Genomic DNA, 57,671 nt, shown 5'->3' with positions numbered 1-57,671 from the left:
TGCAGCGCGACTTTCACCGGTTCGCCGCTGTCCTTGAGCTGCACCTTGCAGACGAACAGCAGAAACTCGGCCAGTTCATAGGTGCGGGCCGCGAGGGCGTGAACCTGTTTCAGCGTTTCCGGCTCGTCCTTGAACAAGTCGGCGTAATGTTCACGCAACATGCCGGCGCAGGAACCCGACGGCACCACCACCGGATAATCCCCGGCAAACAACGCCAGTTGCGAGCGCGCTACGGTCCGCGCCTGCTCGGTGTAACCCGAGGTGTAGGCCGGTTGCCCGCAGCAGCTCTGCCCTTGCGGGTACTCGACCCGAATGCCTTCGCGCTCCAGCAAGTGGATCGCGTCCATCCCGGCTTCGGGGTAGAACAGGTCAACCACACACGTGCCGAACAGGTAGACCCGCGACGGTTTCTCGCTGGGGTATTGCCGAGGTTCGGGCAGTGGCGGCGCCACGCGGGTCGCGTTTGGCACAGCGTTGTAAAAAAAATCGCTCATCAGGCGTGTCTCCGGGTGGTCCCGGTTATCCGTCTGCGGCGGCTGCTGAATATAGAGCGCATTGCTTTCAGCAGCCTTACAGACCCGGTGGTGAATGGCTGACGCCGGATCACGGGCCGGCGTCGGTTATTGCTGTGTTGCTTGTAGGTTTAGTGCACCAGCATGCCGGTGAACCAGTAGGCCTGAGCCAAGGTGATCAAACCGACGATCGTTGCAAAGAATAGGCTGTGCTTGAGGGTGAAGCGGAACAGATCCGATTCCTTGCCCACCAGCCCGGTCGCGGCGCAGGCCACGGCGATCGATTGTGGCGAGATCATTTTGCCGGTCACGCCGCCACTGGTATTGGCGGCCACCAGCAAGGTGTCGTTGACGCCGATCTGGTGCGCGGTGGTCGCTTGCAGCGAACTGAACAGCGCGTTGGACGAGGTATCGGAGCCAGTGAGGAACACGCCCAGCCAGCCAAGGAACGGCGAGAAGAATGGGAATGCAGCGCCGGTGCCGGCCAGTACCAGGGCCATGGTTGACGACATGCCCGAGTAGTTGGTGACGAAGGCGAACGCCAGCACCATGCCGATCGACAGAATCGGCCAGCGCAGTTCGTAGAAAGTTTCCTTAAAAGTGGTCAGACCAGTTTTTAAATTGATCTTCAGCACCAGCATCGAAATCAGCGCAGAGAAGAAAATCGCTGTGCCGGTCGCAGAAATCGGGTCGAGTTTGAATACCGCAGGAATGGCCGTTGGATTCGCCACGATCGGCGCAGTCTTGATCACCAGTTGATCAAGATGCGGAATCGCGAAGTTGAACACCCAGCTGTACATCGAGCCGCCCGCAGCGAACATCGCCTTGAAAGGCTTCAGCGTCCAGATCGTCACCAGCACAGTAAGAATCAGGAACGGCGACCACGCCTTGAAAATTTCCCCAAGGCTGTAAGGCGAAGCCACGGTGGTGCGCTTCTGGCCGAAACCGCCGACGCTGGCGCTGACTACCGAGGCGGAAACGGCACCGGCGATGTGTTGGCCGGCGGCGCGTTTTGGCTGCCAGATTTTCAGGAACAGCGTCAGGGAAATCAGACTGGCCAGCGCCGAGGTGATGTCCGGCAGTTCCGGGCCGATGAAGTTCGACGTGAAGTATTGCGTGATGGCGAAGCTCAAGCCCGCGACCAGCGCGGCCGGCCAGGTTTCGCGCACACCACGCAGGCCGTCCATCATGAACACCAGCCAGAACGGCACGAACAGCGACAGCAGCGGCAGTTGGCGACCAGTCATGGCGCCGATCTTGAAGGCGTCGATGCCGGTGACCTGGCCGGCGACGATGATCGGAATCCCCAGCGCACCAAAGGCAACCGGTGCAGTGTTGGCAATCAGGCACAAGCCAGCGGCGTAGAGCGGATTGAAACCAAGACCCACCAGCAGCGCAGCGGTGATCGCCACGGGCGCGCCGAAACCGGCGGCGCCTTCGAGGAACGCACCGAAGCAGAAACCGATCAGCAGCACTTGCAGGCGCTGGTCGTCAGTGATCGACAGCACCGAGCTGCGAATGACCTCGAACTGGCCGCTCTTGACCGTCAATTTGTAGAGGAACACCGCCGCGACAATGATCCAGGCAATCGGCCACAGACCGTAGGCGAAGCCATACCCGGCCGCAGCGAACGCCATATCGATCGGCATCTGGAAGGCGAAGATCGCCACGGCAATCGACAGCGCCAGCGTGATGCTGCCCGCGACATGGCCCTTGAGGCGAAACACCGCCAGGGCGAGAAAGAAGAACACGATGGGAATGACGGCCGCGAGTGCGGAGACGCCGAGACTGCCGAGCGGGCTGTAGAGCTGTTGCCAGGTTTGCATAGTGGGGTGGCCCCTAATTGTTGTTGGTCAGGCACTGTCAGCGTTCTTGGATAATTGGTAAGACCAATTTACAATCGCTGTTGGCTAGGGTAAAAGCCTTGATATCGGTGTGTCAATTTGCCGCCCTAAAACTTTTTTCGAACATGCGGTGCAGATCGCATCTGCTCCGCTTTCGGCAGGTGGCGTCTGCCAGGTGCCGGCAGGGCGCCGATAGGCCAGAATAGAGAGCCCGGCGAGCGGTCGGGATCGTGGAGAAATGAGTTATGGGGTTTGATCAGATACGTTCGCGCCGTTTGTCTGACGACATTGTCGAGCGGCTCGAGGGGATGATTCTCGAGGGCACGCTGAAGTCCGGTGAGCGACTGCCGGCGGAGCGCATGCTGGCCGAGCAATTTGGCGTATCACGTCCGTCGCTGCGCGAGGCGATCCAGAAACTCGCGGCCAAGGGCTTGCTGGTCAGCCGTCAGGGCGGCGGCAATTATGTGGTCGAAAGCCTGGGGTCGACGTTCAGCGATCCGCTGTTGCAACTGCTCGAAAGCAACCCCGAGGCGCAGCGGGATCTGTTGGAGTTTCGCCACACTCTGGAAGCATCGTGTGCCTATTACGCTGCATTGCGCGCCACCGATGTAGATCGCGAGCGCCTGACCGCCGCGTTCGAAGAGCTACAGGACTGCTATTCGCGCCACGAAGAAGTGAGTCGGGCGGAGGAGGGCGCGGCCGATGCGAAATTCCATCTGGCAATTGCCGAGGCCAGCCACAACGCGGTGTTGCTGCACACCATTCGCGGGCTGTTCGATCTGCTCAAGCGCAACGTCGTGACCAACATCGGCGGCATGTACAAGCAGCGCACGGAGACCCGCGACATGCTGATTACGCAGCATCGGGAATTGTATCTGGCGATTATCGAAGGCCGTGCGGAGCAGGCGCGGGAAGTGTCCAGCCGCCACATTCTGTATGTGCAGGAAGTGCTGGAAGAGGTTCGGCAGGAGGTTCAGCGGATGGCGCGGGCGGAGCGGCGCAAGGGGATGTAGTTAGTTCTGCAAACGATCGTTCCCACGCTCTGCGTGGGAATGCATCCCGTGACGCTCCGCGTCACAATGCGGACGCAGAGCGTCCATTGCTGCATTCCCACGCAGAGCGTGGGAACGATCAGGGTGGAAAGGTTAGTCTTCCTTGCCCTTGTTGCGCACCGCGCGCTGCAATTCGCGACCGGCATCGCGTTCGCGCTCGGTGTCACGCTTGTCGTATTCCTTCTTGCCCTTGCCCAGAGCAATCTCGCACTTGACCATGTGCTTGCTCCAGTACCAGGACAGGCAGACGCAGGCGTAACCCTTTTGCTGCACGGCGGCGGCGAGCTTGTCCAGCTCGCGGCGGTTGAGCAGCAGCTTGCGCGTGCGCACCGGGTCGGCGATGACGTGGGTACTTGCGGTCATCAGCGGCGTGATGTGGCTGCCGAGCAACCACGCTTCGCCATCCTTGAGCAGCACGTAGCTGTCGACCAGCTGTAGCTTGCTCGCCCGCAGACTTTTTACTTCCCAGCCGGCCAGGACCAGACCAGCCTCGAACTTGTGCTCGATGAAGTAATCGTGTCGCGCCTTTTTGTTTTGCGCGATGGTCCCTGTTGGGTGTTTCTTCTGTTTAGCCATAGGGGCGGCATTATATGGAGTTGTTCGGCTGTCGGCTACGGTGATGCTGCGTGCTTGAGCAGGTTGAGTGAATCCCGGACAATGCGGCCTCTTTTTCTAACGCTTGGGCGTGATAAACGATGTCGACAGACAAGGTTTCTGTCCACGGCAGTTGGGCTAGCCGCTGGGTATTCATACTCGCCGCGACCGGTTCGGCCGTGGGACTGGGTAGTATCTGGAAGTTCCCCTACATGGTCGGGGTCTACGGCGGCGGCGCCTTTGTGCTGATGTTTCTGGCCTGCATCGCGCTGATCGGCGTGCCGGTGATGCTCGCTGAAACCCTGATCGGCCGGCGCGCCCGGCAAAGTCCGGCAAATGCTTTAAAAGTGCTAGCGCTGGAAGCCGGGCACTCGCCCAAGTGGTCGTGGGGCGCTTTCGCCGGGATGATCACGGCATTGCTGATCCTGTCTTTCTATAGCGTGGTCGGTGGCTGGTCGCTGGACTACATCGTCGACATGGGCCGCGGCGACTTCCAGGGCGCGACACCTGATCAGGTCGGCGCGTATTTCGGTAATGTCATCGCCGATCCATGGCGCCTGACACTTTGGCACACGATTTTCATGCTGCTCTCGGCGTTCGTCATCGCCAGAGGCGTGGTTGCCGGCCTGGAACGCAGCCTGCGGATCATGATGCCGCTGTTGTTCGTGATGATTCTGGTGTTGCTGGGCTACAGCATGACCACCGGGCATTTCATGGAAGGTGTGCATTTCATGTTCGACTTCCATCCGGAAAAGGTTCTGGATGGCTTGTTGCCGGCGATGGGGCACGCGTTCTTCTCGCTGAGCGTCGGTGTCGGTTCGATCATGATCTACGGCGCCTACATGCCGAAGAACACCTCGCTGTCGCGTACCGTGGTGGGTGTCGCGTTGCTCGATACGTTCGTGTCGCTCGTTGCCGGTCTGGCGTTGTTTCCGATTGTGTTTGCGGCCGGCCTGAACCCGAGTGAGGGGCCGGGGCTGATGTTCGTCAGCCTGCCATTTGCCTTTGGTAACGTGGTTTTCGGCCAGTTGATGGGCGTGGTATTTTTCGTGCTGGTTGCGGTCGCGGCCTGGAGCTCGGCGATTTCGCTGCTTGAGCCGATGGTCGCCTACCTGGTCGAGCGCACGAAAATCAGTCGCGCCTGGGTCACGTTCTGGCTGGCCTTCACCTGCTGGTTCGTCGGTCTGGGCACGGTGTTTTCCTTCAATATCTGGAAGGAAGCCAAGTTTTTCGTGAACGAAGGCGGAGTGTTCAGCCTCTACCAATGGGGCGCGAAGAGCGGTCTGGACTTCTTCGGTGTGATCGATTTCTTCACCTCGCGGATCATGTTGCCCGTCGGTGGCTTGTGTTTCGTGTTGTTCGCCGGATGGGTGATGGGGCGTGAGGCGGTGCGCGACGAGTTGTCGATCCGCAACCCGGCACTGTTTGCCCTGTCCCTGTTCTTGATGCGCTACGTGGCGCCTATCGGCATTCTTGTAGTATTTGCCGCTCAGCTCTGGAAGTAACGCTTACATGACGACACATATTCAACGATCCGCGCTGCTGCCTTACCCGGCGCAGTTTCTCTACGACCTGGTCAATGACGTGGCGCGGTATCCGGAATTCCTGCCGTGGTGTTCGGCCGCCGAGGTGCTGGAAAGCTCGCCGGAACACATGCGCGCCAGTGTCGGCGTGGCCAAGGGCGGTCTAAGCCAGCATTTCGTGACACGCAATACCTTGGTGCCGGGGCAGTCGATCGAGATGAACCTGGAGGAAGGTCCGTTCAATCAGTTGCACGGCGTTTGGGTGTTCAAGGCCTTGAACGAGAAGGCCTGCAAGATCAGCCTCGACCTTTCGTTCGATTACGCCGGGCCGCTGGTGCGTGCTACGTTGGGCCCATTGTTCAATCAGGCGGCCAATCAGTTGGTGGATGCTTTCTGCCAGCGCGCCAAACAGATGCATGGTCAGCCCGGTGCTTGAGATAGAAGTGGTGTATGCCGCGGTTGATCGCCAGGTGCTGCGTTCGATCAATGTGCCGGAGGGTATGACGGTTCGTGCGGCGGTGCAGGCGTCGGGAATCGCCGCCGACTTTCCTGAGCTCAAGCTGGATGAGTGCCCGTTGGGTATCTTCGGTAAAGCGGTCGCGGACACGCATGTGATTCAGGCGGGCGATCGCATTGAGATCTACCGGCCGCTGCTTGCCGATCCCAAGGAAGTGCGACGTTTGCGGGCAGCCAAAGCGGCAGAGGCCAAGGCCCGAAATCTTTGAGGCGAACATAACGCAGGCAATAAAAAACCCGGAATGTCCGGGTTTTTTATTGCCTCGCAAAATTATTGCGGCGAGGTGTCCAGCGGTTCTGGCGTTGGCACCGGAACGGTTTCCACACCATCGACGTCTTTCTGGATCTGATCCAGCAAGGAGCCTGGCTTGGCTGGTTTTTCAGCTTCTGGCTTCTCGGCGTTTTCAGCAGGCGCGGTGACGGTGGTGCCACTGTCCTTGCCGAGAATGGCTTCGTCACGGCTCACGCCCGGCATGAAGTCACCGGACAAGCTGACAAGCTGGTCGTTTGAGTTGAAAATAACGCTGACGCGTTCCTGTTGGCGTTCACCGCCACCCGGTTGCAGGCTGTACAGATAATCCCAGCGATCGGCATGGAACGTGTCGGCAAGCAGAGGGTTGCCCATGATAAACCGTACTTGCGGCCGGGTCATTCCCGGGCGTAACTGGTCTATCATGTCCTGCGTGACGACATTGCCCTGCTGGATGTCGATTTTGTAAACCCCGGGGAATGAACAACCGGCGAGTGCGAGCAGTCCCACAAAGGTGAAACTGGTTAGCAAGAGCTTGGTGTTTTGCATCGGTGGGCGACTTCCACTATCTTGGCTGGGACAACGTAAACGCCGATCATACCCGCATTAAGAGAAGCTGCGAAGCAGCATCGCGAGAAAGCTGACCATGGTTGAAAATAGCGAACTACGCAAAGCCGGCCTCAAAGTGACCCTGCCACGGGTCAAGATCCTGCAAATGCTCGACTCCACCGAGCAGCGCCACATGAGTGCCGAGGACGTCTACAAGGCGTTGATGGAAGCTGGCGAGGACGTCGGTCTGGCCACGGTTTACCGTGTTCTGACCCAGTTCGAAGCGGCCGGCCTCGTGGTCCGCCACAACTTCGACGGCGGCCACGCGGTCTTCGAACTGGCTGACGGTGGCCACCACGACCATATGGTCAACGTGGAATCGGGTGAAGTCATCGAATTCTTCGACGAAGAAATCGAAAAACTTCAGAAATCGATCGTCGAGAAGCATGGCTTCGAAATGGTTGATCACAACCTGGTGCTGTACGTACGCAAGAAAAAGTAAGCATGTCGCGCGAACTTCAGGTTCGCGAAACGAACGAAGGCGACCCAAGGGTCGCCTTCGTGCTTTCTGCTGCGGGTCAGGCCTTGGCCGTTACCACCATTTTTTTCGCATGGGCCAAGGATTCCTTGGTCAGATCGATGCCGCCGAGCATGCGTGCGACTTCTTCGATACGTTCGTTCTTGCTCAGCTTCGCGACAGCGGTGTGAGTGGCTTTTTCATCGCGGACCTTGTGCACAAATAGATGCTGATGCCCTTGCGCGGCCACTTGCGGCAAGTGCGTCACGGTCAGCACCTGGCCACGCTCGCCTAGACGTCGCAACAACTGGCCGACAATTTCCGCCGTTGGCCCGCCAATACCGACGTCCACTTCGTCGAACACCAGCGTCGGCACGCGTGACGTCTGCGCTGTGATCACCTGAATCGCCAGGCTGATCCGTGACAGCTCACCACCAGAGGCTACTTTCGCCAGGGCTTTCAACGGTTGACCGGGGTTGGCGCTGACCAGCAATTCAACCTGCTCCAGCCCGTTGGGTTGCAGTTCGTCGCCACTGTTGGCTTTCAATTCGATGGTAAAGCGACCGCCGGGCATGCCCAGGCGCTGAATTTCCTGTTCCACCGCGCTGGCGAGGCTGCCGGCTGCCTGATGGCGAAGGTCGCTCAGCTCGCGTGCTTTCTCCTGATAATGACGGGCATACGAGGCCAGCTCTTCACCCAGGCGCTCGATGGATTCGTCATTGGCATTCAGTGTTTCGATTTCATCCAGCAGTTTCTGCTGCATTTCGCCGACTTCGGTGGGCTGGATGCGGTGCTTGCGCGCCAGTGTGTAGATGGCGTCGAGACGTTCTTCCAGATATTGCAGGCGCGCCGGGTCGGCATCGAAATTGTCGAGGAAGCGGTTGAGCTCACCGACGGCTTCTTCGACCTGGATCTGTGCACTGGTCAGCAGGCTGCTGGCTTCGCCCAGCGCGCCGGCGGAATGGTTCACGCTCGACAGGCGATTGAGGCTGGCGGTCAGCGCATTCAGTACATTACCGGAATCGCTTTCGCTGCATTGTTCGACCACCTGGCGACAGATGCCCAGCAAGGTTTCGGCATTGGTCAGGTTCTTGTGTTCCTGCTCCAGTTGCTCCAGTTCGTTCTCGCCGAGGCCGAGGTTTTCCAGCTCTTCGAGTTGATAGCTGAGCAGCTGATGACGTGCGCGTTGTTCGTCGCCGGAGTTGGACAAGCGCTCCAGTTCCTGACGAGTCTGGCGCCAGCGCTGGGCGGCAAGCTGCACCTGACGGGCCAGATCGGTGGCGCCGGCGTACTCATCCAGCAAGCGGCGGTGGGTATCGGTTTTCAGCAGCGACTGGTGTTCATGCTGGCTGTGGATATCGATCAGCAGTTCGCCAAGCGACTTGAGGTCGCCAAGTGGGCAGGGCGTGCCATTGATATAGCCGCGCGAGCGACCTTCGGAGGTGATGACCCGACGCAGAATGCACGGGCCGTCGATGTCCAGATCGCGCTCGGCCAGCCAGGCGCTGGCTTCCGGGATGTCGGCCAGATCGAACGTCGCCAGGATATCGGCCTTGTCGGCGCCCGGGCGCACTACGCCGCTGTCGGCGCGATCGCCCAGGGTCAGGCCCAGCGCGTCGAGCATGATCGACTTGCCGGCGCCGGTTTCCCCTGTGATCACGCTCATCCCGCGATCGAGTTCGAGATCGAGATGTTCAACGATGGCGTAGTTGTGTACGGACAGGTGCACCAGCATAAAGGCCGCTCCCAAGCTTGAGGTCTGGTTATTTATACAGTGTTTTGTTCGGGCCTGACAATGCCCCTGCTTAGCTCGATTCGCTTGGTCAGAAAACTTTCTTAGCGCATTCGAGAATGACTAATCAGCACTTTTTTGTAGGGACAATCGAATCCAGCCCTTGAAGCCTGATTTTGCGGCCCCATATATCGGGGCAGAAGCGCGAGTCAGGCTCGCGGACGTAATTGAAAGGAGAATTCTATGGCTGACGAATCGACAGTAGATCCGCAAAACCCAGAAGCCAATCAGGCGCCCGAAGGTTCGGGTGACGACCTGGCGACCCGTGTACAAGTGCTCGAAGAGCAATTGGCCGCCGCGCAGGATCAGTCTCTGCGTGTTGCTGCCGATCTGCAGAACGTCCGTCGCCGTGCCGAACAGGACGTCGAGAAGGCGCACAAGTTTGCTCTGGAGAAATTTGCCGGCGACTTGCTGCCTATCGTTGACAGTCTGGAGCGCGGCCTCGAACTGTCGAGCCCGGACGACGAAAGCATCCGTCCGATGCGCGAAGGCATCGAGCTGACGCTGAAAATGTTCCACGACACCCTCAAGCGTTATCAGCTGGAAGCGATCGACCCGCATGGCGAACCGTTCAACGCCGTTCAGCATCAGGCCATGGCCATGCAGGAAAGTGCTGACGTCGAACCGAACAGCGTGCTGAAGGTGTTCCAGAAAGGCTACCAGCTCAACGGTCGCCTGTTGCGCCCGGCCATGGTTGTGGTCAGCAAGGCTCCAGCGCCAGTTTCGCCTTCTATTGACGAGCAGGCTTGAAATTAGCCGCAAGGCCCCCATTTAGAAGTCAAGCGTTTAAGTATTACCGCAGTCAGCCACCACTGCTGCGGCAAAAAAATCAAAGTTTCGGGAGAGTGAACATGGGCAAAATTATCGGTATCGACCTGGGGACTACCAACTCCTGCGTCTCCGTGCTGGAAAACGGCAAGGCTAAAGTTATTGAAAACGCTGAAGGCGCGCGTACCACGCCGTCGATCATCGCGTACGCCAATGATGGCGAAATTCTGGTAGGTCAGTCGGCCAAGCGTCAGGCTGTGACCAACCCGCACAACACCCTGTACGCAGTTAAGCGTCTGATCGGTCGTCGTTTCGACGAAGAAGTTGTGCAGAAAGACATCCAGATGGTCCCTTACAAGATCGTCAAGGCTGACAACAATGACGCCTGGGTTGAAGTGAACGGCCAGAAAATGGCGCCGCCACAGATCTCGGCTGAAATCCTGAAAAAGATGAAGAAGACTGCCGAAGACTACCTCGGCGAAGCAGTGACCGAAGCGGTGATTACCGTTCCGGCCTACTTCAACGACAGTCAGCGTCAGGCGACCAAAGACGCCGGCCGCATCGCCGGTCTGGACGTTAAACGTATCATCAACGAACCAACCGCAGCCGCTCTGGCTTACGGTATGGACAAGGCCAAGGGCGATCACACCGTGATCGTTTATGACCTGGGTGGCGGTACTTTCGACGTTTCCGTGATCGAGATCGCTGAAGTTGACGGCGAACACCAGTTCGAAGTGCTGGCCACCAACGGTGACACGTTCCTGGGCGGTGAAGACTTCGACATTCGTCTGATCGACTACCTCGTTGACGAATTCAAGAAAGAAAGCGGCATGAACCTCAAAGGTGACCCGCTGGCCATGCAGCGCCTGAAAGAAGCCGCTGAGAAAGCCAAGATCGAGCTGTCGTCCGCTCAGTCGACCGACGTCAACCTGCCGTACATCACTGCAGACGCCACCGGTCCCAAGCACCTGAACGTGAAGATTTCGCGTGCCAAGCTCGAAGCACTGGTTGAAGACCTGGTTCAGCGCACCATCGAACCTTGCCGTATCGCCATGAAAGACGCCGGTATCGACGTTGGCGCGATCAACGACGTGATTCTGGTCGGCGGTCAGACCCGTATGCCACTGGTGCAAAAGCTGGTAACCGATTTCTTCGGTAAAGAAGCTCGCAAAGACGTTAACCCGGACGAAGCTGTTGCAATGGGTGCTGCAATCCAGGGCGCGGTTCTGGCTGGTGATGTTAAAGACGTTCTGCTGCTCGACGTCAGCCCGCTGACCCTGGGTATCGAAACCATGGGTGGCGTGATGACCGCGCTGATCGAGAAAAACACCACGATTCCTACCAAGAAATCGCAAGTGTTCTCGACTGCCGACGACAACCAGGGCGCTGTGACCATTCATGTTCTGCAGGGCGAGCGCAAGCAAGCTGCACAGAACAAGTCGCTGGGCAAGTTCGACCTGGCCGACATTCCACCTGCTCCACGTGGCGTGCCGCAGATCGAAGTGACCTTCGACATCGATGCCAACGGCATCCTGCACGTAGGTGCGAAAGACAAGGCCACCGGCAAGACTCAGTCGATCGTGATCAAGGCCAACTCCGGTCTGTCCGACGAAGAAATCGAGCGCATGGTGCGTGACGCCGAGGCGAATGCCGAGGAAGACCGCAAGTTCGAAGAGCTGGCCGCTGCCCGTAACCAGGGCGACGCACTGGTTCACTCGACTCGCAAGATGGTCGCTGACGCCGGTGACAAGGTGACTGCCGAAGAGAAAACTGCAATCGAAGCTGCCGTGGTTGCCCTCGAAGCCGCCGTCAAAGGCGACGACAAGGCTGCCATCGAAGCCAAGGTTGAAGAACTGTCGAAAGTCTCCGCTCCGGTTGCGCAGAAGATGTACGCCGAACAGGCTCAGCCAGCTGATGGCGCAGCCCCGCAAGGCGAGTCGGCCGAGAAGGCTGATGATGTTGTCGATGCAGAGTTCGAAGAAGTAAAAGACCAGAAGTAAGTTGTTGGTCGTCCGGTTGACTGCCTTGCGGCGGTGACTGGTAGGATGTCGCCGCGCGGGAGCTTGCTCCCGCGTTGGCGTATCTGGAATACGCGAATTTTTACAGCATGCGACAACGCTCGGATGTTGGCGGTATGGCCGAAAATGCTCCTGCTTTTCGCGCCGCAGATACCGCATGAATCAAAGACCAGGATCGTTGAATTGACGTGAGTTGGGTCCGGGCCTTCATGGGGGCTCAACGAGTTTGGCGAGGCTCAGGAGGGGTTTGCCGAACGTCCTTAAGAGTGCAAAGAACTTATGGCAAAGCGTGACTATTACGAAGTATTGGGTGTCGAGCGAGGCACGAGCGAAGCGGACCTGAAGAAGGCCTATCGCCGCCTGGCAATGAAGCACCACCCTGACCGTAATCCGGGCGACAAGGCTTCGGAAGAGGCGTTCAAAGAAGCCAACGAGGCTTATGAAGTGTTGTCCGACGCCAGCAAGCGCGCGGCCTACGACCAGTACGGTCATGCCGGCGTCGACCCAAGCATGGGTGGCGGCGGTGCCGGCTTTGGCGGACAGAACTTCTCCGATATTTTCGGCGATGTCTTCAGCGACTTCTTCGGCGGCGGTCGCGGCGGTTCCCGTGGCGGCGCTCAGCGTGGCAGCGATTTGCGCTACACCCTGGAGCTGAATCTGGAAGAGGCGGTGCGCGGAACCTCGGTGAATATCCGTGTGCCGACGCTGGTCAACTGCAAGCCGTGTGATGGCTCGGGGGCGAAGAAAGGCTCGTCGCCGTCGACCTGCCCGACCTGCGGCGGTATCGGTCAGGTGCGCATGCAGCAGGGCTTCTTCTCGGTGCAGCAAACCTGCCCGCGCTGCCATGGCCAGGGCAAGATCATTTCCGATCCGTGCGATTCGTGCCACGGTGACGGTCGCGTCGAAGAGTACAAAACCTTGTCGGTCAAAGTGCCGGCCGGCGTCGATACCGGCGATCGCATTCGTCTGTCTGGCGAAGGCGAGGCGGGGACTCAGGGTGGTCCGACGGGCGATCTGTACGTGGTCATCAATGTCCGCGAACACGACATCTTCCAGCGTGACGGCAAGCACCTGTTCTGCGAAGTGCCGATCAGCTTCGTCGACGCAGCGCTGGGCGGCGAACTGGAAATTCCGACCCTCGACGGTCGGGTCAAGCTGAAAATCCCTGAAGGCACCCAGACCGGCAAGCAGTTCCGTGTGCGCGGCAAGGGTGTGGCGCCGGTGCGTGGCGGTGGTGCAGGCGACTTGATGTGCCGCGTTGCGGTCGAGACGCCAGTCAACCTGAACCGTCGTCAGCGTGAACTGCTGGAAGAGTTCCGCAGCTCGCTGGCCGACGACAACAGTCATTCGCCGAAAACCACCGGTTGGTTCGATGGTGTGAAGCGCTTCTTCGGCGATCTGTAAGGAGTCGGCATGCGACGTATAGCTGTGATGGGCGCTGCTGGGCGCATGGGCAAGATTCTGGTCGAAGCCGTGCAGCAGCGCGCGCCTCTGACCGGTCTGACGGCCGCGGTGGTGCGTCCCGGCAGTACGCTGATCGGTGTCGACGCCGGTGAGCTGGCTTCGCTGGGGCGCATCGGTGTGCCGTTGTCCGGGCATATTGAGGCCGTGGCGGAAGAGTTCGATGTACTGATCGATTTCACGCTGCCGGAAGTGATGCTGAAAAATCTGGCGTTCTGCCGCAAGGCCGGCAAAGCCATGGTCATCGGCACCACTGGGCTGGATGCAGCGCAGAAGCAGTTGCTGGTCGAGGCGGGCAAGGACATTCCGATCGTCTTCGCCGCCAACTTCAGTGTCGGCGTCAATCTTTCGCTGAAGCTGCTCGACATGACGGCACGTGTCCTGGGCGACGAAGCGGACATCGAAATCATCGAAGCGCATCACCGGCACAAGATCGATGCGCCGTCGGGCACCGCACTGCGCATGGGCGAAGTGATCGCCAGTGCGCTGGATCGTGATCTGCAGAAAGTTGCGGTCTACGGTCGCGAAGGTCACACCGGCGCCCGTGAGCGTGAAACCATCGGCTTCGCCACCGTGCGCGGTGGTGATGTGGTGGGTGATCACACCGTGCTGTTTGCCTGCGAGGGCGAGCGTCTGGAGATCACGCACAAGGCATCGAGCCGCATGACTTTCGCCAAGGGTGCGGTGCGTGCCGCGCTGTGGCTGGATGGTCGTGAGCCGGGTCTTTATGACATGCAGGACGTGCTCGAGCTGCGTTGATGCAGTGCTGAACCCGGTGCAAACGCCCTGTTTGCACCGGTTTTTCTCCGCGTGGCGACGACCTGTCGCATTCTCCGGCCTTTAGGGCTCTTTAGCGGTGGACCAAAAAAGCCTTTTTCTGTAAGCTACAGCTTTAGTGTGTCCACTAAAAGCGCGCAGAATAATTCAGTGAAGAAGCGGGGTGACGTGTCCATACGTCACTCCGCTTTTTTACAACCTGCGATCGCCCTTTCATGCGTTATTTACGGGAGGTCTTCTTGACTAAGCCAGCCATACTTGCCCTTGCTGATGGCAGCATTTTTCGCGGCGAAGCCATTGGAGCCGACGGTCAGACCGTTGGTGAGGTGGTGTTCAACACCGCAATGACCGGCTATCAGGAAATCCTTACCGATCCTTCCTACGCCCAACAGATCGTTACCCTGACTTACCCGCACATCGGCAACACCGGTACCACGCCGGAAGATGCCGAGTCCGACCGCGTCTGGTCCGCTGGCCTGGTCATCCGTGACCTGCCGCTGGTAGCGAGCAACTGGCGTAACACGATGTCGCTGTCCGATTACCTGAAAGCCAACAACGTCGTGGCGATCGCCGGTATCGACACCCGTCGCCTGACCCGCATCCTGCGTGAAAAGGGCGCGCAGAACGGCTGCATCATGGCCGGTGACAACATCTCCGAAGAAGCCGCCATCGCCGCTGCGCAAGGCTTCCCGGGCCTGAAGGGCATGGACCTGGCGAAAGTCGTCAGCACCAAGACTCAATACGAATGGCGCTCGACCGTCTGGGATCTGAAAACCGACAGCCACGCGACCATCGAAGCGTCCGAGCTGCCGTATCACGTGGTGGCCTTCGACTACGGCGTCAAGGTCAACATCCTGCGCATGCTGGTCGAGCGCGGCTGCCGCGTCACCGTGGTGCCTGCCCAGACCCCGGCTGCCGATGTCCTGGCGCTGAAGCCGGACGGCGTGTTCCTGTCCAACGGCCCGGGTGACCCGGAGCCATGCGACTACGCGATCCAGGCGATCAAGGACGTGCTGGAAACCGAAATTCCGGTCTTCGGTATCTGCCTCGGTCACCAGCTGCTGGCTCTGGCCTCCGGCGCCAAGACCGTGAAGATGGGCCACGGCCACCACGGTGCCAACCACCCGGTGCAGGATCTGGACACCGGCGTTGTGATGATCACCAGCCAGAACCACGGTTTTGCGGTCGACGAAGCCACCCTGCCGGGCAACGTTCGCGCGATCCACAAATCGCTGTTCGACGGCACCCTGCAAGGCATCGAGCGCACCGACAAGAGCGCGTTCAGCTTCCAGGGCCACCCTGAAGCGAGCCCGGGCCCGAACGACGTCGCGCCACTGTTCGACCGCTTCATCAACGAGATGGCCAAGCGACGCTAAGCGTTCGCCTTGAGACTGTAGAGAGAAGTCTTCGAGGGCGGCCCCGGCACCGGTGGCCCCTTCGGGACTTCAGAAATCGATCAAGACGGCTTGCCGACTGACCTGCGGATTTGAGTGACAACCCATGCCAAAACGTACAGACATTAAAAGCATCCTGATTCTCGGCGCTGGCCCGATCGTTATCGGCCAGGCCTGCGAATTCGACTACTCCGGCGCCCAGGCCTGCAAAGCCCTGCGCGAAGAGGGTTACCGCGTCATCCTGGTGAACTCCAATCCGGCGACCATCATGACCGACCCGGACATGGCCGACGCCACCTACATCGAGCCGATCAAGTGGCAGACCGTTGCCAAGATCATCGAGAAAGAGCGTCCGGACGCCGTACTGCCAACCATGGGCGGTCAGACTGCTCTGAACTGCGCTCTGGACCTGGAGCGCGAAGGCGTTCTGGAGAAGTTCGGCGTTGAAATGATCGGCGCCAACGCCGACACCATCGACAAGGCTGAAGACCGTTCGCGTTTCGACAAGGCGATGAAATCCATCGGCCTGGCGTGCCCGCGCTCCGGCATCGCGCACAGTATGGAAGAAGCCAACGCCGTCCTCGAGACGCTGGGCTTCCCGTGCATCATCCGTCCGTCGTTCACCATGGGCGGCACCGGTGGCGGTATCGCTTACAACCGTGAAGAGTTCGAAGAAATCTGCGCCCGTGGTCTGGACCTGTCGCCGACCAAAGAGCTGCTGATCGACGAATCGCTGATCGGCTGGAAAGAATATGAAATGGAAGTTGTCCGCGATAAAAAGGACAACTGCATCATCGTCTGCTCGATCGAAAACTTCGACCCGATGGGCGTGCACACCGGTGACTCGATCACCGTGGCGCCGGCACAGACCCTGACCGACAAGGAATACCAGATCCTGCGTAACGCCTCGCTGGCGGTACTGCGCGAGATCGGCGTCGAGACTGGCGGTTCCAACGTGCAGTTCGGTATCTGCCCGAACACTGGCCGTATGGTCGTGATCGAAATGAACCCGCGGGTATCGCGTTCCTCGGCGCTGGCTTCGAAAGCCACCGGTTTCCCGATCGCCAAAGTCGCGGCCAAACTGGCCGTGGGTTACACCCTCGACGAACTGTCGAACGACATCACCGGCGGCAAGACCCCAGCGTCCTTCGAGCCGTCGATCGACTACGTCGTGACCAAGCTGCCACGCTTCGCCTTTGAGAAATTCGCCAAGGCTGACGCACGCCTGACCACTCAGATGAAGTCGGTGGGTGAAGTCATGGCCATCGGCCGGACTTTCCAGGAATCCCTTCAGAAAGCCCTGCGCGGTCTGGAAGTCGGCGTTTGCGGTCTGGACGAGAAGCTCGACCTGAGCAACCCGGAAAGCATGAGCGTGCTCAAGCGCGAGCTGACCGTGCCGGGCGCCGAGCGTATCTGGTACGTGGCTGACGCGTTCCGCGCCGGCCTGTCGGTCGAAGACATCTTCGGCATGAACATGATCGACCCATGGTTCCTGGTGCAGATCGAAGATCTGATCAAGGACGAAGAGAAGGTCAAGACCCTCGGTCTGTCTTCGATCGACCGCGACCTGATGTTCAAGCTCAAGCGCAAAGGCTTCTCCGATCAGCGTCTGGCCAAGCTGCTGGGTGTGACCGAGAAAAACCTGCGCACGCACCGTCAGAAGCTCGAAGTGTTCCCGGTCTACAAGCGCGTTGATACCTGCGCCGCCGAGTTCGCCACCGACACCGCTTACCTCTACTCGACTTACGAGGAAGAGTGCGAAGCCGCGCCGTCTGGCCGCGACAAGATCATGATCCTGGGCGGCGGTCCGAACCGTATCGGTCAGGGCATCGAATTCGACTACTGCTGCGTTCACGCCGCTCTCGCCCTGCGCGAAGACGGCTACGAAACCATCATGGTCAACTGCAACCCGGAAACCGTTTCCACCGACTACGACACCTCCGACCGTCTGTACTTCGAGCCAGTGACCCTGGAAGACGTGCTGGAAATCTGCCGCGTCGAGAAGCCGAAAGGCGTGATCGTCCAGTACGGCGGCCAGACTCCGTTGAAACTGGCTCGTGCGCTGGAAGCCGCTGGCGTGCCGATCATCGGCACCAGCCCTGACGCCATCGACCGTGCCGAAGACCGCGAGCGCTTCCAGCAAATGGTCGAGCGCCTGAACCTGCGTCAGCCGCCGAACGCCACCGTGCGCAGCGAAGACGAAGCTGTTCGCGCTGCCGCGAAAATCGGTTATCCGCTGGTTGTGCGTCCGTCCTACGTATTGGGCGGCCGAGCGATGGAAATCGTTTACAAAGAAGACGAGCTCAAGCGCTACCTGCGTGACGCGGTGCAAGTGTCGAACGACAGCCCGGTGCTGCTCGACCACTTCCTCAACTGCGCCATTGAAATGGACGTGGATGCGGTCTGCGACGGCAAAGACGTGGTGATCGGCGCGATCATGCAGCACATCGAACAGGCGGGCGTTCACTCCGGTGACTCCGCGTGCTCGCTGCCGCCGTACTCGCTGCCGGCGCACATCCAGGACGAGATGCGCGAACAGGTCAAGAAAATGGCCCTGGAACTGGGCGTTGTCGGCCTGATGAACGTGCAACTGGCTTTGCAGGGCGAAGACATCTACGTCATCGAAGTCAACCCGCGCGCCTCGCGTACCGTGCCGTTCGTGTCCAAGTGCATCGGTGTTTCCCTGGCGATGATCGCTGCGCGCGTGATGGCCGGTAAGACCCTGAAAGAGATCGGCTTCACCAAAGAAATCATTCCGAACTTCTACAGCGTGAAAGAGGCGGTGTTCCCGTTCGCCAAATTCCCTGGCGTTGACCCGATCCTCGGCCCAGAGATGAAGTCGACCGGTGAAGTGATGGGCGTTGGCGACACCTTCGGTGAAGCGTTCGCCAAGGCTCAGATGGGTGCCAGCGAAGTGCTGCCGACCGGCGGTACTGCGTTCATCAGCGTACGTGACGACGACAAGCCACTGGTTGCAGGCGTGGCCCGTGATCTGATCAACTTGGGTTTCGAAGTGGTTGCCACTGCCGGCACTGCCAAGCTGATCGAAGCCGCAGGCCTGAAAGTGCGCCGCGTGAACAAGGTGACCGAGGGTCGTCCGCACGTGGTCGACATGATCAAGAATGACGAAGTCACGCTGATCATCAACACCACCGAAGGTCGTCAGTCGATCGCCGATTCGTACTCCATTCGTCGCAATGCCCTGCAGCACAAGATCTACTGCACCACCACCATTGCTGCGGGCGAAGCGATCTGCGAAGCGCTGAAATTCGGTCCGGAAAAGACCGTGCGTCGCTTGCAGGATCTACACGCAGGATTGAAGGCATGAGCATAACCAAGTACCCAATGACTGTTCAGGGCGCTCGCGCCCTGGAAGAAGAACACGCTCACCTGACCAAGGTCGTCCGTCCGAAGCTCAGCCAGGACATCGGTACGGCCCGCGAGTTGGGTGACTTGAAGGAAAACGCTGAATACCATGCTGCCCGCGAGCAACAGGGTATGGTCGAGGCGCGAATTCGGGACATCGAAGGCCGGATTCAGAATCAGGTCGTCATTGATGTCACCACCATCCCGCACACGGGCAAGGTGATTTTCGGCACGACCGTTGAAATCGCCAATGTCGAGACGGATGAAAGCGTCACTTACCAGATCGTGGGTGAGGATGAAGCTGACTTCAAACTCGGCAAGATTTCGGTCGGCTCGCCGTTGGCCCGTGCCTTGATTGGCAAGGAAGAGGGTGACGTCGTCGCCGTCAAAACGCCAAGCGGCGTGATCGAGTACGAGATTGTCGAAGTTCGTCACATCTGAAAGAAGGCGCCCGCTGCATGCGGGCGCCATGCTTTGGCAGCTGGCCCAGATGCTTTGGGTCGGCGGGCTATGGCTGATTCATCTCGGTTTGCAGCCGGCGTTGGGCCAGATTGGCCTGGCGCCGCTGTTGATCGACGAAGTCGCCAGTGCCTTTGAAGTGCTGGTCGTGGGTTTCGCTGCAGTCTGCGTGATTTTTCAGGCTTTGGTGCTGGTACAGGCCGAGGGCCCTGGCAGTCTATGGCGGGATTTTCGCGGGCAAGTGCTGATGATGGCGTTGTACGCGTGTGCGATGTATGTCGCTGTGCGTGTCGGCTGGCCGGATGCGCAGCGCTGGCAGGTGTTCAGTTATCTGGTGCTGGGGTTTTCCGGGCTGGTGCTGGTCATGCAACCGGTGCCGGGCTGGAGTGGCAGGGTGCGCGAAGCACACCCTTGACCCTTGTCATCACTTGAAGCGATGAACGTTCGACAGCTGCTTGTTGACGCTGAAGTTCTTGCGATACACCAGTGCCATCTTGCCGATGACCTGTACCAGGTCCGCTTTGCCGACCTTGCACAGTTCTGCGATGTGCGCCAGGCGCGACTCGCGATCGAGGATGTTGAGCTTGATCTTGATCAGCTCGTGATCCGCCAGGGCGCGTTCGAGTTCGGCTAGCACACCTTCAGTCAGACCGTTGTCAGCCACAGTCAGAACTGGTTTCAGATGGTGGCCAATGGATTTGTACTGTTTCTTCTGCTCTGGAGTGAGCGGCATAATCTGACCCTTTCGTCTGGATTCTGTAAAATGGCGGCCATTTTACCCGAGGGTTCGTGGATCCGCCCAACTAATCACGACCCTTATTATCGAGGTGCCCAATGGCGCGTTCCAAGACAAGCCTTGGTTGGCTGAAAAGACATGTCAACGATCCTTATGTGAAGCAGGCGCAGAAGGATGGCTACCGCTCGCGTGCGAGTTACAAGCTTCTGGAAATCCAGGAGAAATACAAACTGATCCGTCCGGGCATGAGCGTTGTCGACCTGGGCGCGGCGCCCGGTGGCTGGTCGCAGGTCACCAGTCGACTGATCGGTGGTCAGGGGCGTTTGATCGCCTCGGACATCCTGGAAATGGACAGCATTCCAGACGTCACCTTCATTCACGGGGACTTTACCGAGGACTCAGTGCTCGGCCGAATCCTTGAGGCCGTCGGTAATTCGCAGGTGGACCTTGTGATTTCCGATATGGCCCCCAATATGAGTGGTACACCTGAAGTGGATATGCCCAAGGCCATGTTCCTGTGCGAGCTGGCACTGGACCTGGCGGAACGGATACTCAAGCCGGGTGGCAATTTCGTCATCAAGATTTTTCAGGGCGAAGGGTTTGATGTTTATTTGAAGGATGCCCGTCGCAAATTCGACAAGATCCAGATGATCAAGCCGGATTCTTCGCGTGGCAGCTCCCGCGAGCAATATATGCTGGCCTGGGGCTACCGTGGCAACGGCGAATAAATGTGGTTTTTCGGCGGGGCGATAGCTTTTTCATATTTTGCCCCGCGTGCATAAACGAATATTGTGTAGAAAGTGTTTCACAAAGGGTTACAGACGGCGCCTGCCAGAGTTGTAGGTAATGTAGTAAGTTAGGCCGGTGAATATCATGCGAAGCGCGCGCCAGTAGCGGAGCTTGCTTCAGAGGGTAGTTAATTGAACGATATGGCAAAGAATCTGATCCTGTGGTTGATCATCGCGGCTGTCCTGGTGACGGTGATGAACAACTTCTCCAGCCCTAACGAGCCGCAGACCCTCAACTATTCCGACTTCATCCAGCAGGTCAAGGATGGCAAGGTCGAGCGCGTCGCCGTTGATGGTTATGTGATCACCGGCAAGCGCACCGATGGCGACAGCTTCAAGACCATTCGTCCGGCCATTCAGGACAACGGCCTGATCGGCGATCTGGTCGACAACCATGTCGTGGTTGAAGGCAAGCAGCCTGAGCAGCAAAGCATCTGGACCCAACTGCTGGTAGCCAGCTTCCCGATCCTGGTGATCATCGCGGTGTTCATGTTCTTCATGCGCCAGATGCAGGGCGGTGCCGGTGGCAAGGGCGGGCCGATGAGCTTCGGCAAGAGCAAGGCGCGCCTGCTCTCCGAAGATCAGGTGAAAACCACATTGGCTGACGTCGCCGGTTGCGACGAAGCCAAGGAAGAAGTCGGCGAGTTGGTCGAGTTCCTGCGTGATCCGGGCAAGTTCCAGCGTCTGGGCGGCCGCATTCCTCGCGGCGTGCTGATGGTCGGCCCTCCGGGTACCGGTAAAACCTTGCTGGCCAAGGCGATTGCCGGCGAAGCCAAGGTGCCGTTCTTCACCATTTCCGGTTCTGACTTCGTCGAAATGTTCGTCGGTGTCGGTGCCAGCCGTGTTCGTGACATGTTCGAGCAGGCCAAGAAGCACGCCCCGTGCATCATCTTCATCGACGAAATCGACGCCGTTGGTCGCCACCGTGGCGCCGGCATGGGCGGCGGTCACGACGAGCGTGAGCAGACTCTCAACCAGTTGCTGGTGGAGATGGATGGCTTCGAAATGAACGATGGCATCATTGTCATCGCTGCAACCAACCGTCCGGACGTACTCGACCCGGCACTGCTGCGTCCGGGCCGTTTCGACCGTCAGGTGGTGGTTGGCTTGCCAGACATCCGTGGTCGCGAGCAGATTCTCAAGGTCCACATGCGCAAAGTGCCGATGGGCGACGACGTTGCTCCAGCGGTGATCGCGCGTGGTACCCCGGGCTTCTCCGGTGCCGACCTGGCCAACCTGGTCAACGAAGCCTCGCTGTTTGCTGCACGCAGCGGCAAGCGCATCGTCGAGATGAAAGAGTTCGAACTGGCCAAAGACAAGATCATGATGGGCGCCGAGCGCAAATCGATGGTCATGTCCGAGAAAGAAAAACAGAACACCGCTTATCACGAAGCCGGCCATGCCATTGTGGGTCGGGTAGTGCCTGAGCATGATCCGGTTTACAAGGTCTCGATCATTCCGCGCGGTCGTGCGCTGGGTGTGACCATGTTCCTTCCGGAAGAAGATCGCTACAGCCTGTCCAAGCGTGCACTGATCAGTCAGATCTGTTCGCTGTACGGTGGTCGTATTGCTGAAGAGATGACCCTTGGCTTCGACGGGGTCACCACTGGTGCCTCCAACGACATCATGCGTGCCAGTCAGATCGCACGGAACATGGTCACCAAGTGGGGCTTGTCGGAAAAACTTGGCCCGTTGATGTATGCAGAAGAGGAAGGCGAAGTGTTCCTCGGTCGCGGCGGCGGTGGTCAGGCAGCGAGCTTCTCGGGTGAGACTGCCAAGCTGATCGACTCCGAAGTGCGCAGCATCATCGATCACTGCTACGGCACTGCCAAGCAGATCCTGACCGACAATCGCGACAAGCTCGATGCGATGGCCGATGCGCTGATGAAGTACGAAACGATCGACGCTGAGCAGATCGACGACATCATGGCGGGGCGTACACCACGCGAGCCGCGTGACTGGACGGGTGGCACGGGCACTCCACCACCACCACCAGTAGTCCGTGACGAGCGTCCGGAAACACCGATTGGCGGTCCGGCTGCTGACGTTTAAGGCTTGAAATGACTTTTGTACAGTCCCTGACCCGGTTGCCTTGCGGCAACCGGGTTCTTGATTTGGCCCGGACGCATGTCATGGGCATTCTCAATGTCACTCCCGACTCCTTTTCCGACGGCGGCCAATATAGCCAGCTGGACGCTGCATTGCGTCACGCTGAAGCCATGGTGGCTGCCGGCGCGACGCTGATCGATGTCGGTGGTGAGTCCACGCGCCCTGGGGCAAGAGCGGTGTCGCCGCTGGAAGAACTGGAGCGCGTGGCGCCAGTTGTCGAGCTGATCAATCGCGAGCTCGATGTGATCATTTCGGTCGATACCTCGACACCAGCGGTCATGCGCGAAACCGCGCGACTCGGCGCCGGCCTGATCAATGATGTCCGTTCGCTGCAGCGCGATGGTGCGCTGGATGCAGCGGCGGCCACCGGTTTGCCGGTGTGTCTGATGCACATGCTCGGCGAGCCTGGAAACATGCAGGACAACCCGCAGTATCAGGATGTCACCCGCGAAGTCGGCGAGTTTCTCGCCGAGCGCATGGCCCAGTGTGCAGCCGCTGGCATTCCTGCCGAGCGGATCATTCTCGATCCCGGTTTCGGTTTCGCCAAAACCCTGCAGCACAATCTAAGCTTGTTCAAGCACATGGAAGCCCTGCATGCGTTGGGCAGGCCATTGCTTGTGGGTGTTTCGCGAAAGAGCATGATCGGCCAGGCCTTGAATCGCCCCGTGGGTGAGCGTCTTCATGGCGGTCTGGCCCTTGCTGCGCTGGCATCGGTAAAAGGTGCGTGTATATTGCGCGTCCATGATGTGGCGGAAACGGTAGACGTCGTGCGGATGATCGCGGCCGTAGAATCAGCCGAATAAGAATGATGGAGCGCTTATGAGCAAAAAATACTTTGGTACCGACGGCATTCGTGGCCGGGTCGGTGAATACCCGATTACTCCTGATTTCATGCTCAAGCTCGGCTGGGCCGCCGGCATGGCGTTCCGCAAGATGGGCGCCTGCAAGGTGCTGGTCGGCAAGGACACGCGTATTTCCGGATACATGTTCGAATCGGCACTCGAGGCGGGCCTGACATCGGCAGGCGCCGATGTGATGTTGCTCGGCCCGATGCCGACCCCGGCGATTGCCTATCTGTCGCGCACATTCCAAGCCGAGGCCGGGATCGTGATCAGTGCTTCGCACAATCCGCACGACGATAACGGCATCAAGTTCTTCTCCGGCAAAGGTACCAAACTGCCAGATGAACTGGAGCTGATGATCGAAGAATTGCTCGATACGCCGATGACGGTGGTTGAGTCGAGCAAGATCGGCAAGGTTTCGCGAATCAACGATGCGTCCGGCCGTTATATCGAATTCTGCAAAAGCAGTGTGCCGACCGGCACCAGTTTTGCCGGCATGAAGATTGTCATCGATTGCGCACACGGCGCGACCTATAAGGTTGCGCCAAGCGTGTTCCGCGAGTTGGGCGCAGAAGTGGTAGTCCTGTCGGCGCAGCCTAACGGGCTGAACATCAACGATAACTGTGGCTCGACCCACATGGGCCCGTTGCAGGCCGCAGTGCTGGCTGAACACGCCGATCTGGGCATCGCGTTCGATGGTGACGGCGATCGCGTTCTGATGGTCGATCACACCGGCACCATTGTCGATGGCGACGATTTGCTGTTCATCATCGCCCGTGATCTTCATGAGCGCGGCAAGTTGCAGGGCGGCGTGGTTGGCACTCTGATGAGTAATCTGGGTCTTGAGCTGGCGCTTGCCGATCTGTCGATCCCGTTTATTCGGGCCAATGTCGGTGACCGCTATGTGATCGCCGAACTGCTTGAGCGCAACTGGCTGGTGGGTGGCGAGAACTCGGGGCATGTCGTGTGCTTCAATCACACCACCACCGGTGATGCGATCATCGCGGCGTTGCAGGTGCTCATGGCGCTGAAGGCCCGCAACGAGGGTCTGGCGCAAACGCGCCAGGCGCTGCGCAAATGTCCTCAGGTGCTGATCAACGTGCGTTTCGGTGGCGGCGAAAGCCCACTGGAGCACCCGGCTGTCAAAGAGGCGAGTACGCGTGTAACCCAGGCAATGGCCGGTCGTGGTCGAGTGCTTTTGCGCAAGTCGGGAACAGAGCCTTTGGTGCGCGTAATGGTCGAAGGCGAAGACGAAACTCAGGTTCGCGGCTATGCCGAAGAACTGGCAAAACTGGTAACTGAAGTTTCTGCCTGATTCGGCTTGCCAGCCTTCATTCTCTTGGGTAACATCTGCGCCCACTTTGACCGACGAGGTACAGCATGCGTCGCCCTATGGTAGCTGGTAACTGGAAGATGCACGGTACCCGCGCCAGCGTCGCTGAGCTGATCAACGGCCTTCGTCATCTGGCCTTGCCAAGCGGTGTTGATGTCGCGGTATTCCCGCCTTGCTTGCATATCAATCAAGTGATTGATGGCTTGAAAGGCAAGTCGATTTCGATCGGCGCGCAGAATTCTGCGGTGGAAGCCATGCAAGGTGCACTGACCGGTGAGATTGCTCCCAGTCAGTTGGTGGATGCAGGTTGTTCCCTGGTGCTTGTCGGGCACTCCGAACGCCGCCAGATAATGGGCGAGCGCGACGGGATGCTGAATCGCAAGTTCGCAGTGGCACAGGCATGTGGCTTGATTCCGGTGTTGTGTGTAGGGGAAACCCTCGAGCAGCGTGAAGCCGGTAAAACTCTTGAGGTTGTCGGGCGTCAGCTGGGCAGCATCATCGAGGAGCTGGGTGTCGGTGCCTTTGCCAAGGCAGTCATTGCTTACGAGCCTGTCTGGGCCATTGGTACCGGACTGACTGCAACGCCGCAACAGGCTCAGGATGTGCATAAAGCCATTCGCGAGCAGTTGGCGGCAGAGAATTCTGAAGTCGCACGAGGTGTGCGGCTTCTATACGGCGGCAGCGTGAAGGCGGCCAATGCGGCCGAACTGTTCGGCATGCCGGATATCGATGGGGGGCTCATTGGTGGAGCTTCCCTGAATGCAGATGAGTTCGGTGCGATCTGTCGCGCCGCGGGAAACTGAGAAAATGCTGGAAACAGTCGTAGTCGTTTTTCATCTGCTGGGTGCATTGGGCGTAGTTGCTCTGGTTTTGCTGCAGCAGGGTAAGGGTGCGGACGCTGGCGCGTCTTTCGGAGCAGGTGCTTCAAATACTGTGTTCGGAAGCCAAGGTTCCTCTACCTTTCTTAGTAAGTTTACTGCTATACTTGCCGCCGGTTTCTTCATAACCAGCTTGGGGTTAGGTTACTTTGCTAAAGAGAAGGCTCATCAGCTGACTCAAGCAGGTTTGCCAGATCCAGCAGTGTTGGAAGTACCTAAGCAACAACAACCGGCTTCTGATGATGTCCCGGTGCTTCAAGAGCAAAAGTCGGCTACTCCAGCGACTGACGTACCTCCAGCTCAAGAGCAGAAGTAAGAAGAGTTTCAAATGTAGTTTTGCCGAGGTGGTGGAATTGGTAGACACGCAACCTTGAGGTGGTTGTGCCCATAGGGTGTAGGGGTTCGAGTCCCCTTCTCGGTACCAATTAGTCAGGAGAGCCCGCTGTTGCGGGCTTTCTTGCAGGTGGAAGGTTACATTGACCCTATAAGGGATCGGTCGTATACTTCCGCCCCAGCTTTGTCGCGGGGTGGAGCAGTCTGGTAGCTCGTCGGGCTCATAACCCGAAGGTCGTCGGTTCAAATCCGGCCCCCGCAACCAGTTTAAGGAGCCCCTTTTCAGGGGCTTTTTGTTAGCTGGACACTTTCAACGCCGCTGTTCGACGGCGTTTCAAGGATGGGCGTTATGCCCATTTTTTTATTTTGCAAAGCATGCACATATCATGCGCTAGGGGGTTCAGGTGTCGAGCAAGCTAGAACAGTTGCAGGCCTTGCTGGCCCCGGTGGTCGTGGCCCTGGGCTATGAATGCTGGGGTATCGAGTTTTCGTCTCAGGGTCGGCACTCGATGTTGCGCGTTTATATCGATAAAGAGGGTGGCGTGCTGGTGGACGATTGCGCCATTGTCAGCCGTCAGATCAGCGGTGTACTGGATGTTGAAGATCCGATCACCAGCGAATACACCCTTGAAGTTTCCTCGCCAGGCATGGAGCGCCCACTGTTCACTCTTGAGCAGTTCGCCCAGTTCGTTGGTGAACAAGTGAAGATCAAGCTGCGCTCGCCTTTTGAAGGTCGACGCAACTTTCAGGGCCTTCTGCGCGGTGTAGAAGAGCAGGACGTCGTGGTGCAGGTAGATGACCATGAGTTCCTGTTGCCGATCGATATGATCGACAAGGCCAACATTATTCCCAGTTTTGACTGAGACGCGGATCCCGCGGATCCAATGGCTTGCGAAAGGCGAGGCGTACGATGAGCAAAGAAGTACTGCTGGTTGTTGAGTCGGTATCCAATGAAAAGGGCGTACCGGCAAGCGTAATTTTTGAAGCGCTGGAGCTGGCCCTGGCCACTGCTACCAAAAAGCGTTTTGAAGACGAAGTTGACCTGCGTGTGGAAATTAACCGCCACACCGGTTCTTACGAGACTTTCCGTCGCTGGACGGTCGTTGAAGAGAATGATCTCGACGATCCGGCCATCGAAACCTGGCCAAGCAAGGTTGCCGAAACGCATCCGGGTGCCAAGGTCGGCGACGTCGTCGAAGAAAAAATCGAATCCATCGAGTTCGGTCGCATCGCTGCACAGACTGCCAAGCAGGTCATCGTGCAGAAAGTTCGCGAAGCCGAGCGCGCTCAAGTGGTTGACGCTTATCGCGAGCGCCTGGGAGAAATCATCTCCGGCACCGTGAAAAAAGTTACCCGCGACAACGTGATCGTCGATCTGGGCAACAACGCTGAAGCGTTGCTGGCCCGTGAAGACATCATTTCTCGCGAAACCTTCCGTGTCGGCGTGCGTCTGCGTGCGCTGCTCAAGGAAATCCGCACCGAGAACCGCGGCCCGCAGCTGATCCTGTCGCGTACCGCGCCGGAAATGCTGATCGAGCTGTTCCGCATCGAAGTGCCGGAGATTGCCGAAGGCCTCATCGAAGTCATGGCTGCGTCCCGTGATCCGGGTTCGCGCGCCAAGATCGCTGTTCGCTCCAAGGACAAACGCATCGACCCGCAGGGCGCTTGCATTGGTATGCGCGGTTCGCGCGTCCAGGCAGTGTCGGGCGAGTTGGGCGGCGAGCGTGTTGACATCGTGCTGTGGGACGATAACCCGGCCCAGTTCGTGATCAACGCCATGTCCCCGGCCGAGGTTGCGGCAATTATCGTCGACGAAGATGCCCATGCCATGGACATCGCCGTTGGCGCAGATAACCTGGCTCAGGCCATTGGTCGCGGTGGTCAGAACGTGCGTCTGGCCAGCCAGTTGACTGGCTGGACCCTGAACGTGATGACCGAATCGGACATCCAGGCCAAGCAGCAAGCGGAAACCGGCGACATCCTGCGCAACTTCATCGACGAGCTGGAAGTCGACGAAGAGCTGGCGCAGGTGCTGGTTGACGAAGGCTTCACCAGCCTGGAAGAGATTGCCTACGTACCGGTGGAGGAGATGCTCAACATCGACGGCTTTGACGAGGACATCGTCAACGAGCTTCGCGCTCGTGCCAAGGATCGTTTGTTGACCAAAGCCATCGCTACTGAGGAAAAGCTGGCAGACGCCCATCCGGCCGAAGACCTGCTCTCGCTTGAGGGTATGGACAAGGATTTGGCGATGGAACTGGCGGTGCGCGGCGTAATTACCCGCGAAGACCTGGCCGAGCAGTCTATTGACGACCTGCTCGACATCGACGGCATTGACGATGATCGTGCCGGCAAGTTGATCATGGCCGCCCGAGCCCACTGGTTCGAGTAATTAGGCGCGGCCTGAGGAGAGAAGTGCATGACGCAAGTCACGGTGAAACAACTGGCCGATGAGGTCAAAACACCGGTAGAGCGCCTGTTGCAGCAGATGCGTGAGGCAGGTCTGCCGCACACCGCCGCCGACGAAAATGTGACTGACAGTGAGAAGCAGTCCCTGCTGACTCACTTGAAAAGCAGCCACAAGGCGAAAGTGGAAGAACCACGCAAGATCACGCTGCAGCGTAAAACCACCAGCACCCTGCGGGTGGCTGGTAGCAAGAGCATCAGCGTAGAAGTTCGCAAGAAGAAAGTTTTCGTACAGCGCAGCCCGGAAGAAATCGAAGCCGAGCGCAAGCGTGAACTGGATGAGCGTCGCGCAGTAGAAAATGCTGCCCGTCAGAAGGCTGAAGAAGAAGCCAAGCAGCGCGCCGAAGAAGAAGCGCGTCGCCAGCCTGCTGCTGCGCAAGCCGCTGCCAGCGATGCCGTTGCGGCACCGGCTGCTGTGGCCGAGCCTGTGCGCGAAAGCGCGCCGGTGGCTGCTGCTCCAGCGCCGTCTGCTGACGTTCGCAACAAGCAGAACGAACAGCGCCGTCCTGACAAGCCGCGTGCCGACGACAACAATCGTCGCAGCGGCGGTGGTGATGGCGAGCGTAAAAACGCTCCGCATCGCGCATCGGTCAAGGAAAAGGCCCCGGCTCCACGCGTGGCGCCACGCACTACCGACGAAGAAAGCGATGGCTTCCGTCGCGGCGGTCGCGGCAAGGCCAAGCTGAAGAAGCGCAACGCCCACGGTTTCCAGAGCCCTACCGGCCCTGTCGTGCGTGATGTGCAGATCGGCGAGACCATCACGGTTGGCGATCTGGCCAATCAGATGTCGGTCAAAGCGGCTGAAATCATCAAGTTCATGTTCAAACTGGGTACCCCAGCGACCATCAACCAGGTGCTTGATCAGGAAACTGCTCAACTGGTAGCCGAAGAACTGGGCCACAAAGTGACCCTGGTCAGCGACACCGCCCTGGAAGATTCCCTGGCCGAGTCCCTGAAGTTTGAAGGTGAGTCGTTCTCCCGTGCTCCTGTCGTGACCGTAATGGGCCACGTTGACCACGGTAAGACGTCCCTGCTCGACTACATCCGTCGTGCCAAGGTAGCTGCTGGCGAAGCCGGCGGTATCACCCAGCACATCGGTGCATACCACGTTGAGACTGATCGCGGCATGGTCACCTTCCTCGACACCCCGGGTCACGCTGCGTTTACCGCAATGCGTGCCCGTGGTGCCAAGGCGACCGACATCGTGATCCTCGTGGTTGCAGCCGACGACGGCGTGATGCCGCAAACCATCGAAGCGGTCCAGCATGCCCAGGCAGCTGGCGTGCCGCTGGTGGTTGCAGTGAACAAGATCGACAAGCCGGGCGCCGATCTCGATCGCATCCGCAGCGAGCTGTCGGTTCACGGCGTGACCTCCGAAGATTGGGGTGGCGACACACCATTCGTTCCGGTATCCGCCAAAATGGGTACTGGCGTGGACGAGCTGCTTGAAGCCGTCCTGCTGCAGGCCGAAGTGCTCGAACTGAAAGCGACTCCATCGGCTCCTGGCCGTGGTGTAGTGGTTGAATCGCGTCTCGACAAAGGTCGTGGCCCGGTAGCCACCGTGCTGGTTCAGGACGGTACGCTGCGTCAAGGCGACATGGTCCTGGTCGGTTCGAACTATGGCCGTGTACGTGCCATGCTCGACGAGAACGGCAAGCCGATCAAGGAAGCCGGTCCTTCCATCCCTGTCGAGATCCTCGGCCTGGACGGTACCCCGGATGCTGGCGACGAGATGAGCGTGGTTGCCGACGAGAAGAAAGCCCGTGAAGTGGCTCTGTTCCGTCAAGGCAAGTTCCGCGAAGTCAAACTGGCTCGCGCTCACGCCGGCAAGCTGGAAAACATCTTCGAAAACATGGGTCAGGCCGAGAAGAAGACGCTCAACATCGTCCTCAAGTCCGACGTCCGTGGTTCGCTGGAAGCGTTGAACGGTGCCTTGAATGGCCTGGGCAACGACGAAGTTCAAGTGCGCGTAGTGGGCGGCGGCGTCGGTGGTATCACCGAATCCGATGCCAACCTGGCACTGGCTTCCAACGCTGTACTGTTCGGCTTCAACGTGCGTGCCGATGCTGGCGCACGGAAGATCGTCGAGCAGGAAGGTCTGGACATGCGTTACTACAACGTGATCTACGACATCATCGAAGACGTCAAGAAAGCCCTGACCGGCATGCTCGGCAGCGATGTTCGCGAGAACATCCTGGGTGTGGCCGAAGTGCGTGACGTGTTCCGTTCGCCGAAGTTTGGCGCGATCGCCGGTTGCATGGTGATCGAAGGTGTTGTGCACCGTAACCGTCCGATCCGTGTACTGCGTGAAGACATCGTTATCTTCGAAGGCGAGCTGGAATCCCTGCGCCGCTTCAAGGATGACGCTTCCGAAGTACGTGCCGGCATGGAATGCGGTATCGGCGTGAAGAGCTACAACGACGTCAAAGTCGGCGACAAGATCGAAGTCTTCGAGAAGGTTCAGGTTGCTCGCAGCCTCTGACTCGCGCACTTCAAGGGCCACGATGCGCCGTAGCATGCAAATGCGCGGTGCAGCGTCCGGACTCTAAACGCAACGCCCGGTCTGGCATTTGTCAGGCCGGGCGTTTGCCGCTTTCAGACCTTGCGGGTTTCACCGCTGGGCAGTAACAGGTAACAAATCATGGCAAAAGAATACAGCCGTACCCAACGTATCGGCGATCAGATGCAGCGCGAGCTGGCTCAACTGATCCGTCGCGAAGTCAAAGACCCGCGCGTGGGTCTGGTCACCATCACCGCAGTGGAAGTCTCCCGTGACGTCGGTCACGCGAAGATCTTCATCACCGTGATGGGGCAGGACAACGCCGAAGACATCGCGCAAAGCATCAAGGTGCTGAATGCCGCCGCAGGTTTCCTGCGCATGCAACTGGCCCGTGAAATGAAGCTGCGCAGCGTGCCGCAATTGCATTTCCACTACGACGAATCCGTCGTGCGTGGCGCGCATTTGTCGGCGTTGATCGAGCGCGCTGTGGCTGAAGACAATCAGCACGTCGCGGCGCCTGCACCTGAAGACACCAAGGAGTAACTCGGTGGCTCAGGTCAAACGTATCCGTCGTAATGTCAGTGGCATCATCCTGCTCGACAAGCCGCTGGGGTTCACCTCCAACGCCGCGTTGCAGAAGGTGCGCTGGCTGCTCAATGCCGAGAAGGCCGGTCATACCGGCAGCCTCGACCCGTTGGCCACCGGCGTGCTGCCGTTGTGCTTTGGCGAGGCGACCAAGTTCTCGCAGTACCTGCTCGATTCCGACAAGGGTTACGAGACCCTGGCGCAGCTGGGCAAGACCACCACCACGGCCGATGCCGAGGGTGAAGTTTTGCAGGAGCGCCCGGTGACCGTTGGTCGCGCCGATGTCGAAGCGGTGCTGCCGAATTTTCGCGGGCAAATCAGTCAGATACCGCCGATGTACTCGGCACTCAAGCGTGATGGCCAGCCGTTGTACAAGCTGGCCCGTGCAGGCGAAGTAGTGGAGCGCGAACCGCGTTCTGTTACTATTGCGCGCTTGGAATTGCTGGCCTTCGAAGGCGATACTGCGCGTCTTGCGGTGGACTGCAGCAAGGGCACCTATATCCGCACCCTGGTGGAGGATATAGGCGAGCAACTCGGTTGTGGTGCGTACGTCGCAGAATTGCGCCGCACCCAGGCCGGGCCTTTCACCCTCGCGCAGACGGTGACCCTCGAAGAGCTGGAAGCGGTACATGCCGAAGGCGGCAACGAAGCGGTCGATCGCTTTTTGATGCCATCGGACAGCGGCCTGCAGGATTGGCCGTTGCTGCACTTCTCGGAAGCGAGCGCGTTCTACTGGCTCAACGGCCAGCCGGTACGTGCCCCGGATGCTCCGAAGTTCGGCATGGTACGGGTACAGGATCACAATGGTCGCTTCATCGGCATCGGTGAAGTGAGCGAAGACGGGCGCATCGCGCCACGTCGCTTGATTCGGTCGGAATGACCGGAACCGGCCTGTGTCACAGCAGGTCGGCGAGTGTGGCTGTCAACAGGCACGGTCACGACTCATTTATAGATACAGGGATTTGTCCCTGGCCTGTTGAAACTGTTTTTTTGAAACAGTTTCCTGATAAGGAAGGATTGCCTCATGGCTCTCGACGTTCAAGAAAAAGCTCAAATCGTTGCTGACTATCAGCAAGCTGTTGGTGACACTGGTTCGCCAGAAGTGCAAGTTGCACTGCTGACCGCCAACATCAACAAACTGCAAGGTCACTTCAAGGCCAACGGTAAAGATCACCACTCCCGTCGTGGTCTGATCCGCATGGTAAACCAGCGTCGCAAGCTGCTGGACTACCTGAAAGGCAAGGACGTGAGCCGTTACAGCGCTCTGATCGCTCGCCTGGGTCTGCGTCGCTAATCAGCGATTGCGCTATGAGGTTGGTTGTCTGCAAGTCGTCAGCGGTTCGCCGCTGGCACCTTGCAGGCTCCCAGCCTCAAGTTTTATCTGCGGCATGGCTTTACCTGTAGCACCCGGACAATCCACATCGGGCCGATTCCCGAGATTGCCCAAGAATTCGCAAGAAACCGTTTCCCCCAAGAGCCACAAAGAAGGTAGGACACCGTGAACCCGGTAATCAAAAAATTCCAGTTCGGTCAGTCGACCGTTACCCTCGAGACTGGCCGTATCGCCCGTCAGGCCTCCGGCGCAGTGCTGGTCACTGTTGACGACGACGTCAGCGTATTGGTGACCGTTGTCGGTGCCAAGCAAGCCGATCCGGGCAAGGGCTTTTTCCCTCTGTCCGTTCACTACCAGGAAAAGACTTACGCTGCCGGTAAGATCCCTGGCGGTTTCTTCAAGCGTGAAGGCCGTCCTTCCGAGAAAGAAACCCTGACTTCCCGACTGATCGACCGTCCGATCCGTCCGCTGTTTCCTGAAGGCTTCATGAACGAAGTGCAGGTTGTCTGCACCGTCGTTTCCACCAGCAAGAAGACCGATCCGGACATCGCTGCGATGATCGGTACCTCGGCGGCCCTGGCCATCTCCGGCATTCCATTCGACGGCCCGATCGGCGCCGCGCGCGTGGCTTTCCATGAAAGCACCGGCTACCTGCTGAACCCGACTTACGAACAGCAAGCCGCTTCGAGCCTGGACATGGTCGTTGCCGGTACTTCCGACGCCGTGCTGATGGTTGAATCGGAAGCCAAAGAGCTGACCGAAGACCAGATGCTGGGCGCGGTACTGTTTGCCCACGACGAGTTCCAGGTGGTGATCAACGCTGTTAAAGAACTGGCCGCTGAAGCTGCCAAGCCAACCTGGAACTGGGCACCACAACCAGAAGCCACCGAACTGCTGGGCGCTATCCGTGCCGAGTTCGGCGACGCGATCTCCCAGGCTTACACCATCACCATCAAGGCCGACCGCTACGCGCGTCTGGGCGAGCTGCGTGACCAGGTGGTTGCCAAGCTGTCCGGTGAAGAAGGCCAGCCTTCTGCTGCTGAAGTCAAAGCTGCGTTTGGCGAAATCGAATACCGCACCGTTCGCGAAAACATCGTCAACGGCAAGCCACGTATCGACGGCCGCGACACCCGCACCGTACGTCCGCTGAACATCGAAGTCGGCGTTCTGCCGAAGACTCACGGTTCGGCACTGTTCACCCGTGGCGAGACCCAGGCGCTGGTTGTTGCAACACTGGGCACTGCCCGTGATGCACAGCTGCTGGACACCCTGGAAGGCGAGAAAAAAGACCCGTTCATGCTGCACTACAACTTCCCGCCGTTCTCGGTAGGCGAGTGTGGTCGCATGGGTGGCGCTGGTCGTCGCGAAATCGGTCACGGCCGTCTGGCCCGTCGTTCGGTTTCGGCCATGCTGCCAGCCGCTGACGTGTTCCCGTACACCATCCGTGTGGTGTCGGAAATCACCGAATCCAACGGTTCGAGCTCGATGGCTTCCGTCTGCGGCGCTTCCCTGGCCCTGATGGACGCCGGTGTACCGATGAAGGCACCGGTTGCCGGTATCGCCATGGGTCTGGTTAAAGAAGGCGAGAAATTCGCCGTCCTGACCGACATCCTCGGTGACGAAGACCACCTCGGCGACATGGACTTCAAGGTAGCCGGTACCGCCAAAGGCGTTACTGCGCTGCAGATGGACATCAAGATCAAGGGCATCACCGAAGAAATCATGGAGATCGCTCTGGGCCAGGCCCTGGAAGCGCGCCTGAACATCCTCGGTCAGATGAACCAGATCATCGGCCAGTCGCGTACCGAGCTGTCGGCCAACGCACCGACCATGATCGCGATGAAAATCGACACCGACAAAATCCGTGACGTTATCGGTAAAGGTGGCGCGACCATCCGTGCGATCTGCGAAGAAACCAAGGCTTCGATCGATATCGAAGACGACGGTTCGATCAAGATCTTCGGCGAAACCAAGGAAGCTGCAGAAGCTGCTCGTCAGCGCGTTCTGGGTATCACCGCCGAAGCCGAGATCGGCAAGATCTACGTCGGCAAGGTTGAGCGCATCGTCGACTTCGGCGCGTTCGTCAACATCCTGCCGGGCAAGGACGGTCTGGTGCACATCTCGATGCTGAGCGACGCTCGCGTAGAGAAAGTCACCGACATTCTGAAAGAAGGCCAGGAAGTGGAAGTGCTGGTACTGGACGTGGACAACCGCGGCCGTATCAAGCTGTCCATCAAAGACGTGGCAGCTGCCAAGGCTTCGGGCGTTTAATCACCCCCCAGCCTTAGCGCAATGAAGATGCCCCGCCGTGCAAACGGCGGGGCATTTTTTTGCCAGTGAAATACCCGGGCATTCTGCGAAGTTGCCGGACCACAACAGCGGTGCTAGTTTTAGCCCACCGCCCGTGTAGCTCAGCCGGTAGAGCAGCGCACTCGTAACGCGAAGGTCGCAGGTTCGATTCCTGTCTCGGGCACCAACTCCTCCAGCGCGCTACCTCGATTCATGTTCCGCAAGTCAGCTTTTTGTGCGAGAGATGTAAAGAGCCGTGTAATTCGTCATGCAAACGTCCTATATTCGGTGCCTGCATGAGCATCGCTTAGCAGTTTTCAGATGATCCCGAATGGTTCCGAAGGCCGGCCACGCCGCGTCAGAGAGATCCTTGATGATCCAGATCCATCCTCCATTCTTAAGATCAACGAGAACGCCATGACTGAATTAACTCAAGAGCAGCGTCACGAACAAGCGCTGGAAAAATACCTTCAGGACGTGCCCGATCTGAAGGAAGAGATCAAGGACTTGAGTCCCGATGATCAGAAAGACCAGATTCAGTGGGCCTTTGAAGACGAAGCCGAGGCTCAGGGCTTGCAGCCGTGGGAGCTGACGCTCAAGTACACCAGCACGCCGGAGGAGTTCGAGGCCCAACGCCTCGTGCTGCACAGAGAGGCGGCTGAAGTATTGGGTGTCGAATGGGATGAATACTGCGAGATGAACAACCTCGTCGTATAACGGCAGCGACTAGCTTCAAGCTGCAAGCGGCAAGTCAAAGCAGATGCGCTGTGGCTTGCGACTTGTAGCTTGTAGCTTGAAGCTTGCCGTTGGTGTTAGAGGCTGAGACGCATCGATAGGTCTACGGCTTTAACATCTTTGGTCATCGCACCAATCGAGATGTAATCCACTCCGGTTTCGGCGATCGGCAGCAGCGTGCTTTCGTTGATGCCGCCGCTGGCTTCGAGCTTGGCCTTGCCGCCGTTCAGGCGCACGGCTTCGCGCATGTCGTCCAGGCTCAGCTCATCGAGCATGATGATGTCGGCACCGGCGTCCAGTGCCTCTTTCAATTCCTGCAGACTTTCCACTTCGATCTCGACCGGTTTGCCCGGGGCGATCTTGTGCGCGGCTGCGATGGCTTCGGTGATACCGCCGCTGGCCGCGATGTGGTTTTCCTTGATCAGGAAGGCGTCGTACAGGCCAATGCGATGGTTATGGCAGCCGCCACAGGTCACGGCGTATTTCTGCGCCAGACGCAGGCCCGGCAGCGTTTTACGCGTGTCGAGCAACTTGACCTCGGTTTGCCCGACGAAGTCGGCCAGGTACTGCGCGCGCGTCGCCACGCCGGAGAGCAGTTGCAGAAAATTCAGCGCGCTGCGTTCACCGGTCAGCAGCGAACGCGCCGGGCCTTCCAGATGAAACAGCGGTTGATTGGGTTTGACCCGTTCGCCATCGATCACTTGCCAATGCACCGCAACGCGCGGATCGAGCTGGCGAAACACCGCATCGACCCACGCCGTGCCGCAGATGACGGCGTCGTCACGGGTAATGATGGTGGCTTTGGCCAGACGTTCGGCCGGGATCAGTTGTGCGGTGATGTCGCCGCTGCCGACGTCTTCGAGCAACGCACGGCGCACGTTGGCTTCGATTTCGGCGGTCAGATCGGCGAGACGTAGATTCGGCATAACGGGCTCCACAAACAAAGTGGCCCGATTATAGGGGCAGGGCGCGAGCCAACCCAAGGTGAGAACAGGCGTGCCGGCCTGCAGCCGGTCGATTTTCTTTGAGCAAACCGGCGATAGCGTGGTCATTGAAGGGGCGCTGCTAGGGGAAACCCTGACGGCTATGGCGCGGGTGACACGTTATGAAAGATAATCCGCCTTGCATTTGACGTCATAGCATTGACGTCTGATGTCGCCAGAATGGCTGGGACTTGTGGGAGCGAGCCTGCTCGCAAATGCATTTTTTCAGTGACATTGATGCGGCTGACACACCGCTATCGCGAGCAGGCTCGCTCCCACGGGGGAATGGGGTTGTTTGATCGAACGAATCACCGTTTCAGGAGGCTTGGATGCACAGCGACGGAAAAGTAGTGCCTTTGCACAAGGCTGCTATCGATCAGGCGAATCACGCGCCGCTCGCCCGCCTGCCGGTGATTCTGCTTCAGGTCCGCGACAAGGCCGCGCAGCAATTGCGCCACGGTTTGCAGGAACTGTTCGATAACGCCGACGACACCCTGTTCGAAATGGCCGACCGGGCGCGCAACGATGTCGAGCAGAACATCTTTTTCGAAGCCATGCGCGACCTGCGCCTCAAGCGCAAACACATCGAACGCGGCTTTCTCGATCTGTTTTTCGAAGCCTTTGTCGGCCTGACCCAATACGACCCTACCCACAATGCCTTGCCGCGCACGCTGCTGTTCGACGAGGCGGCGGCGCGCACAGACGACATGGAGCGCAGCGTGGCGATCGAGACCATGGTCCGTCGCGTGCTCAAGCGTGACGGCTTCGCCCTCGATCAGTTGACGGCGCGGCTCAACGCGTTGCTCGGCAAGACCCTCGACGATCAACACAACCCGCTCGGGCCGGCGCTGCTCTGCGAATTTTTCCTGCAGGCCGGACGTAATCTGGGCGTGGAGATCAAGGTCAAGCTGATCCTGCTCAAGCTGTTCGAGCGTTATGTGCTGGCCGAAACCGAGCAACTCTACGCCGAAGCCAATCAACTGCTGCTCGCCACCGGCGTGTTGCCAGAATTGAAACCCGCGCCGGCGCGGCGTGCGCTGGATCGTGCCGCTGCCCAGGTCGAGCGCGACGAGCGTGAGGAGTTGCCGCCCGCCGATGACGATGTGCAGGAAGTCTTCGCCGCGTTGCAGCAGTTGCTCGTGCAAGTGCGCGGCACGGTCGCGCCGACCCTGGAGCCGAGTGCTGCGGCGCAACCGATCTCCACCCGGGACCTGCTGCGTCTGCTCTCGCACTTGCAGCACTACGTGCCGGCGCTGGCGACTCAGGATGATTTCGATCTGCGCAACCAGCTCGAACAACTGCTGACCCGGGTCAGTGTCAGAAGCGGCAAGTCGCGGATCGTCGGCGATGCGGACGAAGACGTGATCAACCTGATCGCCATGGTTTTCGACTGCATTCTCGAAGACCGCAATGTGCCGGATTCGCTCAAGGCACTGATCGCCCGTTTGCAGATTCCGATGCTCAAGGTGGCGGTGCTCGACAAAAGTTTCTTCAGCCGCGGCACGCACCCGGCGCGGCGCCTGCTCAACGAAATCGCCGAGGCGGCGATGGGCTGGGGCGATTTTGACGGCGACGCGCGCGACAGTTTGTATCTGCGCATCGAACAAGTGGTGCAGCGCTTGCTCAGCGATTTCGTCGATGACCCGGCGATTTTCTCGGAGCTGCTGGCTGACTTTCTCGCCTTCACCAGCGATGAACGCCGCCGCAGCGAATTGCTGGAACAGCGTTTGCGCGATGCCGAAGAAGGCCGGGCCCGAACCGAACTGGCGCGGCGCCGGGTTGAGCAGGTGTTGAATCAGGCGTTGCTGGGCAAAACCCTGCCGCCGTCGGTGGTCACGTTTGTCGAGAACGCCTGGAGCAAGGTCCTGCTGCTGACCTGCCTCAAGCATGGCGATCAGTCCGCCGAATGGCAGGCCGACGTGCAGACCATGGAACAACTGGTCTGGAGCGTGCAGCGTCATGAAGACGCCGAATCCAGCCTGCGCCTTCTGGCGCTGGTGCCGGGGCTGCTCAAGTCGTTGCGTGATGGCTTGAACAGTTCGGCATTCGATCCGTTTGCCACCAGCGAGTTTTTCAGCGAACTCGAAGCGCTGCATGTCAGTGTGCTGGAGCGTTCCGCTGAAGCCGATCAAGCCGCGCCCATGGTCGAGGTGTCGCAAAAAATCGTGCTGCCCGCCGACGAGGGCGACACCACGTTGCCAACGGTGCGCCTGCCCCACGATGACCCCGGTCTGCGCCAGGTCGAGCAATTGCGCGTGGGCAGTTGGGTGGCGTTTACCGAAGACGACGAGCACACCCTGCGCTGCAAACTCGCGGCGATCATCGAAGCCACCGGCAAATATGTCTTCGTCGATCGCACCGGAATGAAAGTGCTCGAGCGCAGCAGGACCGCGCTGGCCCTGGAGTTGCGCCGCGGTGTTGCACGTGCGCTGGACAATACCTTGCTGTTCGACCGTGCGCTGGAGTCGGTGCTGGGCAATCTGCGCCGACTCAATCGCGCCAAGTGATCGCGCGCCGGTGGCCGATCACGGCATACTGGGCGCCAACACAGTCGGCGTTGAAGGAATCGGTATGCAGTTGGATCCCGCTAGCGGGTGGTGTCACGGGGTGCAGGTCTGCCCATCGCCCAACTTCAATGAACGCCCGAGTGGCGAAATCTCCTTGTTGGTCATCCACAACATCAGCCTGCCGCCGGCGCAGTTCGCCACCGGCAAGGTTCAGGAGTTTTTCCAGAACCGTCTGGATGTCACCGAACATCCCTATTTTGCAGGGATTGCCGACTTGCGCGTCTCGGCGCATTTTCTGATTGAACGTGACGGCACGGTCACCCAGTTTGTCTCCTGTCTGGAGCGGGCGTGGCACGCGGGTGTCTCGGTGTTCGAAGGGCGCGAGACCTGTAACGATTTTTCCGTGGGCATCGAGCTCGAAGGCACCGATGATCAGCCGTTCACCGATGCGCAGTACCAAGCGTTGATTGCGTTGACCCGGCAGTTGCAATCGGCATTTCCGGCGATCACCCAATCACGCATCTGTGGCCACAGTGATATTGCCCCTGGGCGCAAGACCGATCCTGGCCCGGGGTTCGACTGGACGCGTTACCGCGCGGCCCTGGCACAAGAGGAAGGACAATGAGTTTTCTGGTGTTACTGCTGGCGCTGTGGATCGAGAAATTTTCGGCCTTGCGCCATCGGGTTCAACGCGATGGCGGATGGATCCGCGAACTGCACAAGCTCGAAAGCAGCCCGCGCATGGCGGGCAAACCGTGGCTCGTGCTGACGATCCTGGTGCTGCTGCCGGTGGCGTTGCTGGCGCTGTTGCTGCTGGTGCTGGAGCCGGTGGCGTATGGCTTGCTGGCCTTGCCGGTGCATTTGCTGGTGGTGATTTACAGCCTCGGCCGTGGCGATCTGCTCGGCGGGCTCGGGCCGTTTCGCGATGCCTGGCGCCGCGAGGATCTGCAAGCGGCGGCCCACGTCGCCAAACGCGATCTGAATATCTGCGCCGACAGCGGCGAGCAGTTGCTCGAGCGCGTGCAGGCGCATTTGTTGTGGCAGGCCTACCAGAGTTTCTTCGCGGTGATTTTCTGGTACTTCGTTCTCGGGCCGGTGGCGGCACTCGCGTATCGCTTGCTGGCGCTGGCTCAGGAAAATGGGCAGAACCCGGCGCTGGTCGAGCGCGCCGCGCAACTGCGCCATGCGTTTGATTGGTTGCCGGTACGTTTGCTGGCGGCGAGTCTGGCGCTGGTCGGCAACTTCGTCGCGGTCAGTCGGGTGATGCTGCATGAATTGCTCAACTGGAACATCAGCGCGGCGCAGTTGATCAACCGGGTCGGCCTGGCGGCCGGAGAGATCCCGCCACCGGCGGTCGGATTAGAAGGCATCAACATCCTCGACTGCCTGTGGGAACTGCTGCTGCGCGCAGCCGTGCTGTGGTATGCCGGATTTGCCCTGTGGACCGTGCTGGTGCATTGATCCCGACGTGCCGAGGGCGCAACGCCCTCGGCAGCGCTGCCGTTAACCTTAAGTTACAAAAACTCCCTTCGATTTGAGCTATACAGAGATAGCGCCCGATAGTGGCTATCTGCTGTCGCTGCGCGCCTGCCAATAAAAACAAGAAAAACCAAGGGAGACTTCCAGTGAAGAGCTTGCTCTATCCCGCCGTCTCGCTGATGAACCGCTTGAGCTTCGGCATGAAGTTCAGCCTGATCAGCGTGCTGTTCCTGGTGCCGATGCTGGTGACCAACTTTTATCTGGTGCGTGATTCCTATCGCGAATTTCAGGGCACCCGGATTGAGCTGCAGAGCCTCGACCTCCTGGGCAGCAGCCTGGCCCTGCGCCGCGATCTGGAAACCCTGAACAACCTGGTGCAGATCAATGTCACCCTCGGCCAGTCCGGCAAAGCCGGGAATGTCGAAGCGCAGATCACCACGCTCGAACAAACCGTGCTGACGCGTCTGCAAGGGCTGGCGGCGATGACCGACGACCCGGAACAGATCAAGCTCTTCGATGGCAAACGCGATGAAATGATTGCCGCGTTCAAGGCCCAGCAGGCGGAAAACTCGCTGCAAAGCAAAAGCGCGTTGATCGGCAAACTGCTCACCAGCGCGCAAATCTTCAGCCAGATCATCAGCAGCCAGGCCGGTTTGAGCCGCGACAACCAGGGCGATATTCGGCAGCTCACTGAGCTGGTGACGCTCATTACGCCCAGCGTCACGCAAACCCTCGGCGAGGGTCGGGCGATGGGTTCCTACTCTCTGGGCCAAGGGTTTCTCAACAGCGCATCGAGCACCCGTTTCGATGAGTTACTGGTGCAGATCGAAAAGCTTCAGGCCGAATATGGCCTGAAACTGCAGGACGCCCTCGCGTCCAGCAGCGCCGCGCATGAGTCGCTCAATGCCCCGGCAGAGAGCAGCAAGGCGTCGTTGAAACAGGCCAGCGAACTGTTTGAAGAGCAGGTGGTGATGGCCGACACCCTCGATGCGCCGTGGCAAGCGTTTTACGACCAGGTCACCGGACTGATCGACAAGACCTACCAGCTCAATGACGCCACGCTGAAATTTCTCGACCGGCAATTACAGCAACGCTTGACCGAGAACCGCACGCACATGGTCCTGCAGGCGGTGGCGCTGTCGCTGGTGTTTGTGCTGATTTTCTATCTTTACGGCGGCTTCTACGCCTCGACCCGCACCACGCTCAAACGCCTCGGCGCGATGATGGACAACGTGGCGGCCGGCGATATGACCGTCAACTTCAAGGCCAGCAGCCGCGATGAGCTCGGCGAGCTGGGCGAGGTGTTCAACGGCACCGTGAAGAAGATTCACGACCTGATCGAGCGAGTCGGTCAGACCGTCGCTGAAGTCGAGCGCCAGGCCGGGCAGGTGGAAAACGTCTCGGCGCAAAGCAATCTGGCGGTTGCCGGTCAGCGCACGCAGATCGAGCAAGTGGCAACGGCGATGAACCAGATGTCGGCGACCTCGCTGGAGGTCGCGCGCAGCGCCGCCGCCGCAGTCAGTAGCGCTCACAGCGTCAATGACGAGACCGTCAGCGGCCGTGGTCTGGTCGAGTCGCAGCAGGGCAGCATTGCTGCGCTGGCCAGTGAAATCGACCAGTCGGTACTGGTCATCAATCAGTTGGCCAGCGACAGCCAGTCGATCAGCCGCGTGCTCGAAGTGATCAAGAGCATCGCCGAACAAACCAACCTGCTGGCGCTCAACGCCGCGATTGAAGCCGCGCGTGCCGGCGAGCAGGGACGTGGTTTTGCCGTGGTCGCCGACGAAGTGCGCACCCTGGCCAAACGCACTCAGCAATCGACCGAAGAAATCGAGCAGATGATTGCCAAACTGCACGGCGGCGTCGGCGCGGCGGTGAAAGCCATGGGCATCAGCCATCAGATGGCCAACGGTACCGTTGACCAATCGGCCAAGGTTCAGCAGGCGCTGGAAAACATCCTCGGCGCGGTGGGCATGATCGTCGATCAGAACCAGCAGATCGCCGCCGCGGTTGAACAGCAGACCGCCGTCGCCCACGACATCGACCAGAACATCGTCGAAATCAACCGCGCCGGCGAGCGCACGGCGCAAGGCGCGCACCAGACCGAAGATGCCAGCCGGGCGCTGTCGGCGCAGGTGGTCGAGCTTAAACAACTGATCAGCGCGTTTCGCGTCTAGGCCTTACACCGATCCCCTGTAGGAGTGAGCCTGCTCGCGATAGCGGTGTGTCAGATAAAAATTTGTAACTGACACTCCGCTATCGCGAGCAGGCTCACTCCTACAGGGGGGGGCGATGTGTTACCAGTCGAACACTTCGCAGCAGTTGGCGGTGCTGGCGGCGGCCAGTTGTTCAGGTGCGATGTGCATCAATTCAGCCAGCGCCGCACAGATCGCCGGCAGATGCGCCGGGCTGTTGCGCTGGCCCGGGTACATCGCTGGCGCCATGTCCGGTGAGTCGGTTTCCAGCACCACCGACTCCAGTGGCAACTGCGGCAGCACCCGATGCATGCGCAATGCCTGCGGCCAGGTCGGTGCGCCGCCCAGGCCCAGTTTGAAACCGAGCTTGATGTATTCGCGCGCTTCTTCGCGGCTGCCGGCGAAGGCGTGGATGATTCCCGCGCGTTTGAGCTTGAAGCGTTTGAGCGTGGCGATCACCGCCGCGTGGCTACGGCGTACATGGATCAGCGCCGGCAGTTGGAAGTCTGCGGCCAGTTGCAGTTGCGCCTCGAACAGCGTCTGCTGGCGCTCGCGGTCGAGGGTTTCGATGAAGTAGTCCAGACCGATCTCGCCCACCGCGCACAGTTGCCGATGACCGTACAGGCGCGTCAGCCAGTCCCCCAGTCTCTGCAAGTCTGCGGACTGATGCTGATCGAGAAACACCGGGTGCAGACCAAACGCCGCGTATAGATCCGCATCGCTCTGCACCAGATCCCACACCCGCTGCCAGTTACCGGTGTGCACGCCAAGCACCACCATCCGCCGCACGCCGAGGGCGCGGCTCTCGGCGAGCAACGCCGAGCGATCGGCGTCGAAGTCGGGAAAGTCCAGGTGGGTGTGGCTGTCGATCAGCTCCACGGTTCAATCCCGGTGAATACGCTGCTTGAACGTACGCGCGATGGCTTGCACGCCGGGGGCGTACTCCGATTGCTCGACGGCGGCGAGCGCCAGTTCCAGCGCCTTGTCGGCGATCAACTGGTGCTGCTGGGCCATGGCATTGACCGGCAGCGGCAGGAAATCCAGCAGTTGCGTGTCGCCGAAAGTGCCAAGACGCAGCGGCCGCGATTTCAGCGGGAAATCATGCAGCGCATCGAACACGCCCTGCAGCAAAACGTAGGACGTGGTGATCAGCGCGTCGGGCAAATGTCCCAGACGTTGCAGGAGTTCTTCCATCAATTGCTGGCCGCATTCACGGCTGAACGCCTCGGCGTGCTCGACCAGCACTTCGCCTTGGAAATCGCTCAGTGCCTGGCGGAAACCGGCGGCACGTTCCTGGCTAATGCTCAGTTCCGGACGCGCGCCGAGCAGCACGATCTGCTTCGGCTGCGGGTCGAGCAGGCTTTGGGTCAGGTGCAGGCTGGCTTCGCGGTCGTCACTGATCACCGAGCAGAAATGCTCCGGCTCCATGACCCGGTCGATGGCGATGATCGGCAGCCCTTTGGCCTGCAACTGCCGATAACTGTCATCGCTGGCCGGCAGGCAGCTGGCGACGATCAGCGCATCGCAGCGCCGCGCGCGGAACAGTTGCAGCAACTGCCGTTCGCTCTCCGGCGCATCGTCGGAGCTGGCGATCAGCAATTGATAACCGCGAGCCCGCGCGCCTTGCTCCAGCAGCTTGGCGATTCGCGCGTAACTGGGGTTTTCCAGATCCGGCAGAATAAAGCCCAGCGTGCGCGTATGCCGGCTGCGCAGGCCGGCCGCTTGCGGGTTTGGAGTAAAGCCGTGCAAGTCCACTACCGCGCGCACGCGCTCGACGGTCGCATTGCTGATGCGCTGCTGTTCGGCCTTGCCGTTGATGACGTAGCTGGCGGTGGTCACGGACACGCCGGCCAACCGCGCGATATCACTGAGTTTCAAACCGGGATTTCCTTGTTTTTTCGAGCTTGCCTCGACATTTTCGCCAATCCTACCCGATTCGGGCAGGCGACCTGTTGCCTACGCACTTCCGACAAGTTGGACTTCAACGATGAGACATTATCGAGTAACGTGCCGATCAATCTAGATTAAACGTTTCAGCAAGCGTATTTTCTACGTTTTAGACGCCTTTGCCCGGTTCTGCCGTAAAACCGCCAAAACGGCCGCTCAAAAAGCGCGGCCGAGCGCCTAAGCTGTGACCATCAAAACAATACCTGGCCTGTATCGGGCCAAAAAGGAGATTGCATGCTCGAGCTCACTATAGAGCAGATATCCATGGGCCAAGCGGCCTTGGATAAACCCGCCGCCCTGCAACTTTTGGCCGATCACCTGGTTGCCGATGGCCTGGTCGCCGATGGCTATCTCGCCGGCTTGCAGGCCCGGGAAGCCCAGGGCTCGACCTTTCTCGGCCAGGGTATTGCCATTCCTCATGGCACCCCGGAAACCCGCGATCAGGTATTCGCCACCGGCGTGCGCCTGATGCAGTTTCCCGAGGGCGTCGATTGGGGCGATGGGCAGATTGTCTATCTGGCGATCGGCATCGCGGCCAAATCCGATGAACACCTGCGCCTGTTGCAGCTGCTCACCCGCGCCCTCGGCGAAACCGACCTGGGCCAAGCCCTGCGCCGCGCCAGTTCGCCGGAAGCGCTGCTGAAGTTGCTGCAAGGCGCGCCGCAGGAGCTGGCGCTGGACGCGCAGATGATCGGCCTCGGCGTTTCTGCCGACGATTTCGAAGAACTGGTCTGGCGTGGCGCGCGTCTGCTGCGTCAGGCCGATTGCGTCAGCAATGGTTTTGCCGGCGTGTTGCAGCAGGTCGAAGCACTGCCGCTCGGCGATGGCCTGTGGTGGCTGCACAGCGAACAGACCGTGAAGCGCCCGGGCCTGGCGTTCGTCACCCCGGACAAACCGATGCGTTACCTCGGCCAGCCGCTCAGCGGTCTGTTTTGTCTGGCCAGCCTCGGCGAAGCGCATCAGGCGTTGCTCGAGCGTTTGTGTGCGCTGCTGATCGAAGGTCGCGGTCATGAATTGGGCCGCGCCACCAGCAGCCGCAAAGTCCTCGAAGTGCTCGGCGGTGAGCTGCCTGCCGACTGGCCGAGCGCGCGCATTGCGCTGGCCAACGCCCACGGTCTGCATGCGCGGCCGGCGAAAATCCTCGCGCAACTGGCGAAGAGTTTTGACGGCGAAATTCGTGTACGGATCGTAGACAGCCAGGACAGCGCCGTGTCGGTCAAAAGTTTGAGCAAATTGCTCAGCCTTGGCGCCCGGCGTGGTCAGGTGCTGGAGTTGATCGCCGAGCCAGGCATCGCCGCCGATGCCTTGCCAGCACTGCTCGCCGCCATCGAAGAAGGCCTCGGCGAAGAAGTCGAGCCGCTGCCCGCCGTCAGTCAGCAGCGTGAAGTGATGGCCGACATTGCCGAGGTGCTGGTCGCCCCGGCCTCAGGCAGCCTGCTGCAAGCGATTCCGGCAGCGCCGGGCATTGCCATCGGCCCGGCGCATGTTCAGGTTCAGCAGCACATTGATTACCCGTTGCGCGGCGAGTCCGCCGCGATCGAGCGTGAGCGGCTGACGCAAGCGCTGAGCGAGGTGCGCACAGACATTCAGGGCCTGATCGAACGCAGCAAGGCCAAAGCCATTCGCGAGATCTTCATCACCCACCAGGAAATGCTCGACGACCCGGATCTGACCGACGAAGTCGACACCCGCCTCAAGCAAGGCGAGAGCGCCGAAGCGGCGTGGATGGCGGTGATCGAAGCCGCGGCGAAACAGCAGGAAGCGTTGCAGGACGCCTTGCTCGCCGAGCGCGCGGCGGATCTGCGCGACATCGGTCGCCGGGTGCTGGCGCAGTTGTGCGGCGTGCAAACCGCGAGCGAGCCTGAGCAGCCGTACATTCTGGTGATGGACGAAGTCGGCCCGTCCGACGTCGCACGTCTGGACCCGATGCGCGTCGCCGGGATTCTCACCGCCCGCGGCGGCGCCACCGCGCACAGCGCAATCGTTGCTCGTGCCCTCGGCATTCCGGCGCTGGTTGGCGCAGGCGCGGCGGTGTTGCTGCTGGAGCCGGGCACGCCGTTGCTGCTCGACGGCCAGCGCGGGCGTCTGCATGTCGACGCCGATGCCGCGACCCTCAAACGTGCCGCCGAAGAACGCGACACCCGCGAGCAGCGCCTGAAGATCGCCGCCGAACAACGCCATCAACCGGCACACACCACCGACGGTCATGCCGTCGAAGTGTTCGCCAACATCGGCGAAAGCGCCGGTGTCACCAGCGCGGTGGAGCAGGGCGCCGAAGGCATCGGTCTGCTGCGCACCGAACTGATTTTCATGGCCCACCCGCAAGCGCCGGATGAGGCTACGCAGGAAGCCGAATACCGCCGCGTTCTTGATGGCCTCGCCGGGCGTCCGCTGGTGGTGCGTACGCTGGATGTCGGCGGCGACAAACCGCTGCCGTATTGGCCAATCGCCAAAGAGGAAAACCCGTTCCTCGGCGTGCGCGGCATTCGCCTGACTTTGCAGCGTCCGCAGATCATGGAAGCGCAACTGCGCGCCTTGCTGCGTTCGGCCGACAACCGACCGTTGCGGATCATGTTCCCGATGGTTGGCAGCGTCGAAGAGTGGCGCCAGGCCCGTGACATGACTGAACGTCTGCGTAAGGAAATCCCGGTTGCCGATCTGCAACTGGGGATCATGATCGAAGTGCCGTCCGCCGCGTTGCTCGCGCCGGTGCTGGCCAAGGAAGTCGACTTCTTCAGCGTCGGCACCAACGACCTGACGCAATACACCCTGGCCATCGACCGTGGTCACCCGACCTTGTCGGCACAGGCTGACGGCTTGCACCCGGCGGTGCTGCAACTGATCGACATCACCGTGCGCGCGGCCCATGCCCATGGCAAATGGGTCGGCGTCTGCGGCGAGCTGGCGGCGGATCCGCTGGCGGTGCCGGTGCTGGTCGGCCTCGGTGTCGATGAACTGAGCGTGTCCGGCCGCAGCATTGCCGAAGTCAAGGCGCGCATCCGCGAACTCAGCCTGACCCAGGCGCAAACCCTTGCTCAGCAGGCCTTGGCCGTGGGCAGCGCCAACGAAGTGCGCGCACTAGTGGAGGCCCTGTAATGGCCAGCATTCTTACCCTGACCCTCAACCCGGCGCTCGACCTCACCGTCGAGTTGCCGCGGCTGGAGGCCGGTCAGGTCAATCGCAGCGACGAAATGCACACCCACGCTGCTGGCAAAGGCGTGAACGTCGCGCAGGTCCTCGCCGACCTCGGCCATCAACTGACGGTCAGCGGTTTTCTTGGTGCGGACAATCTGCAAGCGTTCGAAACGCTGTTCGCCAAACGCGGCTTTGTCGACGCATTCATCCGCGTGCCGGGCGAGACGCGTAGCAACATCAAGGTCGCCGAGCAGGATGGCCGCATCACCGACATCAACGGTCCCGGGCCGGTGGTCGATGCCGCGGCGCAGCAAGCGTTGCTCGACCGTCTGCTGCAAATCGCACCGGGGCATGACGCGGTGGTGGTCGCCGGCAGTTTGCCGCGCGGGGTCACGGCGCAGTGGTTGCGTGAGCTGATCGAAAAACTCAATGCGCTCGGCCTGAAAGTCGCCCTCGACTCCAGCGGCGAAGCGTTGCGTGCGGCATTGCAGGCCGGGCCTTGGCTGATCAAGCCGAACACCGAAGAACTGGCCCATGCGCTCGGTTGTGAAGTGGTTTCTCCACTCGCCGAAGCGCAAGCCGCCGCCCAGTTGCACGCGCAAGGTATCGAGCATGTGGTGATCTCCCACGGCGCAGACGGCGTGAACTGGTTCAGCGTCGGCTCGGCGCTGCATGCGACGCCGCCGAAGGTCAGCGTCGCCAGTACGGTCGGTGCCGGTGATTCGTTGCTGGCCGGCATGCTGCACGGTTTGCTCAGCGCCGATACGCCCGGGCAAACCCTGCGCACGGCCACCGCGATTGCCGCGATGGCGGTGACCCAGATCGGTTTCGGCATCAACGATGCCGCGCAACTGGCGCAGCTCGAACAGGGCGTGCGCGTGCGTCCCCTGACAGAACAATAAGAGGGTTTGTGATGAAGTTAGCCATTGTTACGGCTTGCCCGAACGGCATGGTCACCAGTGTGCTGTGCGCACGTTTGCTCGATGCTGCAGCGCAGCGTCAGGGCTGGAGCACCAGCGTCGAAGTGGTCGATCCGGCGCACCCGGAGCGCGAGTTGTCGGCGGCGACCATCGAAGCGGCGGAGTGGGTTTTGCTGGTCACTACCGGCCCGGTCGACATGAACCGTTTCGTCGGCAAGCGGGTGTTCCAGATCGCCCCAGCGCAGGCGTTGCAGGATGTCGAAGCAGTACTGCGCCGTGGTGCCGAAGAGGCCAAGGTCTACGTCGCCAGCGAAGTCGAACCGGCTGCTGACGCGCCGCGTGCGCCGCGCATTGTGGCAATTACCGCGTGCCCGACTGGCGTTGCCCACACCTTCATGGCGGCCGAAGCGTTGCAGCAGACGGCCAAGCGTCTGGGCTACGAATTGCAGGTCGAAACCCAAGGCTCGGTGGGCGCGAAAACCCCGCTGAGCGCAGCGGCGATTGCCGACGCCGACGTGGTCCTGCTGGCGGCGGATATCGAAGTCGCCACCGAGCGTTTCGCCGGCAAGAAAATCTATCGTTGCGGTACCGGTATCGCCTTGAAGCAGTCCGAAGCCACGCTGAAAAAAGCCCTGGCCGAAGGCATTGTCGAAAGCGCGGCGGGCGAGGGCAACGCCCCGGCCAAGTCAGAGAAAACCGGCGTCTACAAACACCTGCTGACCGGTGTCTCGTACATGCTGCCGATGGTCGTGGCCGGCGGTTTGATGATCGCGTTGTCGTTCGCATTTGGCATCAATGCTTTCGAAGAGCCGGGAACGTTGCCGGCTGCGCTCAAGCAAATCGGTGATGCGGCATTCACCCTGATGGTGCCGTTGCTGGCCGGTTATATCGCCTATTCGATTGCCGATCGGCCAGGCATCGCGCCCGGCATGATCGGCGGTGTTCTGGCGAGCACACTGGGCGCGGGCTTCATTGGCGGCATCATCGCCGGTTTCCTCGCCGGTTACAGCGCCGCCGCGATCAGTCGCTGGCTGCGACTGCCGAAATCGTTTGATGCGTTGAAGCCGATTTTGCTCATCCCGTTGCTGGCGAGTCTGGTTGTCGGCTTGATCATGATCTATGTGGTGGGGCAACCCGTTGCAGGCGTGCTCGCCAGCATGACCACGTTCCTCAAAGACATGGGCACCGCCAACGCCGTACTGTTGGGCGTGGTACTCGGCGCGATGATGTGCGTTGACCTCGGTGGGCCGATCAATAAAGCGGCCTATGCGTTTTCGGTCGGCCTGATGACGTCGTCCAATGCCAGTTATGCACCGATTGCCGCTGTCATGGCTGCTGGCATGGTGCCGCCAATCGGTATGGGCATCGCCACTTTCCTCGCTCGACGCAAATTCGCTCAGACTGAGCGTGAGGCGGGTAAGGCGGCGTTGGTATTGGGCATGTGCTTCATCTCCGAAGGGGCGATTCCGTTTGCTGCGAAAGATCCGCTGCGCGTGATCCCGGCGAGCATTCTCGGTGGCGCGCTGGCCGGCGCCTTGTCGATGTATTTCAGTTGCAAACTGATGTCACCGCATGGCGGTTTGTTCGTGATGGTCATTCCCAACACGATCAACCATGCGTTGCTGTATCTGCTGGCGATTGTGGCGGGGAGTTTGTTGACCGCCGTCGTCTACGCCACAGTCAAACGGCCGGAAGCCGTCGAGTTGGCGCTGGATCCTGCCAAGGCTTAATAACCACCGCAAAACCCCTGTGGGAGCTAGCCCTGCTGGCGATAGCAATTTGTCTGTGCCATCGATGTCGCCTGACACACCGCCATCGCCAGCAGGGCTGGCTCCCACAATAATGTGTGCCAATCCTGTCACTCTGTGATCACCGTAAATCCCCTGTGGGAGCTAGCCCTGCTAGCGATAGCAATCTGTCTGTGACATTGATGTCGCCTGACACACCGCTATCGCCAGCAGCGCTGGCTCCCACAATAATGTGTGCCACTCCTCACATTCTGAGAACACCCTAAATCTACTGTGGCAGGTGTCATTTGCGGGTCATGTGAGCGTGCTTAAGTTTTCCTTTTTTCAGGGAGAACACAATGAGCGATTTCAATCCCGGTCGCCGGCGTGTCGTGCAAGGTATCGGCGCCGGGCTGCTGCTGCCGGGGCTGGCGCCGGCGGTGATTGCCTCGGTCAAGGATCGTCCGCAGCTCACCGATGGCGTGCAATCGGGCGACCTGCTCGGCGACCGTGCGATGATCTGGAGCCGCAGCGATCGCCCGGCACGCATGGTGGTCGAGTGGGACACCCGCAGCCTGTTCGGCAATCCGCGCAAATTCGTCTCGCCACTGGCCGATGCTCGCAGCGACTTCACCGCCCGCGTCGAGCTGACCGGACTGCCCGCCGATCAGGCGATTTTCTATCGCGTGTACTTCGAGGATGCCCAGACCGGCATTGCCAGCGAGCCGTGGTTCGGCCACTTGCGCAGCGTCCCCACGGCTAAACGCGACATCCGTTTTGTCTGGAGCGGCGACACCGTTGGCCAGGGTTTCGGCATCAACCCGGACATCGGCGGTATGCGCATCTACGAAGCCATGCGCCTGCGCCTGCCGGACTTCTTCATCCACAGCGGTGACACGATCTATGCCGACGGCCCGGTGCCGGCGCAACTGACCACCGAGAATGGCCGCATCTGGCGCAACCTCACCACTGAAGCCAAGAGCAAAGTCGCGCAGACCCTCGACGATTATCGCGGCAACTACCGCTACAACCTGATGGACGAAAACATCCGCCGCTTCAACGCCGAAGTGCCGCAGATCTGGCAGTGGGACGATCATGAAGTGGTCAACAACTGGTCGCCGGGCAAACAACTCGATGAGCGCTATCAGGAAAAAAATATTCATACCCTGGTCGGGCGCGCGCGGCAAGCGTGGCTGGAATATGCGCCGATGCGCTTGCAGGCGGCCGATGGCGGCGGGCGGATTTATCGCAAGCTGAGCTATGGGCCGATGCTCGATGTGTTTGTGCTGGATATGCGCAGTTACCGCGAAGCCAACGACGACAACCTCGGCGCGGCGAAACCGTTTCTCGGACGCGAGCAACTGGACTGGCTCAAGCGTGAATTGCAGGCCTCGAAGGCGCAGTGGAAAGTCATCGCTGCCGACATGCCCATCGGGCTCGGCGTGCCGGACGGCGAGGTCAGCCCGGGCGTTGCGCGCTGGGAAGCCGTGGCCAATGGCGACCCTGGCGCGGCGCAGGGACGGGAGCTGGAAATCGCCGAACTGCTCGGCTTCCTGCGCGCACAGCTAGTGCGCAATTTCGTGTTTCTGACGGCGGATGTGCATTACTGTGCCGCGCACCACTATCACCCGGATCGGGCGGCGTTTCAGGATTTCGAACCGTTCTGGGAGTTCGTTGCCGGGCCGTTGAATGCCGGGAGTTTTGGTCCCAATCCGCTGGATAAAACCTTCGGGCCGCAAGTGGTCTTCGAGAAAGCCCCCGCCGCACAGAACACCTCGCCGTTTGCCGGATTTCAGTTTTTTGGTGAGGTGAATATTGAAGGGCAGAGCGGGGAGATGAGTGTGGTGTTGCGCGATCTGGACGGGGTGGCGGTGTTTGAGCAGAAGTTGCAGCCTGTCTGATTCGATTAACACCGCAGCCCCCTGTAGGAGTGAGCCTGCTCGCGATAGCGGTCTGTCAGTCAACATTGGTGTTGAATAGCAATCCGCTATCGCGAGCAGGCTCACTCCTACAGGGATCGGAAGCGTTAGTAAACGTCGCGGCGGTAGCGGCCCTGTTCGATCAGGCGTTCGACTTCGGCGCTGCCGAGGATATCGGTGAGCACCTGATCCACCCCTGAGGCCATCCCTTGAAGGCTGCCGCAAATATAAATGACGGCACCCTCCGCCAGCCATTGCTTCAGCTCTTGCGCCGATTCACGCAAGCGATCCTGCACATAAACCTTCTCGGCCTGATCGCGGGAAAACGCCAGGTCCAGTCGAGCCAGATCGCCATTGATCAGCCACTCTTCCAGCTCGGCGCGGCAGAGGAAATCGTGCTCACGATTACGCTCGCCAAACAGCAGCCACTGGCGTTGCTGGCCGTCGGCAATCCGTGCCTTGAGCAAACTGCGCAAGCCGGCGAGGCCGGTGCCGTTGCCCAGCAGAATCATCGGCACTGGCTCGTTGGGCAAATGGAAGCCGCTGTTGCGGCGCACGCGCAAGCTGATGCTGCCGCCCACGGGGGCGTGTTCGGTCAGCCAGCCGGAACCGATGCCGAGAGTGCCGTCGGCATGCTGTTCCTGGCGCACAATCAGTTCCAGCACGCCGTCGTCGGCGATCGAGGCGATCGAGTATTCGCGCATGGCCAGCGGCACCATCGCATCGACCAATGATTGCGCATGCAGGCCGACCAGATGTGCGCGGTGTTCCGGCAACTGGCGCGAGGCCAGTGCCACTTCCAGCGGCTCGCTGAGGCCGTTGATTTTCACCGTGGTCTCGCCACGAATGCCGAGGCCGTCGAGAAAATGTTCAATCGCCCACGGGCAGTTGCGCGGCAGCACTTCGACCAGATCGCCGGCCAGCCAGCTGCTGGTGTCGGGGGCTTTGAGGCCGAGCAGGTAGACCGGCGCGCCGCTGCTGTCGGGGTTCATCAGTTCACGCCGCAGCAGCGTCCAGTTGGCGTAGCTGGGCGCTTGCCAGGTTTCGCTCGGCGCCTGCCCGGTGAGCTGGCCGAGTTGGGTTTGCCAATGACGCAGGGCGTAGGGATCGCCGCTGTCGACTTCGACGGGGGCGAACAAGGTCTTGCCGCCGTGCTCGCTTAGCCATTGGTGCAGGCGTTTGGCGAAGCCGCAGAAGTGTCCGTACTGGCGGTCGCCGAGGCCCAGCACCGCGTAGTTCAGGCTGTCGAGGGTCGCGGCCTGGCTTAGCACTTTGCGCTCGAAACCGCGCGCGCTGTCCGGGGCTTCGCCGTCGCCGAAGGTGCTGACCACGAACAGCGCATTGCTCGATGCGCGCAGATCCTGCTCGCTGACATTGGCCAGTGGCTGGACGTTGACCGGCAGTCCGGCAGCTTGCAATTGCCCGGCGGTTTGCCAAGCCAGTTGCTCGGCAAAACCGCTCTGGCTGGCGAAACCGACCAGCCACGCCGAGGCATCGCCGGCCGGTTGCTCAAGCCCTTTGCGCGCGTCCTTGATCTGCTTTTTCTTGCGTCGGCGATCGAGGTACAGCAGCCATCCGGTGATAAAGAACAGCGGCATGCATACCGCCGCAACGGTCACGATGATGCGCCCGACGAGGCCGAAGTAGCTGCCGACGTGCAGCGCATAAATGCTTGTCAGCAGTTGCGCCTTGAAGCTTTTGTCGGCATAGCGGTCGACGCGTTTGACCAGGCCGGTGGCCGGGTCGAGGGTGATCTGGTTCAGAGCGCGATCATGCGGCGAGCTGTCGAGCAGGTAGAACACCGTCGCCGGTTGGCCGGCCACCGCTGGCATGCGGATGTTGTAGGCGGACAGGCCCGGGCCGGCGGCGCTGTAGATGCTGCTCCACATCGCTGCGTAGTCGGCGGTCGGCGCCGGGCCTTCCGGGGCCGGGCCACGGCCGCCGCGCACGCGCTCGTTTTGCGGGGCATCGGACAGCAGGCGGGTCAGGCCTTTGTTGTACCACTCGTAGGACCACGACAACCCGGTCAGCGCCAGCAGCAGATACACCAACAAACACCAGGTGCCGGCCACCGAATGCAAATCCCAGTTGAACGCCCGGCCCTTTTTCTTCCAGTCCAGGGTCAGCCACACACGCCAGCTGTTCCACTGCCGCGGCCAGCGCAGATACAAACCGGACAGGCAGAAAAACAGCAGCATCAAGGTGCAGGCGCCGGTGATGTTGCGCCCGGTGTCGCCCATCGCGAGGAAGCGGTGCAGTTGCAGCATCAGGCCGAAGAAATCCTGGCCGACGGCATCGCCCTTGAACTCGGCGGTATACGGGTCGAAGTAGCGCATTTCGCCGCGCCGCTCGCCTTTGGGCGGCGTGAAATACACCCGCGCCGCGTTGCCACTGTCGGTTTCGACCCAGAGCATGGCGACTTTCTTGCCCGACGCGCCTTCGATGCGCTCCACCAGTTCGACCGGCGGCAGTACCCCGGCGACCTGTTTTTCCACTTGCAGGACGGACGGGTTCAGCGCCCGCAGGATTTCGTCCTGAAACGAATATGCCGCCCCGGTGATGCCCATCAAGGCCAGCACCAGCCCCGCGGTGATGCCAAAAAACCAGTGCAACTGGAACAGGGTTTTCTTCAACACGTCACTCGCCGTCCGTTCGAAAGTTGTCATCACGGCGCGCATTATGCCGTGGGTTGTCGTGAAGCGTTTTTCGTAACACGCAAAAGCCCCGAATGAACGGGGCCAGGCCTTGCGGCATATCCTGTGTAGGAGTGAGCCTGCTCGCGATAGCGATCTGTCAGATACGCAGATGCTGACTGATACACCGCAATCGCGAGCAGGCTCACTCCTACAGGTTCCACCGTTATCAGAAGTGGAAATTGGTGCTCAACAGTGCCGTACGGCCCGCCGCCTGGTTGGCGAAGTGGGTCGAGAAGGCTTTGTCGTAATAGGTTTCGTCGGTCAGGTTCTGCACGTTGAGTTGCAGGTCGACGTTCTTGGTCAGCTTGTAGGCGGCCATCGCGTCGTAACGTACATAGGAATCGACCATCGTGGTGTTGGCGACACTGCCGTAGACGTCGTCGACATAGAACGCGCCACCGCCGATCGTCAGCTTTGGCGTGACCTGGTAAGTGGTCCACAGGCTGGCGCTGTTTTTCGGTGTGTTCGGCAAGTCGTTGCCGTCGTTGGCGCGACCCAGCGGGCCGCCGTCGACTTGCTCGCTGTCCATGAACGCGTACCCTGCGAACACCTGCCACTTGTCGGTGAGCTTGCCGCTGGCCGACAGCTCGAAACCTTGTACGCGGGTCTTGCCGGCGTTTTCGTACGAGCTGGTGTCAACCTGCACGCGGGCGTTTTCTTTCTCGGTACGGAAGATGTCAGCGGTCAGCGACAGGCGATCGTTGAGCAGGTCCCACTTGGTGCCGATCTCGTAGTTCTTGGTGGTTTCTGGCTCCATGTCGCTGCTCAGCAGGTTGCCGCTGCGATCCGGCGTGCCGCCCAGCGGATTGCCTTCCTGACCTTCGCCCAAGGTGTTGCCCGGCGGGGTCGCGGAGGTGGCGTAGGACGCGTAAATACTGCCGTTTTCCGCTGGTTTGTAGACCACGCCGAACTGGCCAGTGACGAACTCGCTGGTGTCATCACCCTTGGAGGTGGTGCGACCGGCCGCGTTGTAGGTCTTGTAGTCGGTGTCGAAGTGGTCGTAACGCAGGCCCATGTTGACCAGCCACTGCTCGGACAGCTCCAGGGTGTCGAACACGTACAGTGCGTAAGTATCGGCCTGGGTGTCGGTGCCGGCGTAGTTGCGCGAGATCGCGCCGTTCCACGGATCGTTCGGGTTCGGATTCGACAGCGAGGTGCAGTTGTAACCGCTGGCGGCGCCGATCAGGCCCGGGTTGCAGTTGGTCGTCACGGCGCTGGTGCGCGGCGTGGTATCGGTGTTGACGTTGTACGAGGATTTCTCGCTCTGCTCGCGGGTGTATTCGACCCCGGTGGAGAAGCTGTTCTTGAAACCGGCCACGTAGAACGTCCCGAACAGGTCGGTCTGGTTGGTGGTGGTTTCGGTGTTGCTCACCCGCGTATTCGCTCGGCGCCAGACGCTGCCATTGTTGACGTTGCCCTTGCTGTCGTCCGGCTGAGTGAGGATGTAATCCTGCATGCTGGTGCCGTGGCGCAGGGTGTTCTTGAGCGTCAGCGAATCGTTCAGGTCGTGCTCGATGGCGAAGGTCGCGGTGTCGGTGCGGCCCTTGCGGAAGTCGCGGTCCAGACCGTAGAAGTTGCTGTCATCGCCACCGGCGTACGGCTTGTCCGGGTTGGACTTGGTGCGCGGGTTCGACAGGGTATAAGGGATGCCCGAATCCGGCGTGTCGTTGCTTTCCAGATGGTAGTAATCGAGGTTGACGCGGGTGTCGGTGCCCAGGCCAAACGCCAGCGACGGTGCGATGCCCCAGCGGTCGTAATCGACCTTGTCGCGACCGGCGACGTTGCTCTCGTGGCTCATCAGGTTCAGACGGCCGGCAGCGCTGTCGCTGAACTGATAGTTGCCG

46 protein-coding genes, 3 tRNA genes and 1 pseudogene (2 of these 50 cut by a window edge) are annotated in these 57,671 nt (G+C 60.1%); 39 read left to right on the top strand and 11 right to left on the bottom strand.

Features of this window, described 5'->3' with window-relative positions:
- Positions 1-494, bottom strand: partial view of a (Fe-S)-binding protein gene (locus J3P75_RS23935; RefSeq protein ID WP_434708405.1) — the 5' portion only. 331 nt of this gene lie to the left of the window's left edge; 494 of the gene's 825 nt are visible here — the first part of the coding sequence; its start codon is at positions 492-494; its stop codon lies beyond the left edge, outside the window.
- A 149-nt stretch (positions 495-643) separates the two neighbouring features.
- Positions 644-2,338, bottom strand: coding sequence for a lactate permease LctP family transporter (locus J3P75_RS23930; protein ID WP_434708404.1), 1,695 nt, complete (start codon positions 2,336-2,338; stop codon positions 644-646).
- Between the two features lie 263 nt (positions 2,339-2,601).
- Between J3P75_RS23930 and J3P75_RS23925 the strand changes: the two genes are divergently transcribed.
- A complete protein-coding gene (locus J3P75_RS23925; RefSeq protein ID WP_434708403.1) occupies positions 2,602-3,369 on the top strand; it encodes an FCD domain-containing protein in 768 nt (255 codons plus the stop codon).
- A gap of 132 nt (positions 3,370-3,501) precedes the next feature.
- Here the strand turns inward: J3P75_RS23925 and smpB are convergent, their stop codons facing one another.
- Positions 3,502-3,984: an SsrA-binding protein SmpB gene (smpB, locus tag J3P75_RS23920; RefSeq protein WP_007953781.1), complete on the bottom strand. Its 483-nt coding sequence runs from the start codon at positions 3,982-3,984 to the stop codon at positions 3,502-3,504.
- 119 nt (positions 3,985-4,103) lie between these two features.
- On the opposite strand from smpB, the gene J3P75_RS23915 reads away from it, so the two are divergent.
- From J3P75_RS23915 to J3P75_RS23905, 3 genes are read left to right on the top strand one after another with little or no spacing between them, the layout of a single operon-like run.
- Positions 4,104-5,507: a sodium-dependent transporter gene (locus J3P75_RS23915; protein ID WP_090281358.1), complete on the top strand. Its 1,404-nt coding sequence runs from the start codon at positions 4,104-4,106 to the stop codon at positions 5,505-5,507.
- A gap of 7 nt (positions 5,508-5,514) precedes the next feature.
- Positions 5,515-5,961, top strand: a complete 447-nt coding sequence (locus tag J3P75_RS23910) for a type II toxin-antitoxin system RatA family toxin (protein WP_394507535.1) — start codon at positions 5,515-5,517, stop codon at positions 5,959-5,961.
- Complete coding sequence (locus J3P75_RS23905; protein WP_434708402.1) at positions 5,942-6,250, top strand: RnfH family protein; 309 nt, start codon at positions 5,942-5,944, stop codon at positions 6,248-6,250. The genes J3P75_RS23910 and J3P75_RS23905 overlap by 20 nt, the downstream gene beginning before the upstream one ends.
- A gap of 62 nt (positions 6,251-6,312) precedes the next feature.
- Here the strand turns inward: J3P75_RS23905 and J3P75_RS23900 are convergent, their stop codons facing one another.
- On the bottom strand, positions 6,313-6,840 hold the full coding sequence (locus J3P75_RS23900; protein WP_093104791.1) for an outer membrane protein assembly factor BamE: 528 nt from the start codon (positions 6,838-6,840) through the stop codon (positions 6,313-6,315).
- 97 nt (positions 6,841-6,937) lie between these two features.
- Between J3P75_RS23900 and fur the strand changes: the two genes are divergently transcribed.
- Positions 6,938-7,342 (top strand): ferric iron uptake transcriptional regulator, encoded by a 405-nt coding sequence (gene fur, locus J3P75_RS23895; RefSeq protein WP_016771770.1) that lies wholly within the window; start codon positions 6,938-6,940, stop codon positions 7,340-7,342.
- Positions 7,343-7,418: 76 nt separating this feature from the next.
- Here the strand turns inward: fur and recN are convergent, their stop codons facing one another.
- Positions 7,419-9,092 (bottom strand): DNA repair protein RecN, encoded by a 1,674-nt coding sequence (gene recN, locus J3P75_RS23890; protein WP_206415525.1) that lies wholly within the window; start codon positions 9,090-9,092, stop codon positions 7,419-7,421.
- 240 nt (positions 9,093-9,332) lie between these two features.
- Between recN and grpE the strand changes: the two genes are divergently transcribed.
- The 8 genes from grpE (at position 9,333) to J3P75_RS23850 (ending at position 19,807) form a co-directional block, all read left to right on the top strand.
- Positions 9,333-9,899, top strand: coding sequence for a nucleotide exchange factor GrpE (grpE, locus tag J3P75_RS23885; protein ID WP_090281700.1), 567 nt, complete (start codon positions 9,333-9,335; stop codon positions 9,897-9,899).
- A 101-nt stretch (positions 9,900-10,000) separates the two neighbouring features.
- Positions 10,001-11,917: a molecular chaperone DnaK gene (gene dnaK, locus J3P75_RS23880; RefSeq protein ID WP_090281701.1), complete on the top strand. Its 1,917-nt coding sequence runs from the start codon at positions 10,001-10,003 to the stop codon at positions 11,915-11,917.
- A gap of 297 nt (positions 11,918-12,214) precedes the next feature.
- Positions 12,215-13,339: a molecular chaperone DnaJ gene (gene dnaJ, locus J3P75_RS23875; protein ID WP_090281702.1), complete on the top strand. Its 1,125-nt coding sequence runs from the start codon at positions 12,215-12,217 to the stop codon at positions 13,337-13,339.
- Positions 13,340-13,348: 9 nt separating this feature from the next.
- Positions 13,349-14,155 (top strand): 4-hydroxy-tetrahydrodipicolinate reductase, encoded by an 807-nt coding sequence (dapB, locus tag J3P75_RS23870; RefSeq protein WP_434708401.1) that lies wholly within the window; start codon positions 13,349-13,351, stop codon positions 14,153-14,155.
- Positions 14,156-14,412: 257 nt separating this feature from the next.
- Entirely contained in the window at positions 14,413-15,549 is a 1,137-nt protein-coding gene (gene carA / locus J3P75_RS23865; RefSeq protein WP_203420696.1) for a glutamine-hydrolyzing carbamoyl-phosphate synthase small subunit, read from the top strand.
- 124 nt (positions 15,550-15,673) lie between these two features.
- Positions 15,674-18,895: a carbamoyl-phosphate synthase large subunit gene (carB, locus tag J3P75_RS23860; protein ID WP_039759558.1), complete on the top strand. Its 3,222-nt coding sequence runs from the start codon at positions 15,674-15,676 to the stop codon at positions 18,893-18,895.
- A 2-nt stretch (positions 18,896-18,897) separates the two neighbouring features.
- Positions 18,898-19,374: a transcription elongation factor GreA gene (gene greA, locus J3P75_RS23855; protein WP_093106947.1), complete on the top strand. Its 477-nt coding sequence runs from the start codon at positions 18,898-18,900 to the stop codon at positions 19,372-19,374.
- Between the two features lie 28 nt (positions 19,375-19,402).
- Complete coding sequence (locus tag J3P75_RS23850) at positions 19,403-19,807, top strand: MFS transporter (protein ID WP_090281705.1); 405 nt, start codon at positions 19,403-19,405, stop codon at positions 19,805-19,807.
- A gap of 9 nt (positions 19,808-19,816) precedes the next feature.
- Here J3P75_RS23850 and J3P75_RS23845 read toward each other — a convergent pair whose 3' ends face one another.
- Entirely contained in the window at positions 19,817-20,125 is a 309-nt protein-coding gene (locus J3P75_RS23845) for a YhbY family RNA-binding protein (RefSeq protein ID WP_003221534.1), read from the bottom strand.
- 101 nt (positions 20,126-20,226) lie between these two features.
- On the opposite strand from J3P75_RS23845, the gene rlmE reads away from it, so the two are divergent.
- The 17 genes from rlmE to J3P75_RS23760 all read left to right on the top strand — a co-directional run bounded on the left by rlmE (position 20,227) and on the right by J3P75_RS23760 (position 36,301).
- Complete coding sequence (gene rlmE / locus J3P75_RS23840) at positions 20,227-20,856, top strand: 23S rRNA (uridine(2552)-2'-O)-methyltransferase RlmE (RefSeq protein ID WP_090281706.1); 630 nt, start codon at positions 20,227-20,229, stop codon at positions 20,854-20,856.
- 201 nt (positions 20,857-21,057) lie between these two features.
- Positions 21,058-22,968, top strand: a complete 1,911-nt coding sequence (ftsH, locus tag J3P75_RS23835) for an ATP-dependent zinc metalloprotease FtsH (RefSeq protein WP_434711365.1) — start codon at positions 21,058-21,060, stop codon at positions 22,966-22,968.
- An 8-nt stretch (positions 22,969-22,976) separates the two neighbouring features.
- Complete coding sequence (gene folP, locus J3P75_RS23830) at positions 22,977-23,828, top strand: dihydropteroate synthase (RefSeq protein WP_434708400.1); 852 nt, start codon at positions 22,977-22,979, stop codon at positions 23,826-23,828.
- 16 nt (positions 23,829-23,844) lie between these two features.
- Entirely contained in the window at positions 23,845-25,182 is a 1,338-nt protein-coding gene (glmM, locus tag J3P75_RS23825; protein ID WP_434708399.1) for a phosphoglucosamine mutase, read from the top strand.
- 65 nt (positions 25,183-25,247) lie between these two features.
- Complete coding sequence (gene tpiA, locus J3P75_RS23820; RefSeq protein WP_434708398.1) at positions 25,248-26,003, top strand: triose-phosphate isomerase; 756 nt, start codon at positions 25,248-25,250, stop codon at positions 26,001-26,003.
- A gap of 4 nt (positions 26,004-26,007) precedes the next feature.
- Entirely contained in the window at positions 26,008-26,394 is a 387-nt protein-coding gene (secG, locus tag J3P75_RS23815; RefSeq protein WP_027610782.1) for a preprotein translocase subunit SecG, read from the top strand.
- A 22-nt stretch (positions 26,395-26,416) separates the two neighbouring features.
- Positions 26,417-26,502: transfer RNA gene (locus J3P75_RS23810), tRNA-Leu, on the top strand.
- A 97-nt stretch (positions 26,503-26,599) separates the two neighbouring features.
- Positions 26,600-26,676 (top strand) — tRNA-Met (locus tag J3P75_RS23805).
- A gap of 139 nt (positions 26,677-26,815) precedes the next feature.
- On the top strand, positions 26,816-27,274 hold the full coding sequence (gene rimP, locus J3P75_RS23800) for a ribosome maturation factor RimP (protein WP_434708397.1): 459 nt from the start codon (positions 26,816-26,818) through the stop codon (positions 27,272-27,274).
- Between the two features lie 47 nt (positions 27,275-27,321).
- A complete protein-coding gene (gene nusA, locus J3P75_RS23795) occupies positions 27,322-28,803 on the top strand; it encodes a transcription termination factor NusA (RefSeq protein ID WP_024011569.1) in 1,482 nt (493 codons plus the stop codon).
- 27 nt (positions 28,804-28,830) lie between these two features.
- The gene (gene infB / locus J3P75_RS23790; protein WP_090281712.1) at positions 28,831-31,359 is read left to right on the top strand and encodes a translation initiation factor IF-2; all 2,529 of its coding nucleotides are present in this window, start codon (positions 28,831-28,833) and stop codon (positions 31,357-31,359) included.
- A 159-nt stretch (positions 31,360-31,518) separates the two neighbouring features.
- The gene (gene rbfA / locus J3P75_RS23785; RefSeq protein WP_016771753.1) at positions 31,519-31,920 is read left to right on the top strand and encodes a 30S ribosome-binding factor RbfA; all 402 of its coding nucleotides are present in this window, start codon (positions 31,519-31,521) and stop codon (positions 31,918-31,920) included.
- A 4-nt stretch (positions 31,921-31,924) separates the two neighbouring features.
- Complete coding sequence (truB, locus tag J3P75_RS23780; protein WP_203420702.1) at positions 31,925-32,842, top strand: tRNA pseudouridine(55) synthase TruB; 918 nt, start codon at positions 31,925-31,927, stop codon at positions 32,840-32,842.
- Between the two features lie 144 nt (positions 32,843-32,986).
- The gene (gene rpsO / locus J3P75_RS23775; protein WP_011332409.1) at positions 32,987-33,256 is read left to right on the top strand and encodes a 30S ribosomal protein S15; all 270 of its coding nucleotides are present in this window, start codon (positions 32,987-32,989) and stop codon (positions 33,254-33,256) included.
- Positions 33,257-33,460: 204 nt separating this feature from the next.
- Positions 33,461-35,566 (top strand): polyribonucleotide nucleotidyltransferase, encoded by a 2,106-nt coding sequence (pnp, locus tag J3P75_RS23770; protein ID WP_090281714.1) that lies wholly within the window; start codon positions 33,461-33,463, stop codon positions 35,564-35,566.
- Between the two features lie 129 nt (positions 35,567-35,695).
- Positions 35,696-35,771, top strand: a tRNA-Thr gene (locus J3P75_RS23765).
- 230 nt (positions 35,772-36,001) lie between these two features.
- Positions 36,002-36,301 (top strand): DUF6388 family protein, encoded by a 300-nt coding sequence (locus tag J3P75_RS23760; protein WP_434708396.1) that lies wholly within the window; start codon positions 36,002-36,004, stop codon positions 36,299-36,301.
- A 95-nt stretch (positions 36,302-36,396) separates the two neighbouring features.
- Here the strand turns inward: J3P75_RS23760 and nadC are convergent, their stop codons facing one another.
- Positions 36,397-37,245, bottom strand: coding sequence for a carboxylating nicotinate-nucleotide diphosphorylase (gene nadC / locus J3P75_RS23755; RefSeq protein ID WP_434708395.1), 849 nt, complete (start codon positions 37,243-37,245; stop codon positions 36,397-36,399).
- A 386-nt stretch (positions 37,246-37,631) separates the two neighbouring features.
- Between nadC and J3P75_RS23750 the strand changes: the two genes are divergently transcribed.
- From J3P75_RS23750 to J3P75_RS23730, 5 genes and pseudogenes are all read left to right on the top strand, one after another.
- Positions 37,632-39,809 (top strand): DUF1631 domain-containing protein, encoded by a 2,178-nt coding sequence (locus J3P75_RS23750; protein ID WP_434708394.1) that lies wholly within the window; start codon positions 37,632-37,634, stop codon positions 39,807-39,809.
- Positions 39,810-39,873: 64 nt separating this feature from the next.
- Positions 39,874-40,434, top strand: a complete 561-nt coding sequence (gene ampD, locus J3P75_RS23745; RefSeq protein ID WP_434711364.1) for a 1,6-anhydro-N-acetylmuramyl-L-alanine amidase AmpD — start codon at positions 39,874-39,876, stop codon at positions 40,432-40,434.
- Positions 40,431-41,270 carry a regulatory signaling modulator protein AmpE gene (gene ampE, locus J3P75_RS23740; RefSeq protein WP_434708393.1) on the top strand — a complete coding sequence of 280 codons (840 nt, stop codon included), beginning with the start codon at positions 40,431-40,433 and terminating at the stop codon, positions 41,268-41,270. The genes ampD and ampE overlap by 4 nt, the downstream gene beginning before the upstream one ends.
- A 197-nt stretch (positions 41,271-41,467) precedes the next feature.
- A pseudogene (locus tag J3P75_RS23735) lies at positions 41,468-42,559 on the top strand (methyl-accepting chemotaxis protein); the annotation flags it as partial.
- A complete protein-coding gene (locus J3P75_RS23730; protein WP_434711362.1) occupies positions 42,536-43,465 on the top strand; it encodes a methyl-accepting chemotaxis protein in 930 nt (309 codons plus the stop codon). The pseudogene J3P75_RS23735 and the gene J3P75_RS23730, both read left to right, overlap by 24 nt.
- A 120-nt stretch (positions 43,466-43,585) precedes the next feature.
- Here the strand turns inward: J3P75_RS23730 and J3P75_RS23725 are convergent, their stop codons facing one another.
- Both J3P75_RS23725 and cra read right to left on the bottom strand, forming a co-directional pair.
- The gene (locus J3P75_RS23725; protein WP_434708392.1) at positions 43,586-44,362 is read right to left on the bottom strand and encodes a TatD family hydrolase; all 777 of its coding nucleotides are present in this window, start codon (positions 44,360-44,362) and stop codon (positions 43,586-43,588) included.
- Between the two features lie 3 nt (positions 44,363-44,365).
- The gene (gene cra / locus J3P75_RS23720) at positions 44,366-45,361 is read right to left on the bottom strand and encodes a catabolite repressor/activator (protein ID WP_434592424.1); all 996 of its coding nucleotides are present in this window, start codon (positions 45,359-45,361) and stop codon (positions 44,366-44,368) included.
- Between the two features lie 303 nt (positions 45,362-45,664).
- On the opposite strand from cra, the gene ptsP reads away from it, so the two are divergent.
- From ptsP to J3P75_RS23700, 4 genes are all read left to right on the top strand, one after another.
- On the top strand, positions 45,665-48,526 hold the full coding sequence (gene ptsP, locus J3P75_RS23715; RefSeq protein WP_434708391.1) for a phosphoenolpyruvate--protein phosphotransferase: 2,862 nt from the start codon (positions 45,665-45,667) through the stop codon (positions 48,524-48,526).
- Positions 48,526-49,467 (top strand): 1-phosphofructokinase, encoded by a 942-nt coding sequence (gene pfkB, locus J3P75_RS23710; protein WP_434708390.1) that lies wholly within the window; start codon positions 48,526-48,528, stop codon positions 49,465-49,467. Before ptsP ends, pfkB begins: the two co-directional genes overlap by 1 nt.
- An 11-nt stretch (positions 49,468-49,478) precedes the next feature.
- Positions 49,479-51,215 (top strand): PTS fructose-like transporter subunit IIB, encoded by a 1,737-nt coding sequence (locus J3P75_RS23705; protein WP_434708389.1) that lies wholly within the window; start codon positions 49,479-49,481, stop codon positions 51,213-51,215.
- A gap of 356 nt (positions 51,216-51,571) precedes the next feature.
- The gene (locus tag J3P75_RS23700) at positions 51,572-53,113 is read left to right on the top strand and encodes an alkaline phosphatase D family protein (RefSeq protein WP_434708388.1); all 1,542 of its coding nucleotides are present in this window, start codon (positions 51,572-51,574) and stop codon (positions 53,111-53,113) included.
- Between the two features lie 125 nt (positions 53,114-53,238).
- Here J3P75_RS23700 and J3P75_RS23695 read toward each other — a convergent pair whose 3' ends face one another.
- Positions 53,239-55,767, bottom strand: coding sequence for a PepSY domain-containing protein (locus tag J3P75_RS23695; protein ID WP_434711360.1), 2,529 nt, complete (start codon positions 55,765-55,767; stop codon positions 53,239-53,241).
- 226 nt (positions 55,768-55,993) lie between these two features.
- Positions 55,994-57,671, bottom strand: partial view of a TonB-dependent receptor gene (locus J3P75_RS23690; RefSeq protein ID WP_206415510.1) — the 3' portion only. It continues 626 nt past the right edge of the window; only the last 1,678 of its 2,304 coding nucleotides appear in the window; its start codon lies off the right edge, out of view; its stop codon occupies positions 55,994-55,996.

It is taken from the genome of Pseudomonas sp. R1-1 (assembly GCF_051132135.1).
Taxonomy (GTDB): domain Bacteria; phylum Pseudomonadota; class Gammaproteobacteria; order Pseudomonadales; family Pseudomonadaceae; genus Aquipseudomonas.
Note: the sequence above shows the minus strand (reverse complement) of the source record. Positions and strands in the feature narration are given on the sequence as shown.

What these genes read in the sequence shown, in the direction of transcription:
- J3P75_RS23930 (WP_434708404.1), bottom strand. Translation starts at nt 2,338, where the DNA reads ATGCAAACCTGGCAACAGCTCTACAGCCCGCTCGGCAGTCTCGGCGTC.
- J3P75_RS23925 (WP_434708403.1), top strand. Translation starts at nt 2,602, where the DNA reads ATGGGGTTTGATCAGATACGTTCGCGCCGTTTGTCTGACGACATTGTC.
- smpB (WP_007953781.1), bottom strand. Translation starts at nt 3,984, where the DNA reads ATGGCTAAACAGAAGAAACACCCAACAGGGACCATCGCGCAAAACAAA.
- J3P75_RS23915 (WP_090281358.1), top strand. Translation starts at nt 4,104, where the DNA reads ATGTCGACAGACAAGGTTTCTGTCCACGGCAGTTGGGCTAGCCGCTGG.
- J3P75_RS23910 (WP_394507535.1), top strand. Translation starts at nt 5,515, where the DNA reads ATGACGACACATATTCAACGATCCGCGCTGCTGCCTTACCCGGCGCAG.
- J3P75_RS23905 (WP_434708402.1), top strand. Translation starts at nt 5,942, where the DNA reads ATGGTCAGCCCGGTGCTTGAGATAGAAGTGGTGTATGCCGCGGTTGAT.
- J3P75_RS23900 (WP_093104791.1), bottom strand. Translation starts at nt 6,840, where the DNA reads ATGCAAAACACCAAGCTCTTGCTAACCAGTTTCACCTTTGTGGGACTG.
- fur (WP_016771770.1), top strand. Translation starts at nt 6,938, where the DNA reads ATGGTTGAAAATAGCGAACTACGCAAAGCCGGCCTCAAAGTGACCCTG.
- recN (WP_206415525.1), bottom strand. Translation starts at nt 9,092, where the DNA reads ATGCTGGTGCACCTGTCCGTACACAACTACGCCATCGTTGAACATCTC.
- grpE (WP_090281700.1), top strand. Translation starts at nt 9,333, where the DNA reads ATGGCTGACGAATCGACAGTAGATCCGCAAAACCCAGAAGCCAATCAG.
- dnaK (WP_090281701.1), top strand. Translation starts at nt 10,001, where the DNA reads ATGGGCAAAATTATCGGTATCGACCTGGGGACTACCAACTCCTGCGTC.
- dnaJ (WP_090281702.1), top strand. Translation starts at nt 12,215, where the DNA reads ATGGCAAAGCGTGACTATTACGAAGTATTGGGTGTCGAGCGAGGCACG.
- dapB (WP_434708401.1), top strand. Translation starts at nt 13,349, where the DNA reads ATGCGACGTATAGCTGTGATGGGCGCTGCTGGGCGCATGGGCAAGATT.
- carB (WP_039759558.1), top strand. Translation starts at nt 15,674, where the DNA reads ATGCCAAAACGTACAGACATTAAAAGCATCCTGATTCTCGGCGCTGGC.
- J3P75_RS23850 (WP_090281705.1), top strand. Translation starts at nt 19,403, where the DNA reads ATGCTTTGGCAGCTGGCCCAGATGCTTTGGGTCGGCGGGCTATGGCTG.
- J3P75_RS23845 (WP_003221534.1), bottom strand. Translation starts at nt 20,125, where the DNA reads ATGCCGCTCACTCCAGAGCAGAAGAAACAGTACAAATCCATTGGCCAC.
- rlmE (WP_090281706.1), top strand. Translation starts at nt 20,227, where the DNA reads ATGGCGCGTTCCAAGACAAGCCTTGGTTGGCTGAAAAGACATGTCAAC.
- ftsH (WP_434711365.1), top strand. Translation starts at nt 21,058, where the DNA reads ATGGCAAAGAATCTGATCCTGTGGTTGATCATCGCGGCTGTCCTGGTG.
- folP (WP_434708400.1), top strand. Translation starts at nt 22,977, where the DNA reads ATGACTTTTGTACAGTCCCTGACCCGGTTGCCTTGCGGCAACCGGGTT.
- glmM (WP_434708399.1), top strand. Translation starts at nt 23,845, where the DNA reads ATGAGCAAAAAATACTTTGGTACCGACGGCATTCGTGGCCGGGTCGGT.
- tpiA (WP_434708398.1), top strand. Translation starts at nt 25,248, where the DNA reads ATGCGTCGCCCTATGGTAGCTGGTAACTGGAAGATGCACGGTACCCGC.
- secG (WP_027610782.1), top strand. Translation starts at nt 26,008, where the DNA reads ATGCTGGAAACAGTCGTAGTCGTTTTTCATCTGCTGGGTGCATTGGGC.
- nusA (WP_024011569.1), top strand. Translation starts at nt 27,322, where the DNA reads ATGAGCAAAGAAGTACTGCTGGTTGTTGAGTCGGTATCCAATGAAAAG.
- infB (WP_090281712.1), top strand. Translation starts at nt 28,831, where the DNA reads ATGACGCAAGTCACGGTGAAACAACTGGCCGATGAGGTCAAAACACCG.
- rbfA (WP_016771753.1), top strand. Translation starts at nt 31,519, where the DNA reads ATGGCAAAAGAATACAGCCGTACCCAACGTATCGGCGATCAGATGCAG.
- rpsO (WP_011332409.1), top strand. Translation starts at nt 32,987, where the DNA reads ATGGCTCTCGACGTTCAAGAAAAAGCTCAAATCGTTGCTGACTATCAG.
- J3P75_RS23760 (WP_434708396.1), top strand. Translation starts at nt 36,002, where the DNA reads ATGACTGAATTAACTCAAGAGCAGCGTCACGAACAAGCGCTGGAAAAA.
- nadC (WP_434708395.1), bottom strand. Translation starts at nt 37,245, where the DNA reads ATGCCGAATCTACGTCTCGCCGATCTGACCGCCGAAATCGAAGCCAAC.
- J3P75_RS23750 (WP_434708394.1), top strand. Translation starts at nt 37,632, where the DNA reads ATGCACAGCGACGGAAAAGTAGTGCCTTTGCACAAGGCTGCTATCGAT.
- ampD (WP_434711364.1), top strand. Translation starts at nt 39,874, where the DNA reads ATGCAGTTGGATCCCGCTAGCGGGTGGTGTCACGGGGTGCAGGTCTGC.
- ampE (WP_434708393.1), top strand. Translation starts at nt 40,431, where the DNA reads ATGAGTTTTCTGGTGTTACTGCTGGCGCTGTGGATCGAGAAATTTTCG.
- J3P75_RS23730 (WP_434711362.1), top strand. Translation starts at nt 42,536, where the DNA reads ATGACCGTCAACTTCAAGGCCAGCAGCCGCGATGAGCTCGGCGAGCTG.
- ptsP (WP_434708391.1), top strand. Translation starts at nt 45,665, where the DNA reads ATGCTCGAGCTCACTATAGAGCAGATATCCATGGGCCAAGCGGCCTTG.
- pfkB (WP_434708390.1), top strand. Translation starts at nt 48,526, where the DNA reads ATGGCCAGCATTCTTACCCTGACCCTCAACCCGGCGCTCGACCTCACC.
- J3P75_RS23705 (WP_434708389.1), top strand. Translation starts at nt 49,479, where the DNA reads ATGAAGTTAGCCATTGTTACGGCTTGCCCGAACGGCATGGTCACCAGT.
- J3P75_RS23700 (WP_434708388.1), top strand. Translation starts at nt 51,572, where the DNA reads ATGAGCGATTTCAATCCCGGTCGCCGGCGTGTCGTGCAAGGTATCGGC.